Genomic DNA, 47,507 nt, shown 5'->3' with positions numbered 1-47,507 from the left:
GAATGAGATGCAGCGACAGCGTTTCGGTAAGAATGTGCTGCAGGCCTTAGCAAGCTGTTGAAAAACGTTATCGAGGCAGCCGAGACAAGGAAAACACAGGCGAAAAAGCGGAGTTTAGTGGACTAAATGAGCATTTTTGAGCCTGTTTTTGACGCGGTATTCGGCAACGCAGATAGATTTTCAACGACCTGTTAGCCTTCAACGGCATCCGGCTCAAACAACCCGCGCTTCATGTACAGGCGCACCCACAGCGCCGCGATGATACTGATCACCAGCAGGATGCCGCCGGTAATGCTGTACACCTCGGTGGTCATCTCCGGTGACGGTGAGTTATGTAGCATCACATAGATCATGGCGACGATACCGATCACCTGCGGCAGAGGATAAAACGGTGTGCGGTACGGGCGGTGATAGTCAGGCAGACGTTTGCGCAGCACGATCACGTTGACATGGGCAATCACGTAAGCCAGCAACCAGCTGGTGGTCGCGGCAATCACCAGTACCACCAGTGAATCCATATCCAGCAGCAGATACGGCAGGCTGCTCAGCACGGCCAGCATGACAATCCCGATCCAGGGAGCCCTGAAGCGGTTGATGGCTTTCAGCTGCGGGAAGGCCTGCCCCTGCATGGCCATACCGTGCAGCATGCGTGGCACCGAGGCCAGCACGGTATTGACGGTGCTGCAGGTGGCCGCCAGCCCCATGATGGTGGCAATCATCAGCCCGGATTTGCCGAACACCGCCTGCACGTAATCCAGATAGGGAATCGGTGATTCCAGCATGGAACTAACGTTCAGATAAAGGCTGGCACCAAAGATAAAGGCCAGGAAAATCAGGAAGATGGCAAACAGAGACAGGCGCATGGCTCGCGGAATGTTGGTCTCGGGGTTGCGTACTTCGTTGATCAGCGGGCAGATAAACTCCACGCCGACCATGGTCCACATGGCCAGTGTCACCAGACCGAGGAAGCTGCCGTTCAGCACACCGTCAAAACCCCAGTCCACCGTCGGGCCTGCCAGTTGCGGATGAGGCTCCGCCATGCCGGTAATCGCCACCGCACCGACAATCACCAGCGCACTGACTAGTACAAAGGCAAGCACGTTCTGTACCCGGGCAAACACATCCGCCCCCACCAGATTGGTCAGGGTGAAGATGGCCAGAATCAGCAGCGGCAGGGCTTTTTCAGGCAGCACACCGGGGAGCAGTTTCTCCAGCATGGCATCCACCAGAAACAGCTCAACCGGGATGGCCAGCACGGCCACCACCACATAACCGGCGAAGACCGACACGATAGCCGGAAAGTGGCCAATGGCTTTTTGCGTGTAGGTCGCCAGCGTACCTTCCTGCGGGAACATCAGGGACAACTCGGAGAAGGTCATGGCATTGAACTGCGCAATAATCAGCGCTGTCACCATGGCCGCCACGAAGGCCATACCGCCGATGCCGACGCCCTGTATGGCCGAAATCATGGCTCCCTGCACGATGACCAGCCCGATACAGATGGCCATCATGGTGGGTAATCGCAGTTTGCTGCGGGTGTCAGAAGCAGCGGCTAGTCCAGCCGATGTCAGGCCCCTCGCGTCAGTTATATTGCTCATTGCTTTGCCCTCGTGGATTTATGAACGTTTTCACGAACTGCAGCATGTCGACCACATCAGGGTGAAAAGCGTCGGGAGATACAGCCTGATGGCCAGTCGTTTCTGTCTCTCTGATGCTTTTCGCCTGCCCGCAGCGCATTCACTCAACCACGAATGCGCTTGGGTACTCTGTCCATGCCCTGCTGTGTTGTGCTTAAGATCCTGAACACGATCTGCGGCGCGTCGGCCACTCGGCGTTGAAAAGAGCTTCGGCATGCTCATTTACCTTAAGTAAACTCCGCTGCCTCAGCGCTTTTCGCCTTGACTGGCCTTAGCTCGCGAGATCGTGAACAGGATCTGAGCCTCAGTCTTTTCGCATGGAACAGAGGTATTGCATTACGGATGAACTACAACCGGCCGAACCGATAGGGTGTCGGGTCGATCAGCGGTGTGGATTGCGTCACCAGATCGGCAGCCAGCTGCCCTGCCGCGGGGCCGGTGCCAAAACCATGACCGGAGAAGCCGGTGGCGATGGTCAGCCCCGGTATGGCTTCAATCCGGTCAATAACGGGGTTGGAATCCGGTGTGACGTCAATCAGCCCCGCCCAGGCCTCTTCCACCTGCGCTTGCTCAAATACCGGCCAGGCCTGACTCAGGTTATCCAGCGCTTCCTGATTCAGACTGGGGTTGAACTGTGGATCCATGGTCCGCACCTGCTCGAACGGGGTGACGCTGCCTGAGCGCCAGCTGCGGGCCAGCGCCAGATCGCGGAGGAAATGGCGCCCCAGCTTCACCCGCAGGAAACTGCGCTGGGCCTTGAGCTGCTCCAGATAGCGCCAGCCAATCAGCAGGTGATCAAGGCAGATGGGCGCATCCAGCGCCCCGCGCTGAGTAATGATGAAGCCACCGTCCTTATGCTTACGGAAGGAGAAATCCGGTGCGCCCACGGCGATATCGGTCGGCCCCTGCATGGGTCTGGTGCGCAGAACTGAGCAGATCAGCGGCAAGGTCGGCAGCGCCACACCGAGGTTTCCGAGAAAACGCCGTGACCACGCCCCCCCTGCCAGCAGCACCTGATTGCAGCGAATCTCGCCACGTTCCGTCACCACGCCGCTGACCCGGCCCGCCGTCGTTGACAGGGTGCGTACGGCGCAGTGCTGAACCATCACCGCCCCCTTCCCGACCGCCGCTGCCGCCATCGCGCTGGTCGCCAGCGCAGGTTCGGCACGGCCATCGGAGGCGGTATAGATGCCACCCAGCCAGTTACCTCTGCCACCGGGAACACGCTGGTCAATTTCTTCCGGACTGAGCAGTTTTGAATCCAGCTCCAGCCCGTCGACCGACTTCAGCCAGCCGTCATACATCGCCATCTGTTGTTCTGAACGGGCCAGAAACATGATGCCCGCCTGCTGATAGCCCACTTGCCGGCCAATACGGGCAGGCATCTCAGCCCAGAGCCGGTCTGCGGCCATGGCCAGCGGCACATCATGGGCATGACGACTGGTTTTACGAATCCAGCCCAGGTTTCTGGAGGACTGCTCGCCAGCGATATGGCCCTTTTCCAGCAACACCACGGGAATATTGCGCTCCGCCAGCACCAGCGCTGCCGTCACGCCCACAATACCGCCACCAATGATCACCACTTCCGTCGATACCGGTAGCTGATCCTGCGTCTTTACCGCCTCAAGTGCCTTTGTCATAACACCATTCCTGCAACCTGTTTCGCCCAGCGAGGGTTTTTGCCAGACCCGCGTTTGCCGGGCAGGCCGTTGAAAAGCTGGCCAGAAGCCCGGCTAGGGTTATTAGCCGATCTGGATACGTTCGACGTCCGCACTGGCCGCGCCGCGATAGGCCGTCACTTCCAGCTCCACCTTGTAGACAGTGGAGCCCAGCGGTGGGCAGGTCACGGTGGTGGCAGGGTCGATGCCGCGGAATTTGTTGCCGATGAAGTCCATCACTGCCTGCACATGCTGCGGGTCCTGAATGAACACGCGGGAGAACACCACATCGGCCAGCGAAGCACCGACCGCCGCCAGCGCGCTTTCGATATTGGCGAACACCTGCTCGGTCTGGGCGATGACATCTTCGGGAATTTCTTTGGTCAGCGGATTACGACCGGCGGTGTTGGAGACATAAATCCAGTTATCAACGGCCACCAGCCGGGAATAACTGCCCATTTCCTCGAATTTGGAGCCGGTTTTAACTTTCACAATCTTTGTCATTTTATTTATCGCTCATATTCAAAAACAATTCGGCCAGCCACCTGTTGCCAATCGAAATAGCCAATATCGTTGCACTGCAATAAATGGCGAATAGCTAAACCGCCCGCTATTGCCATTCACTGAGTGTGAATCGTCCCATATCGCTCAGAACGCATTCACCCGGGAAAACAGGCACGTTGTTAATTCAGTACTTATTCATGCTGTGCTTATTAATGCTGCGCTTATTCATGCATTGCTTATTCAAGGGCCGCTGATTAACTAGCAGCCGTTGTCTGCGCGCACTCAGCGCAATACCGGCACATCCCACAAATTGAGTTTCACGCCGATGTTATTGGCCAGCGCGTTGCGATAAATCCTGGTAGCCCAGGCCACATCCTCTACCGGCATGCCACCGACAGACATGATGATGATCTCGTCGTCATTGCGGCGACCCGGAGCCTCGCCGGCAACGATCTTGCCGATGTCTTCCAGATCATCCAGCGTCAGCTTGCCCTCGGCGATCATGTCCATGAAGCGCACCCCGACCAGCGGAATGCAGTTGTGGGCTGGTTTGGGCACTTCTTCGTACCAGGCCTGATAGAGGCCGGTGTTATCGAGCACTTTGCGGACATCCGGCCCTTCCATCTCCTCATCCATGCGGCAGGAAGCAGGCATCGCCAGAAAAGCGCCGGGTTTGACCCATTCCCGCTTGACCAGCGGATAGGTAGAGGGATCGCCCGTTTCACCGGAGTTGCAGTAGGTGATGATGTCGGAACCACGCACCACGTCTTCGATGGAGTCCACCACTTCGACGGTGGTGATCTGCGGGAAGGTTTCATTCACCCATGCAAGGAAGTCTTCCAGACTTCTACGGCCACGGCCCTTGATCTTGATGGTATCAATCAGCGGACAGGCCGCCATAAAGGCAGACACCGAGGTTTTGCCCATGACGCCCGGACCAAGCAAGCCGATGACTTTGGCGTCTTTACGTGCCAGATGGCGGGCACCTACACCGGGAATCGCGCCGGTACGATAGGCTGACAGCAGGTTGGCAGACATGTAGGCCATGGGCGCGCCGGTATCGACGTCGCTCAGGGTAAACATCAGGATCGAGCGTGGCAGACCCTTGTCACGGTTGGCGATGTTGGAGCCATACCACTTCACGCCACAGGTCTGAAAATCACCGCCCAGATACGCAGGCATCGCCATCAGACGGCGATCAGCGGTAGGTTTGGGCATGGTGGCAAAGGGTGACTGTTCAGGGAAGGTAATCATCGCCCCGTGGGAATCGCTGTTGGGGCCAGCCATGCGGTAATCGCCCTTGTACAGCAGCGCAAACATTTCTTCCATGGTGTCGACGCATTTGGGCATATCGGTGACACCGGCTTTGATCATGTCTTGCTCTGACAGATAAATAAAATCAATCTTTGTATTTTCGGACATGGCTTCACCTTTAAAACACTGACCTGAACAACACCCATAAATAAAGGTGCTCATTGGCAATTACCGGGGTATTCAGCTATTTCGGATTATTCGAAAATCGCTGAATTAAACTGCTACCCGTCAATTCACTGTGGGGCGGGTATTTTTCGATGCTAGCCGCGACGTCTGCATGCGTATTGAAGATTTGCGACATGGATTAAAGGGAAAAATTAAATAATGCGCAGCAGGTCATCGTGATGCCTGTTCAATGGCATTCTTTTTGCGTGCTTTTTAACAGCCTGTTAAAGAGTCGGGCAAAAGCAGTGGTGAAGGCGGAGTCAAAAACGCGTCGAAGCCAGCACTTACCCTGACAGGTAACACAGCAATAAGGTCATCAGCACAGGTCAGCTCCATGTCATCATCCGTGGTTTATCGCGTGGCGGGCATACACTCCAAACAACCCTGGTTTGTGATGAGTGCGGCTGAGTATTTTTCGCTGTTTGCCTCTGATGATCCGATGATTTCCCACTACTACAGTTTTGAGGCCGATCACACTCATGGCATGACCATGGCGATCCCCGACGGCTGCGTGGATATCGTCTTTGACTGCGACCCGAGCGCGCCCAATGCGGTTGTCTGTGGCACCGCGGTGGAAGCAACCAGCGCCCGCTTTATTCATAAGCACCGCTACTTTGGGGTGCGCTATGCCCCCGGCCTGGTCCCTGATTTCGTCAAGGCATCGGCGGCAGAAATGATTGACCAGAAGCTCAATTTTCTGGATGCCGTGCCCGGTGCGCACAGCCTGTTCGAGCAGATTGTCAGTGAGCAGGATTTTGCCCGGCAGGTAACACTGCTGAAGGAGTTTGTGGCGAAAAGAAGCACTCGCAAGCAGTCTGCGGTGACATCGCTGGCCGTCCGCACGATTCTGCAGCACAAAGGCAATCTGCAGATGCGTGATCTTGAAGAAGTCACCGGCTTTACCAGCCGCACCGTGCAGCGCCAGTTTCAGGATGATCTGGGTCTTTCACCCAAGGCCTTCAGCCGTATGATTCGTGGCCAGTCTGCTGTCTACGAAATCAATCACAGCCGCCATAACAAGGTGGCCTTTTCCGAGCTGGCCTGTGATCTGGGTTTCAGTGATCAGTCGCACTTCCTGCGGGAATTCAAGAAGCTGGTCAATGCCACCCCACTCGACTATCAGAATCTGGTCAAACAGCAGACCTATCTGGACCGGATTCGCTGCTGCTAAGCCCGGCAGTCACTTTCAGCAAAAAACACCTTCAGCAAAAATCACCTTCCATATAAAACGTCAAAGCGCATCAGATTGGTGCGCTTTAGTATTTCTGCGCCCCTATATAGTTCACTAGTTAACTTTTTTAACCTGCGCCTTTCGAGCGGTGCCTTTTGAACGACCCGCTTCGGCCTGCGTGGCAGCGGCCACCCGCTCTGGTGCCCAGCCACATGATGCTTGCCGCAGAAAATGCTGTTCGATCTGCATTTTTGACGTAAAGCCACAGCCGCCTCCCTGTGATCGGCCTTTACTGCCAGCCGACCTGCGTAAAATTCTGCTATCCAACCCTCACGTTGCCTACAGGAAATCCCCCATGTCTGACACCAGCACTCAGGTTAAACCCGCGCTGTTCAAAGTCTTTGCTCTGGATAATCTCGGTACCGCCAAGGAAAGCGGCCCCCTGCCCGAACGCCTGATTGAAGGATCGCCCCAGTTCAAGACCTGGAACGTGGACAGCGCCAAAGACGGCAAAGTCAGCACCGGCGTATGGGAAGCCACCCCCGGCACGACCCGCTCGATCAAGGGCGAAGTGTGGGAATACTGCACCATTCTGTCTGGCGTGGTGGAAATCACCGAAGACGGCGGTGAGCCTGTGCGCCTGCAGGCGGGCGATACCTTTGTCCTCAAGCCCGGCTTTGTCGGTGTCTGGAAAACCATCGAAACCGTGCGCAAGCTCTGGGTAGTGGTGAACTGAGCACCTGAACAGATTCAGAACCGCGCCAGCAACTGATCTGCAACAGTCCGTCGCAGAGTGCTCCGCCACTCTGCGTTCGGCGCCCTCAGCAACAATTCTTCCCCGACAATCCTGCAGCAGACCGACTACTCTGAGGCCCGTGACCACCCTGCCAGCTACCGGATTGACGGCCCTTGCCACGTATCCGCTCCTTATTTCGTCCTCTGTGTCAGCATCCTGCGGCGGCTATGTAACATTGCGTCCACCACGCAACAACGATCCGTTGCGAGACAGGCGTCAGACAGCCCACAACGGACAGGCAATACTTTCCACTCACCAAGACCATACGGCGACCCGGCAGATGCATGTGAACATGCTATGGAACAGGTTTTGAGGAGTGGACGTGACGACCAATAACAAAGGCGCAACAGGAAAACACCACGCAGACGATCACTCAGGCACACGCGCCAGCCTGCATCGACTGATTGACCTGCGTAACATCAACCACAACGAGACCACCGCCTGGCTGGAAGATGACTTCCACCATTTCGGGGTCAGTGTTCATCATCAGGACGGCATCGTGACCGACGTGCAGGCCACCGCTGTACGGGTGCCCTGGACCACCTGCAGCGGTGCCACCGAAAAGCTCAGGGAGCTGATCGGCCAGCCACTGGTGTCACGAGCGACCGATGTCGGCAAGTACCTGAAACGGCGCTACCAGTGTGTGCATCTGTTTGATCTGGCCGGGCTGGCGTCAGCCTTTTCGCACCTGCCCACTGTACATCGCCGTTACCAGGCCATCGTTTCTGACCGCCCCCGACCGGGCTATGCCAAGCTGCGGGAAGTGACCGATCTGGGGCAAGGCCGGGCGCAACTGCTGATGGATGGCCAGTGCATCATGGACTGGCAGATCGACGGCGAATGGATTACCTCCCCCGCCACCGCTGCGGGCTACTCCACTGAACAGGGCTTTCGCCAGTGGACTGAAACCCTGCCCATCGATGAAGCCGAGCACGCTTTTATCCTGCGCCGCGCCATTATCGTCGCGACCGGGCGTCAGTTTGATCTGGACAGCTATCAGACTCTGGCCGATATGCGCCTGAGTGAAGACTGCTTTTCCCTGCAGCCGGAGCATCGCGAAGAGGCGACCCGCTGTCAGGGCAGCACCCGCGACTTTGCTGCAGCCCCCGAAACCTTGCTGGCACATCTCCGGCACCCTAGCCGGCACAAATAGGCAGGCTCACTCTTCCCTCCGTGGCGCGGGTCAAACCGCCCTGCGCCACAGGCAAACCCGTCTTTTTTATGTTTTTTTTACGGTCCGGCCTACAGATCGCCATCGAATTTTTACGCCGCGAATCCGCACACTACTCCCATTCCTTCCCATCACAGGAGTAGTGCAATGACCATCCTGCAAGGTCTGGCGATACTGTCTGGTGTCGCCATCAGTGCTTATCTGCTTTACGCCCTGTTTCGTCCTGAACAGTTCTGAGCAGAGGCATGATCATGACCAACCCAGCCTTTCTTTCCCTCACCTCAACGGCCGGCGTGCTGCTGATACTGGCGCTGGCCTTGCTGCCTGCGCCATTACTTGGCCGCTGGATTCACCGTATTTATGAACACCACCGCGCTGATATTGTCGAGCAGCGTCTGGCGCACTGGCTTGACTGGTCGGAGCAACAGAACTGGCGTAGCTACCTGCTCTATCTGCTGGTGTTCAATCTGCTGTGCTTCGTTCTGCTGTTTACGCTGTTACTGGCACAGGGCCATCTGCCGCTCAATCCGCAGCATTTGCCGGGGTTAAGTGCTGATCTGGCCTTCAATACCGCCGTCAGCTTTGTCAGCAATACCAACTGGCAGGCTTACAGCGGAGAAGACAGCCTGAGCTATCTGAGCCAGATGCTCGGTCTGGGCGTGCAGAACTTTGTCAGTGCGGCCACCGGCATGGCCGTGGCTATCGCCCTGTTCCGCGGCATCGCGCGCCGCTCCAGTCACAGCGTCGGCCACTTTGGTCGTGACCTGTATCGGGGCGTGGTGTACCTGCTACTGCCTCTGTCGTTGCTGCTGGCACTGGTGCTGATCTGGCAGGGCGTGCCGCAGAACTTTAATGCCTACCTCAGTGCCAGCACGCTCGACGGCGGTCAGCAGTGGATTCCCGGTGGTCCGGCCGCCTCGCAGATTGCCATCAAACAACTGGGCACCAACGGCGGTGGATTCTTTGGCGTCAACTCTGCCCATCCCTTCGAGAACCCCACCCTGCTCAGCAATCTGTTGCAGTGCGCGGCCATTCTGCTGATCCCGGCCGGGTTTGTGTTTGCCTTTGGTCACTACGTCAGAGATCGCCGTCAGGCGGTGGCGCTGTTTATTACCATGAGTGCGCTGTTGCTGCTGGGACTAGGTGTGCTGCTCTGGTCGGAAGGTCGTCTCAGCCCGCTGCTGGCATCACTGCAACTCAGCGATAGCCTCAACTGGGAAGGCAAGGAAAGCCGGTTCGGCATCGATCTTTCGGCACTCTGGACCGCCATGACCAGTGCCGCCTCCAATGGCTCGGTCAATGCCATGCACGACAGCCTCAGTGCCTGGGGCGGGCTGGTGCCACTGGTCAATATTCTGCTGGGTGAAATGATCTTCGGCGGCGTCGGTGCCGGGATGTACGGCATGCTGCTGTTTGTGCTGCTGGCCGTGTTTCTCTCGGGCCTGATGATTGGTCGTACGCCTGCCTATCTGGGTAAAAAGATTGAAGCGCGGGAAATCCAGTGGGCGCTGGTTGCCCTGCTGACCATGCCACTGGGGATTCTGGTGCTGGGCAGCCTGACGGCGCTGTTGGGTGACCCGCAGGCCGTCACCAGCAACCCCGGCCCGCACGGCCTGAGCCAGTGGTTGTATGCCTATGCCTCTGCTACCGGCAACAACGGCTCGGCCTTCGCCGGTTTTGCCGCGGGTCAGCCGCTGCAAAACATGTTGCTGGGGCTGGCCATGCTGATTGGCCGCTACGGCGTCATTATCCCGGTGCTGGCCATTGCTGGTTCATTGGCCAGCAAAGCACCACGTGCCGCCAGCGCAGCCGAGCTGCCCACTCACGGCCCACTGTTTATCGCCCTGCTGACCCTGTCACTGTGCCTGCTGGGTGCCCTTAACTTCTTCCCGGTACTGATGATGGGGCCGGTGGCAGAGGCGTTGTCACTTCCCTGATCACCCGCTTCTGACTGAACACACGGGCACGCGTTCACCCTTGTCACGTGCCCATTCATTCCTGAGAGGAACACAGCATGAATGTGTCAACCAAAGCGCCCGCCGCTGCGACTGACCCAAGCGTTACTGCCAGCACCAGCGCAGAGCACACGGCATCGTACTGGTTACAGATTATCTGGCAGGCAGTACAACGCCTGAGCCCACGCCATATGGTGCGTCAGCCGGTATTGTTTGTAGTGGAAATCGGCGCTGTCTTCGCCACCGTACTGACACTGCTGTCACCCCAGACGCTGGGGTCATCCGGCGGTACGGCGGCCATGTCCGTCAGCACTGCGTGGCAGATTATCGGCTGGTTATGGGCCACCCTGCTGTTTGCCAACCTCGCTGAAGCGCTGGCGGAAGGCCGTGGTAAAGCGCGGGCAGACAGCCTCAAGGCGGGGAAGCAGAATCTGCAGGCTCGCAAGGTACAAGACAGCGACGATACTGTCGGCCAGAGCGTCAATGCTGCCTTGCTGCGCAAAGGCGATCTTGTTCGGGTCATGGCAGGCGAGCTGATCCCCGCCGACGGTGAAGTGATACGCGGTGTCGCTGCCGTCAATGAAGCGGCCATCACCGGCGAATCGGCGGCGGTTATCCGCGAATCAGGCGGGGATCGCTCGGCAGTGACGGGCAATACCCGCGTGGTGTCCGACTGGCTGGTCATCCGCGTCAGTGCCAATCCCGGCGAATCGACGCTGGATCGCATGATTGCGCTGGTGGAAGGCGCCAGCCGCCAGAAAACACCCAATGAGCTGGCTCTGAGTATTCTGCTGACCGGCCTGACCCTGATTTTCCTCTGGGTAGTGCTCACCCTGCCCGCCTTTGCCAGCTACTCCGGCGGCACCCTGCCGATGCTGGCGCTGATTGCCCTGCTGGTGACGCTGATCCCCACCACAATCGGTGGTCTGCTGTCAGCCATTGGTATCGCCGGAATGGACCGCATGCTGCGCCTCAATGTGGTGGCCAAATCAGGCCGGGCGGTAGAAGCCGCAGGCGATGTGCAGACCCTGCTGCTGGATAAGACCGGCACCATCACCTTTGGTAACCGTATGGCCGACAACCTGCTGCCGGCACAGGGCGTCAGCCAGCAGCAACTGGCGCGCGCCGCACTCTATGCTTCGCTGGGCGACGACACGCCGGAGGGGAAATCTATCCGCCACTATGTGCAGCAGCACTTCGCCGCTGTGTATGGCGACGTCATGCAGGACAGCACTGATCTCAACACCATCGCCTTCACTGCCGAAACCCGCCTGTCCGGCGCCTGGCGTCATCCTGTTCTGGGGGAGCGTCAGGAATGGCAAAAAGGGGCAGTAGATGCAGTCCTGAACTGGCTTGCGGCTGACAGCCAGGGCACCGCGATCAAGGGTCAGGCCATGCCTGCGTTACTGCGCGATCAGGTGGATCAGATCAGCCGCACGGGCGGCACACCGCTGCTGGTCACCGAAGGCCGGCAGCTGCTCGGCGCTATCCACCTGAAAGACGTGATCAAACCCGGCATCCGTGAACGTTTTGCGCAATTGCGTCAGCTGGGCATCCGTACCGTGATGATCACCGGTGACAACCCGCTGACCGCCGCCGCTATTGCCGCCGAAGCGGGCGTCGATGACTACATGGCAGAAGCCACGCCGGAGAGAAAGCTGGCGCGTATCCGTCAGGAGCAGAGTGAAGGCCGACTGGTAGCCATGTGCGGTGACGGTGCCAACGATGCTCCGGCGCTGGCTCAGGCAGACGTCGGTCTGGCCATGAATGACGGCACGCAGGCCGCACGGGAAGCAGGCAATCTGGTGGATATGGATTCTGACCCGACCAAACTGCTGGATGTGGTGCGGGTCGGCAAGCAACTGCTGGTCACCCGTGGCGCCCTGACGACCTTTTCCATCGCCAACGATGTGGCCAAGTACTTCGCTATCCTGCCCGCCCTGTTTACCGGCTTCTACCCGCAGCTGGCCAGTCTCAATCTGATGCACCTGCACTCCTCAGACAGCGCCATCCTGTCTGCCATCATTTTCAACGCGCTGATCATTCCGGCGCTGATTCCGCTGGCGCTTCGCGGTGTCAACGCCGAAGCCCAGTCAGCACAACAGCTGCTGCGGCGTAATCTGCTGATCTTCGGCGTGGGCGGGCTGATTGTCCCCTTTATCGGTATCAAGCTGATCGACCTGCTACTGGTCGCCCTTGGCTGGGTTTGAGAGCCGGAGGAAAACACCATGACGATACATACTCCCTGTGAACAAAACCCATCTTCTGAAGCCGTCGCCGCGCAGACAACCATCGAGCACGGCAGCCGCTGGCACAGTGCCATCAAAACCGCCTTTGCTTTGTGGCTGCTGGCCACGGTGGTTTGCGGACTGGCCTATCCGTTACTGATGACAGGTATCGGCCAGCTGCTGTTCCCCTGGCAGAGCAATGGCAGCCTGCTGTTCGACAGCCAGCACCGGCTGCGCGGCTCAGCGCTGCTGGGGCAGCAGTTCAGCGCAGCGGGCTACTTTCACGGCAGACCATCCGCCTCCGATTACAAAAATGGTGCGGCCAGTAATCTGGCGCAAAGCAATCCGGCGCTGGTGGCTGAGATCAGACAACGTTATGCCTACTGGCATCAGCAGCGCCCTGATCAGCCGGTGCCATCGCAACTGGTGTATGCTTCTGCCAGCGGTCTGGACCCGGAGATTGATCTCAGCACAGCGCTGTATCAGGCGCCGCTGGTGGCAACTGCGCGGCAGGTGCCTGTTGCCGATGTGGAAGCGCTGGTGCAGCAGCTGGCACAACGCACTGGACGCGAGGAGCCGATAGTCAATGTGCTGCAGCTGAATATGGCGCTGGATACGGATGAGTTGCTTTCTGTCCGTTGATGAGACATTCGGGTCGAATGACGTTAGTTCCATGGCAGTATCTGAGTTTGCAGGATAGTCGGCGCCCCCTCTCCCTAAATCCCTCTCCCACGAGGGGAGAGGGACTTGTTCGAGTGCACTGAAAAATTGCCGTTTGCTTGATAGTAATGCCGGCCTGCACCCAAACACTGGACCGACTCCCTCGGTGATTTGCTTAACCGGGGCTGGAGGCGCAAAAGCCGATTAGCCAGAGCTGATCTGCACTACCGGCCTGCGCCCAAACACTGAACCGACTCCCTCGGTGCTTTACTTAACCGGGGCTGGAGGCGCAAAAGCCGGTTAACCAGAGCTGATCCGCACTACCGGCCTGCCCCCAAACATGGGACCAACTCCCCTCGCCCCTTGCGGGAGAGGGGTTGGGGGAGAGGGGAAACCATGCCATACCCATACGCCAATCCAAGGTGAGTAACGACGTTGAACCAGGATGACAGAGCCGATGCCCTGCTGGCGCAGCTCAAGCACGAACAGCCCGGCAAACTGACGGTATTTCTCGGCGCCGCACCGGGCGTGGGAAAAACCTACGCCATGCTCAACGCGGCCCTGCAAAAACAGGCCGAAGGCATCGGCGTCGTAACCGGCATAGTGGAAACCCACGGTCGCGAAGACACCGCCCGTCTGGCCAGACAGCTGCCGCTGTACCCTCTCAGGGTAGAGGACTATCAGGGTATCCATCTGCAGGAACTGGATCTGGACGGCCTGCTGCAGCGGCGCCCTCCGCTGGTGCTGATCGACGAACTGGCGCACAGCAATGTTGGCAGTGGCCGCCATCGCAAGCGCTTTCAGGATGTCGAGGAGCTGCTGGCTGCGGGGATTGATGTGTACACCACGGTCAATATCCAGCATATCGCCAGCCTTAATGACACGGTGGCGGGCATCACCGGCGTGCGGGTCAGAGAAACCGTGCCCGACCGGCTGCTGGAACAGGCCAGTGAGATCATTCTTGTCGACCTGCCGCCGCGAGAGCTGATTGGCCGCCTCAAGGCAGGCAAGGTCTATCTGCCGGAACAGGCCCGGGCCGCCATAGAAGCCTTCTTCAGCCTGCCCAACCTCACCGCACTACGTGAATTGTCGCTACGTACCGTGGCGGCTCATGTCGATACCGAGTTCAAACAGAATCTGCAGGCGCAGGGGCTGCGTTCTGAGCAGGAAGTGCAGCCACGGCTGATGGTGTGCATTGATGCCGACACCGATGCCGAGCGGCTGATCCGCTTTGGCAAACAGCGTGCTGAACTGCGCCAGATGCCGTGGCTGGTGGTGCATGTAGATCGTGGCCGCAGCCTTGATGAACAGGGCCAGCAGCGCCTGCGGCAGTCGTTCCTGCTGGCAGAAGAGCTGGGCGCCCAGTGCCTGCGTCTGCAGGGCCGCGATGTCGCGGCAGAGCTGATGGCCTGTGCTGAACGCCAGCATGTCAGCGATATTCTGCTGGGCCGACATCGCCCCCGACGAGGCTGGCGCAAGCTGGTGCCCTACACTTCAAGGCGACTGCTCAAACATGGTCAGCAGTTCACCCTGACCTTTCTTGCCGGTGCCGAGCAGCCGCATCCGTCCCGTCCATGGCGCCTGCGTGGCCGGGTGTCCGAGTATGTGCAGGCCAGTGTCATCATGCTGCTGGCCTTCTCCACTGCCATCGCCATTGATCATGTGCTCGGCATCACCAATATCCTCATGGTGCTGCTGGTCGGTGTGCTGGTGGCGTCGCTGCGCACCAGTGTCGGCCCGGCCCTGTTCAGCGCCCTGCTGGGTTTTATCGGCTTCAACTTCTTTTTTACCGAGCCGCGCTACACCCTGATGATGTTTCACCGTGAAGACATTCTGACCGTCAGCTTCTTCCTGATCCTGTCGTCGGTGATCGGCAGCCTGACGGTCCGCCTGCGTGAACAGATTCAGGCGCAGCGCTATGCCCAGGCCACGACGGATACCCTGTTCAGCCTCAGCCGTCAGCTGATGACCGCCGCTGATGAAAAAAGCATCCTGCAATGCGGGCGACGCTTTATCAGTGAGTGGCTGAATGGCCCGGTCGTGGTAGTTCGCGGCCGCTCGGAAGAACAGCTGCAGCTGCTGGGCGATGCAGATAATCCTATCCTCGAAGAGCGGGAATGGGCCACCGCGCGCTGGTCGTGGCAACGCGGCTTACCCGCTGGTGCAGGCACCGACACCCTGAACAGCAGCCACTGGTGCTGGATGCCACTGGTCTCCGAGCGCGGTGTGCTGGCACTGCTGGGTATTCAGTCGCCGCCCTGGCAGCCGGAACGCAAAAGTCAGCTGGCAACCCTGATCCGCCAGCTGGTGCTGGCACTGGAACGGGCGCGTCTCAATGAAGATCTGGAGAGTGCCCGGATTCAGGGTGAAACCGAGCAGCTCAAGTCCGCCCTGCTCTCATCTGTTTCACACGACCTGCGTACGCCGCTGGCCAGTATGATCGGCGCGGTCTCCAGCCTGATTCACTATGAAGACAGACTGAGCCCGGATGATCGCCACAGCCTGCTGGAAACCACTCTGCAGGAAGCCGAACGGCTTAACCGCTACATCCAGAATCTGCTGGACATGACCCGTCTGGGCTATGGCCGCATGAAGCTGGAGCGTGACTGGGTCAGCCTTGATGACATCATCGCCTCGGCATTGCAGCGCCTGCATTCGGTGCTCAGCCACTGTCGGGTCAGGCTGCAACTCAGCCGTGACGTGCCCCTGCTGTATGTGCACGCGGCGCTGATCGAACAGGCCATCATCAATATTCTGGAAAACGCTGCCCGCTTCTCGCCCGATCATGGCGAAATTCTGATCAGCGCTGCCATGCAGCACACCGAGCTGGTGTTGCAGATCAGTGATCAGGGGCCGGGCATCAGTGCTGAAGATCGCGCACGAGTGTTCGATATGTTCTATTCCGTGCAGAAAGGTGACCGTCAGGGTGGCGGCACCGGGCTCGGGCTGGCCATCTGTCAGGGCATGGTGGGCGCTCATGGTGGCAAAGTGGTTGCCCTGCCGGGGCCGGACCAGCGCGGTACCACCATGTCCATCCACTTGCCGCTGGAAAATCAGCCGCCACTCCCCGAAGATGACGACTGATGTTAACCCTGCAGGACACCGCACCTTGTCATGAATAACAACCGCGTTCTGATCATCGATGATGAGCCACAGATCATCCGCTTTCTCAGGATTGCCCTGCAGTCGGAAGGCTATGAGGTCCTGAGTGCTGAGAACGGCAGTGAAGGCATACGTCAGGCGGCACTAGGCAATCCTGCCCTGATTGTGCTGGATCTCGGCCTGCCGGACATGGACGGCACCGAAGTGCTGAAGTGGCTGCGAGAATGGAGCCAGACGCCGGTGCTGGTGCTGTCTGTCCGTTCACGGGAAGACGATAAGGTGCAGGCGCTGGATGCGGGCGCCCATGACTACGTCACCAAACCTTTCGGCATACAGGAGTTTATGGCCCGGGTGCGGGTGCTGCTGCGTAACCGCCCTCAGGCCGACGCCGTGCAGGAGGTACAGCAGGTGGCCATCGGTGAATTGCTGCTGGATTTCGTGCACCGCCGCATCACGCTGGCAGGCGAAGAACTGCACCTTTCACGCAAGGAGTACGCCATGCTGACGCTGCTGGCGCGGCACCTTGATCAGGTCGTCACCCAGCAGTTTCTTCTGGAGCAGCTGTGGGGCAAGGTCCATCGTGATGACAGCCACTACCTGCGCATTCTGGTTGGTCGCTTAAGGCAGAAACTGGGTGATGACCCTGCTCAACCCCGTTATATCCGGACTGAGCAGGGTGTCGGCTATCGCCTGTGTTCATGTTGATGAATACAGTCAATCCTTCCTTAAGCCGATGCCAGTTAAGCCTGCCGGTAGCGGCTATGCACACCTGCCAGCATGACTCTACAAGACACAACATGTTTGGCACATCCAACCCTGGATAGTAATATTCCAACATCATAATCTGCCAAAGAATAACTCATATTAAATTGACATATGGACATCCATTTATTTTAAGAATTGTCATTAAATATGTTCCAAGAATATAGTTACATACTAATTATTGATGGTGTTTGCTGTGAGTATTCGTCTGTTGGTTATGGGGGCAAGTGAGTCAAATCGAAGGCGCCCACCTTCTATGGGAGAGCAAAATAACAGGTTGTGGGCGGAGAGACTGCAGAACACATACTCAGTTCATGGATACTGGCCAGCGATTTTAATGCATTACATTAACGCCAGAGCTACAGGTGATGAACTACCCACTCTGGAAGAACTACAAGGCTTTGGTAAAGATATGTATATGTTTGACCGCAGCCTCATCTATCGCTGGAGCCATGCAGATATTTGGAATATTGCAATGCCAGCTAACGTAGCCAAAGCTGGCCTTCATTATTTTGAAATGCATGAACAAGAGTTAGTTCAATATAGTCCGGATGTGATTATCCTATGTTTAGGATCTGTAGACTGCCTGGAGCATACTCCAGCAAGAACCATTCAGGATTTTAACGAAATAAAGAGCAACCAATACTTGGACCACAGCCAAAGCACCACTTTCGACTATTGTGATACCGCTGAAGAATTCCATGAAGTACTAAGCAAGCTATCTGAAAAAGCTGCCAAAATAAATAAAAATGCCACTATCATAAATATAGATATACTGAAGGCACCTAATATAAGCCCACGAATAGTAGAAAAAATAAATAGCTTCAGCAGCGTAATAAGAGATATTTCAAGAGATCACGGACAGCACTTTATTTCTTTATCAGATATTTTTGACAGGGATGATTATGATGAGAAGATATGGTTCATGAGCGACAGACACCCTACAGAGTTAATGAATAAACACATCGCCATGAAAGTACTGGACTGCATCCCATTTGACCGACAATATAAGAAAATAGATAACTTCCCAGTAAAAACATTGGATATAAAGCTAAAGATTGGAGATAAAACATGAAGTTTACAATTCCAGACATATTTCCAGATAGCAATACAATGTGTAGCGTTAGAGGGCTGGATCTCAATATTGGTGACAGAATCAATGCCAATGATGTCGTGGCTGAAATACGGTATGAGGTCATTGATGATATTTCTGATTGCCCCATAGTTACATATGGTGAATTGGTATCACTAGGAACAGGTATTATACGCTGGATCAGCGAAGATAAGAGTCTTAAGGCTGGATCAGTTTTACTTGAGATTGGCGATGAAGTGGGTGAATTCCCAAATAAACTTGTGACTTGGTGATAACAATGCCCGATCAAATTAAACTGGTTTTTGTCGATCTTGATGACACTCTTTGGAAGGGTACGCTTCTGGAGGATGGATTAGATAACGTTCAACCTGACAATAAGCTGATTGAAGGACTAAGAAGGCTTGATAATATAGGTGTGCTTCTGGCTGTCGTCAGTAAGAATCATTTACCTGACGTAGAAGAGGCGTTAGCTAAATTTAATTTATCAGAAGTATTTTTCAGAAAAGAGGTCTCTTTTGAGCCTAAATCAATTGCAATTAGAAGGGTATTAGAGTTAGTAAGATTTTCTCCGGAAGCCTGCTTATTTGTTGACGACTCATCATTTGAACAAGAAGAAGTCAAACACTTATACAACAATATAAATACAGCATATCCTCACCAATTTCTGGAGCTGATTGACAACAAGAACAACTGGGCCATATCTAGCTCGTATGAAGAGGGTCAGCACCGCAAAGCATCTTATGTAGCAGAAGAAAAGCGCATTAAGGCGGAGTCAGAATACTCTGGGACTTTCAGGCAGTTCCTCAATCAAAGTGCCCTTCTACTAAAAGTTGGTCCATGTTCTGCTGCAACAGCCGATCGCATCAGCGAAATCACACTGAGAACGAATCAAATTAATTTCTCGTCAAATAGATACTCCCCAAATGATGTTTTGCTTTTGTTACAGTCAGAAGAGCATGACTGTTATCTCTGTGCAGCAAAAGATAAATATGGAGATTATGGAACAATTGGATTTTCCTGCATAAAGTATGAAGACTCAACCGCAACAATTCAGGATCTCATGCTTTCCTGCCGTATTCAGGGAAAGGGAGTAGAGTCAGCAATCATCTCTGTACTGGCAGAAAAAGCCAAACTGAAGAATGCACAAAAGATTGTTGGACTTTATCGACCTACAAGAAGAAATGGGCAAATTTCAGGTGTGTTTGAATCTATTGGCTTTACGGTGTCAGGAAATGAAGGTGACCATATCAAGTATGAGTTAGATCTGAAGGAAAGCACTGTTACACCTCCTAAACATGTTCGTATCGTAGTGACAGATATCCCTGTAACTGACCCTGATGCGGGAATTCCATTCATCAGAGATATTGTTAAATCCAGTATCAATAGTGGTCTCTTACAAGGGCAGATAATAGATATAGGTGCAGGATGGGATGGTGTCTTGGGTGAGCACTGCGACTTATTCATCGAAGTTGACAATAACAAACATATTCGACTTGACATGGAGCGTTATCCAAAAACAGATATTATAGCCAATGCGCAAGACATGCATAATATCGAAAGCAATACCTTTGACTCTGCGCTTTGCTTAGAAGTGTTGGAGCACTGCACCAATCCCTTCGACTTAAGCAGAGAGTTAGTACGAGTTCTGCAGCCTGGCGGAGTTGCCATAATATCTGCCCCTATGAATTTCCCTATTCATGATACTCCAGGAGACTATTGGAGATTCACCCCCGATGGGCTCAAGATCTTATTTAAAGACTCTACAGAAGTGATTCATGAATATATTGAGGGAGAAAATGAACATCCAATAAGGACAGTGCTCGTTTTAAGAAAGCTCCAAGATAGGTAGCAATTGTAAATGCGCTTTTTACTGTTTTCCTTTGCGGAGATAAAAAAGCGCGTTTTATATCTATTTAGTTAGAGCTGCAACTTAATACTGCTAAAGCAAAGGCAAGCGATTGGAAGCCTTCAGCTCCCGCAATGAAATGTTGGAGCAGATTGCCGATACCCCCGGCAATTTGCGCAACACCCGTTCGACGAAGCGGCTGTAGTCATCAAGGTCACGGGCGACGACCTGCAGCAGAAAATCAGCGGCCCCGGTCGTGTTATGACAGGCCAGCACGTTCTCCGAATGGGCAATGATGGCCTCGAACTCGCGAGTGGTGGCTTCATCGTGCGCGGTGCAGGTCAGCTGCACAAACGCCATGACGCCAAACCCCAGCTTGCGCCGGTCAAGATTGGCCTGATAGCCCTCGATATAGCCCTCCTCTTCCAGCCGCTTCAGACGCCGCCAGCACGGTGTTTCGCTGATCGAAAGATCGGCCGCCAGCCGGGCATTGGTTAACCGGCCATCACGCTGCAACCGGGCAAGAATGTCCAGATCCACCTTATCAACTGCTGACATCAGAAGACTCCACCTATTTTTAGCACTAGTGGAGAAGATTATTTCTGACGAGGGAATGCTTCAAGCTGAAAAAGCAAAGTAATTCCTGTGGTTGAGACTAGTCTGATTAGCACCGGGGCAATCGGTTCTGCCCCACAGCTTCCAACAATAACAGGCCGTCTACCCAGCACCGCCTGCAGAGGTCACCAGCAATGAAAGCCATCGTCTACGAGAACTTCTGTACCGCTCCTCAGTTAATGACTGTGCCTGACCCCACGCCAGAGGCTCATGGCGTCGTCGTACAGGTCAAGGCGACGGGGGTGTGCCGTAGCGACTGGCATGGCTGGATGGGTCATGACCCGGATATCCATCTGCCTCACGTACCGGGCCATGAGTTTGCGGGAGTCATCGCTGCCGTGGGTAAGGATGTGCGCCGCTTCCGTGTCGGTGACCGCGTCACCGTGCCTTTTGTCAGCGGCTGCGGTGCCTGCCCTGAATGCTATTCGGGCAATCATCAGGTCTGTGGAGCTCAGACGCAGCCCGGCTTTACTCACTGGGGTTCCTTCGCTGAGCTGGTGGCTCTGCACAATGCGGACGTCAATCTGGTCACCCTGCCCGAACATATGGACTACGCAACAGCAGCCAGTCTCGGCTGCCGCTTTGTGACTTCCTTCCGCGCGGTCGTCGATCAGGGCAAGGTTTCCGCAGGCCAGTGGGTCGCGGTGCACGGCTGCGGGGGTGTCGGGCTGTCCGCCATCATGATCGCCAACGCCATTGGCGCGAACGTTATTGCGGTTGATATCGGTGAAGACAAACTGGCGCTGGCCCGCTCACTGGGCGCGGTGGCCACGATCAACGCCAGTGAAGTGGATAACGTTGCCGAAGCCATCAGAGAGATCAGCCGCGGGGGTGCTCATGTCTCCCTGGATGCGCTCGGGCACCCTGTCACCTGCGTCAACTCCATCAACAGTCTGCGCAGGCTGGGGAAACATATTCAGGTGGGCTTATTGCTGGCCGAGCACGCGACCCCGGCTATTCCCATGGCCAGAGTGATTGGCCACGAGCTGGAAATTATCGGCAGCCACGGCATGCAGGCTCATCGCTACGATGCCATGCTGGCCATGATCATGTCAGGCAAGCTGCAACCCGAGAAACTGCTGGGCCGCACCATCACGCTGGCAGAATCCATTGAGGCGCTGATGACCATGGACAGGGCTACCACCGCCGGTGTGACTGTGGTCACAGCATTCTGATCCCTGACCTGCCGCGCGCTGAAGCGTGCTGCATCAGCGCGTGGCGATCTTATTCACTCTCCCTGCAGCCCATGCAGTACCAGTGCCGAAATCTTGCGCACCTGTCTGAAGTGCGCCTCCATGTCAGGCGGGTCCTGACTGACCAGCCGCAGCAACTGCAGATGGGAGTAGTCATTGAGCAGAAAAGCGGCGGCGGCAATATCTGCATCAGCGCGCAGCTTGCCGCGCAGTTGCAGGCGCTCCAGCAGACGCTCTATTTCCCGTTGCAATTGCTCATTGGATGCCCGATAGGCTTCCGGCAATTCGTTGTTGCCTCCGATCAGAATGATCGGCAGCACTTCACGCCAGAACGCTGCCGGCAGTATCTGCAGGCTGTTGGTGATCAGGCAGCGCTCCAGCTCACACAGCGCGTCGAGGGGATCATCAAACTGATCGATGATTTCCGTGACATCAACAATGGCTTTGTGGTCCTGCTCGCGCAGCATTTCCAGCAGGATCTCCTGCTTGGAGCTGAAATATTTAAATACCGTCGGCGATGAAACCCCCGCTTCGCGGGCAATCTGCTCCACGGTGGTTGCACTGAATCCCTGCTGTTCAAACAGCCGCACCGCAGACTGGGCAATCGCCTGTTTGCGCGCCAGCTTCTGCTGTTCTCGTAATCCGCTCACGTTTTCTCACACTCGCTCAGTTTCGTGCTGCAAGCATAGCAACTTAACTTACATCAACAAAATATTTTATTGACTAAATTTTTTTATAGGATTAATACTTTTGCCACATCAGATTCAGTCACCACTGGATGAAAACCATGCTTAACCACACCATGACCCTGAGTGAGCACTACCAGCTTGCCCGGGAGATGCTGGAAACCGGCAAGGAAGTGCCCCTGCCCTTCATGAAAGGCTTCCCGGCGGAGCCCGAGCTGCGCGTCACCTGGTCCAACTGGATGCATCCCCCTTTCAATCGCTGGGGGTTCCGCCATCTTGCCCGTTTGCGGCCATCGATCAGTGTTTCTGCGGGCAGCGCGGGCGCCGATGTGCTGGAGTCCTCCCTTCTCCCGCTGGACTCCTTACATTTCACCAGCACCTGCGGCGAAGACGTCACCGTGCTAGAGCATCTGCTGGCAAGCCATACCGATGCATTTCTGGTCATGCAGCAAGGTCGTATTGTTTACGAACGCTATTTTCAGGGTCAGCAGGCCAATGACCGACACATCATGTTCTCCGTCACCAAATCCCTTATTGGATTGCTGGCGGAACAACTGATCAGTGAAGGCAAACTCGATGACCAGGCGTTGACACTCGACTACATCCCGGAGCTGGCGGGCAGTGCTTTTGCCGATGCCAGCATTCGACAACTGCTGGATATGGCGGTCGGTATCGCTTACAGCGAGGTGTATGACGACCCCGCTTCAGAAAGCTCGCAATACGGCTATGCCTGTGGCTTCCAGCCCACCCCTTCAGGCTATGAACAGTACCGCTCGCTGTATGAATTCCTGCCGTCACTGCGCAAGAACGGCGAGCACGGCGGCTTTTTCCATTACGTGACCGCCACCACCGAGGTGCTGGCCTGGGTCATGGAGCGCGCCTGTGGTCAGCCCTGCGCCCGTTTGCTGGAGGCGATCTGGAGTGAAATAGGTTGTCAGCGTGACGGTTATTTTCTGGCAGACCCCTGGGGGCGCAACGTCGCCGGTGCCGGATTCAGTGCCACCCTGCGTGATATGGCCCGACTGGGAAGACTGATTGCCCATCAGGGCCGTTATCAGGACAAAACACTGATCAGCGCCGATACCATTCGTCGTATCGCGAAAGGTGCAGACCCCGCTATTTATGCAGCTAATACCGAGTTTTCCGGCTGGACGCCCGGCGCCTCCTACACCAGCCAGTGGTATGTCTTTGCCGAAAGCCAGCAATTAATGGCGGGAGGTATTCATGGCCAGTATCTCTTTATTGATCTGCAGAAAGATATTGTGGTGGTCAAGCAATCTGCATTACCAACAGCGGTCGGCTATATGGATAGCGACTCGGTGACAATGATACGTACCATTATGAAGAGATTATAAGACCAAATTATTTATTCAGAGCCATCCGGAAAAAGACGGCTACTAAATAGCCAGTAGAAAAAATAACTATTCAACCAATAAAAAGACATTCTCCAACCATATCTCGGCAAAAATAAAAACAAATTCAGGATATGCATTCTATTTTGTCATGCATGCCTGTTTTCTGAATCGGAAAAACAGGAGTTAAAAGGTGGAAAGACGCTACCACGTGTGTGGCATATTGGCGGCTGCATTGCCGTTAATATGCCCTACCGCTCAGGCAGGTTATGTATTTTCCAACGGTGCCCTGTCAGGGGAAGCAACCCTTGATCTGGGCGCGGCCAATATCATCAGCCGTCATGTCAACTTCGGCACAGGTCGGGTAGATATACGCAACGGCGAAAATACCGGTACTTCCGCCACCTGGCAGGAAGGCTATCTCAAGCCCGGGCTAACCCTGAATTACCAGCTCAATGACGACTGGGCACTGGTTGGCGGAGGTTCAGTGGTGTCAGCCACCACCCTGGGTGATGGCGATGCCGGAGGCTTTTCCCGCAGTTCCGACGGCAAGACAGCCGTTGAAGAACTCTATGCCGGTGTTCATTACCGGCAATGGACGCTCACTCTGGGCCGACAGAACTTCATGGTCGGCAATGGCTTTATCGTCATGGACGGCAATCTCGACTTTCTCAAGGACGGCGCTTACTGGCTGGGGCCACGCAGTGCTTTTCGCGATGCCGCTGTGCTGACCTGGGATAACCAGGCCCTGCAAGCTCAGGCCTTCAGCCTGCGTACCGACAGTGATCTCGGTGATTTTCGCCTGACGGGCGCTAACGTTGACTACAACCTTAACGATCAGGTAACACTGGGCGCCATGGCGCTGGGCGTGGCCACGATAGCGGACAGCAGTCAGTCCACTCAGCGGGATGGGATGCGGGTTTATGATCTGCGCGCGTTGCATGGCGTGCTGCCCGGCGTACCCAACCTCACCCTCAATGCCGAAATGGCCTGGCAGAAAGGCAGTAGCAGCACCACCGAATACGATGCTACCGCCTGGTATCTGCAGGGTGACTACCAGTTCACCTCCCTGCCACTGCAACCCACCATTGGCTATCGCTATGCCAGTTTTTCCGGCGATGATGACCTGACGGACAACACCAGCAAGGCCTGGGATCCGCTCAGTAAAGGCTTTATTGACTGGGGTACCTGGCTGATCGGCGATGTGGTGGGCAATTACCTGATGAACAACAGTAATGAAAATGTGCATCAGCTCAGTGCCAGACTACAGCTGAACGATGCCTTTACGCTGGGTGCCATGCATTACCAGTTCTGGCTCGACAAAAATAACTTTCTCGGCACAGCGGTAGAGAATAAACACTTTGCTGATGAAAGTGTTGTCTACCTTGATTATGCTCCCAATGCCCAGTTTTATTCGTCACTGTCCTATAACTGGGTAAAGCCGCAAGCCGCTGCAAAAGAATTATTTGGTGATGACAAGCCATTCAGTGCGATAGAACTCTACTTCACTTACAAATACTGATCAGCCCTGTTGAGGAATTATCAATGAAACCTTCTTTCAGACTGGCTTGTGCGTTTGCGCTGTCTTCCACGTTATTGGTACAGACAGGATTTGCCGAAGAGAAAACAGTACGTATATTCAACTGGATTGAATATATGCCACAGGATGTACTGGACGACTTTCAAAAAGAAACCGGCATTCACCCCATCTATGATGTATTCGATAATGTAGAAACGCTGGAATCGAAATTACTGACCGGCAATTCCGGTTATGACGTGGTATTTCCCGGCACGGCCAATCTGGGCAAATTGATTAAGGTAGGCGCACTTGAAAAGCTCGACCGCTCAGAACTCAGCAACTGGTCTCATCTCGACCCGGACTTCATGAAGAACCTGGAGGCCGTCGGTGATACAGGCAATCAGTACGCAGTACCTTACATGTGGGGCACTACCCTGATCGGCTACAACGAAGACAAGGTCAAAGCGGTACTGGGAAATGATGTGAAAATCGACTCCTGGAGCATCGTTTTCAACCCCGAGTACATGGCCAAACTGCAGCAATGCGGCGTCGGCTTCCTCGACGCCTCCAGTGAAATCCTGCCGATTGCCCTCGACTACCTCAAACTTGATCCGAACAGTACGAACAAGGCGGACTATAAACAGGCCACCGCGCTGATTCAGGGTATCCGCCCCTATGTGCGCTATTTTGACTCATCGAAGTATGGGATGGATCTGGCCAACGGTGATATCTGCATGGCCGTAGGCTGGTCGGGCGGTGTGGTACTGGCCGACAAAATCGCCCATGCGGCAGGTAACGGCATCACAATCAAGATGAGCATCCCGAAAGAAGGCGCGCCGATGTGGTCCGACGTGATGAGTATCGCAGCCAACGCCCAGCACAAAAGCGAAGCACATGCCTTTATCAACTTTATCCTGCGCCCGGACATCATCGCCCGTATCAGTAACGCTGTGGGTTATCCCAACCCCAATGTCGATGCCACGGCGCTGGTCGATGCTTCCATCCGCAATAACCCGAACATGTATGTCAGTGATGAGGTCAAACAGACGCTGTTCCCGCTGAAAGCCGTGCCTGATGCCATCGAGCGTGTCCGTACCCGCGCCTGGACAACGGTCAAGACAGGTCTGTAACTCCCCGGAACGGGTTCACCATCGCGGACAAACCGGGCTGGCTAATGCGTTGGTGAACCTGTTCGTATCTTGCAACGTACAACACGCCCCCGGCTGAGATTGCCAATGACATACCCAGATAACGCCCGCCCGACGCTGATAAAACGGCTTGATATTGAAGTCGATATCGCCCCTGCGCTCACTCTGGGCGAGGTGGCCGAAGGCACACGGATGAACTACCCCATTACCGGTGGGCGCTTTACCCTGTTTTGCCCTTCAATAGAGCAGATAGACGGCACCGTGATGCCGGGCGGTTGCGATTACTTCCTCGAAATGACGGATGCCACCGGCAGGCTGGATGCGGTCTATAGCCTGATGACCGATGCCGGTGAACTGATCAATATCCGTAATCAGAGATGGCTGTGTAAACCCACCACGTTGTTCAGTAGAGGGAGCTCAGGACGCAGGACACTCCGGTAAGGCGGATTTGGGCAGCCCAAAGACAAGATCGAACGCCCAGTTGTAGACAAAGGTGTAGACCATGAAAAACAGGGTCATGCTGATATCCAGTGTCAGCGCCTTCCACCAGGAAATATCCAGCCACCAGACGAAGAACGGCACCAGCAACAACGACAGGCCAAGCTCAAAGCCGATGGCATGGCCTACCCGCCTGCGCAAGCTTCTGCCCTTCTGCTGCTGTCGCGCTTCCCACCACTCGAACAGCGTATTCCAGACAAAGTTCCAGAGCATGGCCAGCGCCGAGGTAACGACGGCACCGATGCCGGCCGTTTGCTGGTTGTTACCCAGCAGGCTCAGCACGCCGGCGGTGATCATGATGGCGATGGCTTCTGAAAGAAGGACGTAGACGATTTTCCGTTTGATGCCTTGCATGGCCTTTCCCGTTGTTACTGATCATCAGGCATGAATGACAGCGACTGGCCTGAATGGCGCCTACTCTATGTGTTGAAAGCTGATATGTTTAGTCAGCTCCTTTCAGAATAACTGACAGATCCCTATGGCCTTTTCTACCGACAACATCACCCTGTTTCTCACCGTGCTGGAGTGCGGCTCCTTTTCTGCAGCGGCGCGCAAGCTGGGGCGAGTCCCCTCTGCGGTCAGCATGGCCATCGCCCAGCTGGAGGCGGAGCTGGATTTACAGCTGTTCAATCGCAGCGGCCGGGAACCCGTCCCCACCGAAGCTGCTCTGGCGCTGGAACCACAGGCCCGCCAGCTGGCCGCGCTGCATCAGCAGATGGAGGCCCATGCGCTGGCACTGCATCGTGGGCTGGAAACCCGGCTGACGCTGGCCATCGCACCGGAGTTGCTGGCTACCCGCTGGAGTGAACCCATTCCACAGCTGGCAGCAGAGTTCCCGGCGCTGGAGCTGGAGATACTTGCCGTGCCGCAGGAGGATGCGATGCAGATGCTGCATCGTGGCAGTGCTCATCTGGCGGTGGTATTTGAACGCCCGACCATCGAAGAACGTGAAGTCTTTCAGGAAATGGGTAGCGAAAAGCTGATCATCGTTGCCGCTCCTCAGCACCCACTGGCGCAGGTCAGCGCTGAAGCCAGACATGAGCACTTGCTTGAACACCGGCAGATCATGGTCGCCGCCAGTCGTGATGCACCATACAGCGACCCCAGACTGGTGCAGTCCCGCCAGCTATGGCGCACCGACAATCACCTGGCTGCCCTGCGTCTGGTACAGGAAGGTCTGGGCTGGGCGCTGCTGCCGGTTTCACTGGTACAACCGTCCATTCACAGTGGCGAGCTGATTGAGGTGGTGTTTACCAACATGACCAATGAGCGTCTGCTCTGGGCAGATGTGGTCTGGAGCACGGAAAAACCGCTGGGGCTGGGTGCCAAACGCTATGTGGAGCTGATTCAAAAGAGGCAACGTGGCGGCTGAAAAGGTTTCTGGCGGTTCTGTTTGGGTATTTTCGAGGTCTTTCAGAAAAATATACTTTTTACGTATCAGATATTTTTAATACATATATTTTCAAAACCTCTCCTTCGACACGTCCACAAAGTCTGTTTTCAGGCCTAAGGTTTGTTTTCAGGTGTCTTCAGGTAGCAGCTCTGCATTTTGGCGCATCTTGCCGGGCGTTTCCGGCAGGATGCGCTCACTTTTCACCTGTGGGCGAAGGTTCTTATCCGCGGGTGAAGCATCAGTCATCCCATTCGGCAGCTAATCCTTCCGGGCTGACTTCACGACCTTTGCGCTCAAGGCTGTCGATCAGGGCCATATCGCTATCACTCAGCGCTAGCTGCGGTGCCAGCAGGTTCGATGCCAGGTGGTTGCGTTGGGTTGACGACGGGATAACCGCATAACCTTTTCGCAATGCCCATGCCAGTACCACCTGAGCCGGCGTGGCAGGAATACGTGCTGCGATGGCCTGAATCAGCGGATCCTGCAGCACCTTGCCATACGCCAGCGTCATATAGGACGTCACCGGAATCTGCTGCTCCTGCAGAAAGCTCACCAGCGTTGGATTCTGCAGGTAGGGGCTCAGCTCAATCTGATTGGTCGCGATATGCTCCCTGCCAACCGCAGCTATCGCCTCTCTGGTCAGTGCGATATTGAAGTTGGAGATCCCTATTTCCCGGGTCAGACCGGCCGCTTTGGCTTCTGCCAGCGCCTGCATGTACTCGGCGACAGCAACGCCATTCCCCGGTGCAGGCCAGTGAATCAGGGTCAGGTCGACATAGTCACTGCGCAATTTGCGTAAACTGTGGTGCAGGCTGTCGATCAGCGTGTGCTTGCTGTAGTTTTCGACCCAGATTTTGGTCGTCAGGTAGATCTCCTCGCGCGCCACGCCACTTTCCGCAATCGCCTGCCCGACCTCCGCTTCATTCTGATAAATCTGTGCGGTATCCACTGCCCGATAGCCCAGCTCCAGCGCCGTACGGACCGAATCGATGACCACCTGCCCCTGCAAGCGAAACGTCCCCAGACCAAATGAAGGAACAGCCATGACACACCTCTTTTCTCGTGACTTGTCGGATTTGCATCCGTTGTGATTGATCTCAGTGTGCCGCTTCATTACCTTTGCAAAAACACGCCTTTCAACGAAACACTTTTGCGTATCAGTCAAGAATGAAAGCCACTCTGGATGAAATGCAGGCCTTTCAGGCCGTTGTGGACTGCGGCTCTATCAGTGCAGCAGCAGAACAGCTTGGGCAGACGGTCTCGGCGACCAGCCGGTCACTGGCGCGGCTGGAAGAAAAGCTGAATACGTCACTGCTGAGTCGCACAACGCGACGACTCAAGCTCACGGAGGAAGGCCAGCTTTATCTGGAGCGGGTGCGTGACATTCTGACGTCTGTTGAGGAAAGCGAAGAATTGCTGGCGCTGCGGCGTGATCAGCCCGCTGGCCTGTTACGGGTAGATGCCGCCTCGCCCTTTATGCTGCATGTGATTGCACCACGGGTAGCAGACTATCAGCAGCAATACCCCGAAGTGCAGCTGGAGCTGAACTCCAACGAGGGCATTATCGATCTGCTGGAGCGGCGCACGGATATCGCCATACGGATAGGCCGCCTGAAAGACTCCACGCTGCGGGCCATGCCCATTGCCTCCAGCCAGATGAGAGTGGTTGCCAGCCCCGGCTATCTGGCGCAGCGTGGGATGCCAGTCAGTGTCGCTGAGCTAGCATCACACCGTCTGCTCGGCTTTACCCAGCCGGAATCGCTGAATGAATGGCCGCTGCTGGCGGAAGATGGTCAGTTACTGCACATCCATCCACAGGTCAAAGCCTCCAGCGGCGAGACATTAAGGCAAATGGCACTGAATGATGGAGGCATTGCCTGCCTGTCCGATTTTATGACACGAGCAGACCGGCAATCCGGCCGACTGGTACAGCTCTTCCCTGAGCTCACGCTGGTGTCACGGCAAAGCATCAATGCCGTTTACTACCGCAACACCACTGTTTCTGCTCGGATCAAGTCTTTCGTCGACTTTCTGGCGAGTACCATCGGGCCACAGAGCTTCGATGACTAGAGTTCCCAGCCGATGCGCTCAGACACCATCAGGCCATTACTGCCATCAGCCATGGTTTGCGACGGGTCGCCTGCCCCCTTCCCTTACGGCGCTATCCGGTAGAGCTGGCATGGCGCAACAGTGCCTCTCCCGACAATGCCGTGCTTATCGTCAGGGAGGTCATTCGTGAGCTGGTGAGTGCGGAACGATACTTCGTGATGGATTAGCCGCCAGCGTACTGTGCACGTTTGCGATTCATTGAAGCGCACTACTGCACTGCAACAGATCAGCGATGCCTCGTTATTGCCACAGACAGGTTCGCATACTGCTCTCATAACTCATTGATAGTGCATTTTTTTCTCAATCAGAAACACTTTGGCACATACTGTGCTTAGAACAGGTATTCTCCGAGGCACCCAATCAAACGCTTCGCAGACCGGACAATAGCGTCCACGCTCTCCTGAAACAGGTAAGAGCGTGGACGCTTTTTTTTGCTCTGCAAAAGCCAGGACCTCGGAGACAACCCGTTAAACGCACCACCCAACAAGGCGTTGCAGCAGTAGTCGGTGATGTACGCCTTTTTCAACGATGTTCCATTGAGGATTGCGAGATGTCTTACATTATTCCGTCTGAGTTTGTGACCAAAATGGTCGATGCCGGTGAGTCCAAGATTTACATGGCCACCCGCGACACCCTGATCCGTGGCTATATGGCCGGAGCCATTCTGGCGCTGGCAGCTGTTTTCGCCGTGACCATTGCGGTTCAGACCGGTGTTCCTCTGCTGGGCGCTGTGCTCTTCCCTGTGGGTTTCTGCATGCTCTATCTGATGGGCTTCGATCTGCTTACTGGGGTCTTCATGCTGACGCCGCTAGCGTGGCTGGATCGCCGTCCGGGCGTCACCATCAGCGGCATCCTGCGTAACTGGGGTCTGGTGTTTATCGGTAACTTTGCTGGTGCACTGACCGTGGCCTTTATCATGGCGTTTGTTTTCACCATGGGCTTCAACACCGACCCGGGTGCCGTCGGGACCAAGATCGCCGGTATTGGCGAAGCGCGCACCCTGGGTTATGCCAAGTATGGTTTTGATGGCTGGCTGACCATTTTTGTGCGCGGCATGCTGTGTAACTGGATGGTCTCCATGGGGGTGGTCGGTGCGATGATTTCCACCAACGTCAGTGGCAAGGTGCTGGCCATGTGGATGCCCATCATGCTGTTCTTCTTCATGGGTTTTGAGCACTCGGTGGTGAACATGTTCCTGTTCCCCTCGGCGATGATGATGGGCGGTGCCTTCTCGGTGATGGACTACTTCATCTGGAATGAAATCCCCACTGCACTGGGCAATCTGGTGGGAGGTCTGGCCTTCACAGGTTTGACCCTCTATAGCACCCACGTACGCACCGCACCCAAGCGCACTCTTTCCTGATACCTTCGCCCCGGTCTTGCCGGGGTAGTCTTCCTCCCGACCAACGTTTGACGCAATGAACCAACAGCTGACGCTTCGATTCGGACAGTATTCCTCTGCAGGACGCAAGGCGAGCAATCAGGACTTTCATGGCGCGCTGGTGCCGCTGCAGCCACAACTGACCAGTAAAGGCGCTGCCTTTGCCATTGCCGATGGCATCAGCAGCAGTGAAGTCAGCCATATCGCCAGTCAGTCTGCGGTGGCCGGTTTTCTGCAGGATTACTTCTGTACCAGTGAAACCTGGTCAGTCAAACAGTCTGCCCAGCGTGTCATCAGCGCTATCAACTCCTGGCTTCATGCACAAAGCCGTCAGGGCCAGTTCCGCTACGCCATTGACCGGGGTTATGTCTGTACGTTCAGCACACTGATCATCAAGGCCGCCAGCGCGCATCTGTTCCATGTTGGTGATGGCCGCATTCATCGGCTGTCAGGAAGCCATCTGGAGCAACTGACCCAAGATCACCGCATGCATGTCTCCGCTGAGCAGCACTACCTCAGCCGGGCACTGGGCATTCATGATCATATCGAAATTGATTACCAGTGCCTGCCAGTGGAAGCAGGTGATGTGTTTGTACTCACGACCGACGGTATTCATGAGTTCATCAATGAGTCAGTGATGGCGCGCTGTATTGAGGACTGTCAGGATGACCTGACGCTGGCCGCCAGAGCCATTGCCGAAATAGCCCTCAATCACGGCAGTGATGACAACCTGACGATCCAGATCGTGCGGGTCGAGCAGTTGCCGGAGCCCTCCGCCACCGAACTGTACCAGCGCCTCAATCAGTTACCCTTTCCTCCTGAGCTGCGCCTGCGTGCCGAATTCGATGGTTTCACCATTCAGCGTGAACTGCATCACTCCAGCCGCAGCCACCTGTATCTGGCCATCGATAATGCCTCGGGGGACCGGGTGGTGATCAAGACGCCCTCCCATGATCTGCGCCACGATGAGGCCTATATCGAGCGCCTGCTGATGGAGGAGTGGATCGCCAGACGCATCAATAATCCCCATGTGTTGCGGGCCTGGCCGATGGAGCGCCCGAGACATTTCCTCTATCTCACCAGTGAATACCTGCCGGGGCAGACGCTGGAGCAGTGGATGCGTGACCACCCCACGGCTGATCTGACCGCAGTGCGCTCCATCGTCGGGCAGATTGCCAGAGGATTGCGAGCCTTCCACCGGCTGGAAATGCTGCATCAGGATCTGCGCCCGGCCAATGTCATGATCGACGAACACGGCACCGTCACACTGATTGACTTCGGCTCGACCCGGGTGGCAGGTGTGGCAGAGCTCAGTGACCGCACACAGGCCGAACCGATCCTCGGCACCCTGCCCTACACGGCGCCGGAATATTTCAGCGGAGATCCGGTTGGCGAGCAGGCCGATCTGTTTTCACTGGCCGTGATGACTTACCAGATGCTCTCCGGCCATTTGCCCTATGGCACTCAGGTGGCGACCGCCCGCAGCCGGGCTGCTCAGGCCCGGTTGCACTACGATTCCGTATTCTCCCATCGGCGGGATATTCCACTGTGGGTGGATGAAGCACTGAAGAAAGCCCTGCAACCACAACCGTCACGGCGCTATGACGCCATCTCAGAGTTTGTTCACGATCTCAATCAGCCGAATCCGCGTTTTATCGCCGAGCATCGCCCGCCACTGCTGGAGCGCAACCCGCTGCTGTTCTGGCAGGGGCTCAGTTGCCTGCTGGCTCTGCTGTTGATCTGGCAGCTTGTAAAGCACTGACCGTATCGTCACTGCGAGGGCATCGACCCCTGCTGCAGCTCACGCAATACCTGCACCGCCTCTTCGCCGCGCCCGGCAGGTACAAAGATATGATCGTGACAGGCACCTGCCACCACATTACAGCTCAGTTGCGCCCTGCCCAGCGCACTGGCAAATGCCGCCGTCAGACCCACGGCGGCAAGGTCTGAATGCACATGCAAGGTAATCCACTGGCAGCGAAACAACACCGACAAGCCCCGCTCGGCAGCGGTGGCCTCCGGTACGATCAGTGTCAGCCCCTCCGCTTCCTTCATGCAGCCCACATAGTCCAGCCCGCGCAGGTCGGTGTCGCTGGCAACCATCACGTAGGCATAGATACCGTCATTCAGTACAGGTGACATGCTGGCCAGCAGCTGCTGCAAATCAGAGATCGGGGTGAACTCCATCGGTACGCGCTCCGTAGTCAGGTTTTGTATTGCTGTGGGGTATCTTACGGGCTCAGCGGGCAGGCGCTGGCAAAACTGCTAATGAGCAATTAGTCAGGCTGTTACTACTGTTTACCAATCACCTCGGTTTGCAGCGGGCCGTTGAGATTTCATCCTGACTGGCCTATGAATATCGAAGCCAGAAACGCACTGGCTACACCGTTTCTCTCGCTTGATGAGGACAGAAGACAATGGCATCCATGACCGACAACCGCTCGCCGCTCAAGACCGCTGCAATCGTGTTGGCTGCCGGGAAAGGCACGCGCTACAAACACGAAGGTAAAACACTGGCCAACAAGTTGCTGGTGCCCTGTACGGGCCTGAATGGCAAGCGCAGGTCGGTACTTGAACACACCCTGAGCAGTTTCGCAGGCAAGGTTGATCAGCTGATTGTCGTCACGCGACCGGAGTACCCGGATGTGCTGTCTCTGGCGGCCAACTATCACGCCACGGTTATCAGCCTGCCCTCGAGCGGTATGGGCGACAGCATCAGCGCTGCCGTCCCTGCGGTAGCAGATGCTGCCGTTGTCATGGTGGCACTGGGTGATATGCCCTATATCAAAGACAGCACACTGGAGGCCATTCTGGCTCACGCCAGCGAAGAGGCCATCGTCACGCCCCTGTATGAGGAGCAGCGTGGCCATCCGGTCTGCTTTGGCAGGCGCTATCTGCCGATGCTGGCCGAGCTGCATGGTGATGTCGGTGCCCGGCACCTGCTGCAGGATTTTGATGTAACCGATGTGGTCGTCGATGACCCCGGCGTCCTGCACGATATTGATGTGCCGGAGAAATAGCCTTCTTCTTGCAAGCGCTCTGCTGCGAATGGCCACAGGCCTGATCCCGTTTCGGGACGTCGCAGCAGAGCACCAATGCCGGGTTATTCCTCAACAACCTGTTACGTTCCGCCTTAATGCGTGATCACTACATCCCCCTCCTCACGCCGCCAGCGCTGTTCAATACGTGCACTGTCTGCACGGTAACCAAGGGCAATCACCAGTGGAACTACCGAACCGCGCGGTAAACCCAGAATCTTTGCCACCTGGGGAGCGGAAAAGCCTTCCATCGGGCATGAATCGATGCCCTTTGCCGCCGCGCCAAGCATTAGGGTCTGGGCCGCAAAAGTGGCATTACGTGCGGCCCAGTGGCGGCTGCCAATATGACCCACTGGCAGTAAAGACAAACTGGGACGAAGCCATCCGGCGATAAACACCAGCGGCCACCACCACACCGAGCCTCCCAGACCTAGTATTTTCTGAAACTTGCCGATCTGCGCGCGGTGATAGTCTCTGAACTTCTGCTCCAGCGTGTCAGAGGTATCAATATGCTCAAGCTGTGCCAACGCTGTCTGTCTGCCCAGCTCAGGGCTGGCAACCACCACGATCAGTTCTGCTGCCGTCATGGCGGCCTTTTGTCCGTTGCAGGCCTGAGCAACCCGAGCCTTGATGGATGGGTCACGTAGCCAGTGAAACTGATAGGGCTGGAGGTTGCCACTGGAAGGAGCCAGCGCCGCCTCGGTCAGCAGCGCCCGGACGTCCTGCTCCGGTATTGGTGTGGGGGAAAAGTCCCGGATCACACGACGGAATCGGTTAGCGGCCTGAAACACTGTCCAGGGCCGCACGGGTTCTGAAGCATTCATTTATCGATCTACCAAAGAAGGTGGTAACAGGTGTCAGATCAGTTCAGCACACGCGCGGACCCCAGCCCCATGCGTGACAGATAGCTTTCCAGCTCGGCGAGATCATGGCTGCCGACAATGGCGCCGACATAACCATCCGGGCGCACCAGTATCCAGTCCCCTGCTAATGGGGCATAAGCTGTGGCGAAGTGCAGTCCGTCATCGATGATGTCGCCCTGCTTATCAATATGATGGATATGCAGACCCGGGCGAGGTTGCACTGCACCGTGTTCCGTCTGATACCCAAGCAGGGTCCAGTGGGTGCCACGGAGCAGATCAAAGACTCGCTGTGGCATTCCTGCCGCGCCGCGTACCGGGGCATCGGGAGCACGATCCCCAGCGAGCAGACCACCAAAACGCCGGGGCTGCTCCAGTACCAGCGATGACTCGGAATAGCCAATATCCAGCTGTTTAACCTCACGGCCACGACGCATCTCACCGCGCATGGTGGAGTCAAGCAGTCTGGTTGCCAGACCGAGCATGTCAGCAGCAATGGGCCTGCGCTCTTCTTCATAGCTGTTAAGCAGGTCTTCATCTGCGCCCTGAATCACCGCAGCCAGCTTCCACCCCAGATTGTAGGCATCCTGCACACTGGTATTGAGGCCCTGACCACCCGTGGGTGGGTGGATATGTGCCGCATCGCCGATCAGAAACACCTGACCAACACGATACTTATCCGCCAGCCGCGCATTCATGCGGTAAGCAGAAGCCCAGGACACGGAGTGAATGAGGATATCCTCGCGACCGGTGCGTTCAGCCACCATCGCCTGCAAGCCAGCAGCTGACAGATCAATGTCGCCTTCCAGTGGAATCGGCCCCTGAATCTGGAACAGGTCGGTACCAGCCAGTGGGCAGAAAGAAATCTGCCTCGCCATATCCCCCTCACTGAAACGATGCCATACCTCACGCCCGAGGCCAGACAGCGTCACATCGGCAACGATGGCCCGCACACTCAGCGTCTTACCGGGAAAACCAACATCAAGCGCATAACGAACAAAACTGCGGCCTCCATCGGCGCCCACCAGCCAGCGCGAGCGCACCTGCTCTTCTCCTGTCTGGTTGCGCAGATGTGCTGTTACACCCTGACGGTCCTGTTCAAAGCCAACCAGTTCACAGCCATATTCAGGCCGATGCCCCAGCTCAATAAGGCGCTCCCGCAGGACACGCTCCGTCAGAAACTGCGGCACCATCAACGGCTGCAGATAGGGTTCTGAGGCTGTTGGCGCCTGTCGCTCAACGACCTCGGCTTCAGTAAAACTACCGTCCGCCTGATAGTGCCGCTCGGGAGGATAAGGCCCACCCGCTGCTGCCAGCCGATCAAGAATGCCAAGGTCTTCGAATACTTCCTGAGTGCGTGGCTGAATGCCTTTACCGCGCGAACCGTGGAATGGGCCGTCCTTCTTCTCGATCAGACGAAAGGCAACACCACGGCGTGCCAGTTCGATGGCCAGCGTCAGTCCAGCGGTGCCAGCACCACAGATCAACACATCAGTATTCTGTTGTTGCTTCATGGCGCCTCCATATATGTGTAATATGCACATACTGTTTTAGAGGTGAATTTATGTCAAATAATAATGTGCAAAATACACACATAATGGCACTACTACGTGAGCTGCACGGTTCCCTGCTAGAGATCGTTGGCATCATGAACAGCCCGCAGCGAGATGAGGCCATGGTCAAAGAGGCAGGAATATCGCTGGATCGAGCGCTGTTTCCGCTGCTGGTGATGGTTGAGCGGCTTGGTCCTATCGGCATCGTCGAACTGGCTGAACGCGCGGGTCGCGACTACACCACTGTCAGTCGGCAGATTGCCAAACTGGATAGCCTCGGTTTGGTCGGTCGTCAGGAAAGCCCGCTGGATCGTCGGGTGCGAATGGCCGTTATTACTGACAGTGGCAAAGCGATGACTGATCGGATTGACGAGGCGCGTCAACGTATTGGGCTGGCCATATTTGCCGGTTGGGAAGAACAGGATATTGAAAATCTGGTCCGGCTGATGGGCCGCTTCTCTCGTGACGTCAGGCAGGCCGCAGACTCACTGGGCGAGCCCCTATTACCAGAAATGGCAGAACCAGCAATCTCAGACCAGCCGGGCGTGGCAGAATGAAAGCCAGAATCACTGGATGAGGCAGATTAAAAAGAACGGAGAAAGCGGAGTGTGTCTAACCTGAATGAGCACATCGAAGCTTTAGCAAGGCCGGGACGTGCTGCAGTAACCGGAGATAACCTGATCTGATGCCACTCAGGCGGTAACAAGTACCATCAGATCAGGCCACCACCGGCCTGCATTTTTTTCTTTACCGCGTTTCATGTCTTTTTTGCGGTCTACGTGAGTTTGAGCCTTGCAGAATGTCTCGGCATGCTTGGCGACCAGATTATTCAGCAGTGGCAGCACCTGCTGCGTTCTGGACCTGGTTTTCTTACCCATGTCATTTCTCCTGATGATAAATATGCCCGAGGCGCGCAATGCGCCCGGGCAGTGCATTGTAGTCTTAGTTTCCACTCAGGCGTAGCGCTGTCTTCAATCTCATACATCAAGGCTTGAAATCTGCGTTATTGTTCGACCGTGGGTAACGACGCTTCAGCTTCCACCCGATCACGTCCCAGCCCTTTGGCTTCATACTGCACAGCGTCCGTCGCTTCGATAATATCGATCAAACACTGCTTTCCAGCTGAACTGACTGCCGATCAGCTGAACAAAAAAAGGCCTGTCGATGACAGGCCCAATAAGCACATTACTAACACTATGAGAGGACAAAGCAGGTTCAGTCACCTCAATCCACTTCGACCAGAATGACCTCACTGTCTTCAAGGGCGGTTACTTTGAGCAGTGATTCCTCCCGCACCGCCACGCCATCCCGTGCCGACGCCACCGCACCGTTCACCTGAATGGCACCTGTCGCGGGTACCAGATAAACCTGACGTCCCTCGGCGATGGCGTACTCTGCCGTTTGCCCTTCTTTCAGAGTGACGGCCGCCAGCCGTCCATCGGTACGAATTGACAGGGCAGCCTCATCACCCTCATAACCACTGGCGAGAACAACAAACTGACCATCCCGCTGCGCTTTAGGGAACGGCTTGGTCCCCCATGAAGGTGGCAGACCCTGTTTGGTAGGCAAAATCCAGATCTGGAATATCCGCGTCAGTTCTGGTTCCAGGTTGTACTCGCTGTGCACGATGCCGGTACCGGCACTCATCACCTGAACATCACCCGCTACAGTGCGGCCTTTGTTACCCAGACTATCCTGATGGGTAATAGCCCCCTGCCGCACATAGGTGATAATTTCCATGTTGCTGTGTGGGTGTGGAGGAAAACCGGAGTTGGCCTGAATTTCATCATCATTCCAGACGCGCAGGCTACCCCACTGCATACGCTTGGGATCGTAATAGTCGGCAAAGGAAAAATGGTGACGAGCATTCAGCCAGCCATGGTTGGCACCGCCGAGACTGGAGAAGGGGCGAACTTCGATCATGATGCATCTCCTTGAAGCTGTGACATGCCTCCGGGGTGACGATGACGGAGGGGATATGCTGTTATGATCTCAGCCAGACTGATTCAGAAAAAGCGTAAATATCCGCACGACTTCATCAGAATTTTAGATTGGATACGACCCAGGTTCGTACTGAAATTGTGAAAGTGTTAACAAGAGAGCCCGATGACATGAGCTGGATTCTGGATGCTCTGATGCAACGCTGGCAGGTGGCAGACTATTACCAGGCGTTGGGAAATGATTACCCGCTGGCGCTGATTGCCCATCCCGCACGGACCAATCTGGCGCTGTCCCACTGCTATAACGAATTGCTGGATGAGGGCCACCAGCTGTCCCCGGTGCAAGCAGCGCAATCCTTGCTGGTTACCCTGTTCAGACCTTATACACAGGGCGCCGGAGAAGAGTCAGGCATCACCGCTATGGCAATGGCCTCCCGGTTATTTCATTGCCCTGCCCCTTATGGGATGACTGCCCGAGCATGGTGGCAGGTTGTTGCTGAAATCGCAGAACAACGTTACCTGTCTGCTGACATAACCCCCGCCAGCAGCAACCAGCCGCAGCTGATTCTGCTCTGCGGTATTTCAGGTTCGGGTAAAAGTACGCTGATTGCAGACCGCTATGCCAAAGCTACGGTGATTTCTCTAGATGACATTCGCGAGCAGCGGTTTGGCGAACGCCTGAGCCAGACAAATAACGATAAGGTGGTGGCAACCGCTCATCGACGGCTGAATACACTACTACGACCCGGCCATACGATTATCTGGGATGCAACAAACTATCGGCAATCCTATCGTCAGCCACTGATTGATATTGGTCGCCGGCACCATGCCTGTATCGAGATAGTGCTGCTGCAGGTCAGTAAAGCGACAGCATTGAGCCGCAACGCTGAGCGCGAATATGCCATCCCTGCCGAGGCCATTGAGCGGCAGATTCAGCGATTCGAGTTACCCAGAGAGGATGAAGCTGACGCAGTGCGTATTGTGTTCAATGATTGAGCCTTGTTGTGACACAGTGCGCATGAACTTTCATGCGCTGTCATTTCACTGTGCAACCTAGTGCATTTACACTTTCACTTTCCCGCCAATTTCACGCCTTTTTGCTCTCATTCACTGCCCTCCCGATATCCGGCTGATGAACTTTATCTTCCGTCTCATGCGGGTTTGCGGGCACATTTCAGATAAACGTCATGATCCTTCCTTGAGCAGGTCATGAATATGGCTGGACTATGTAAATTGGTTTCCCGACATAGCAAACATTGAAACTGGCTAAATTGTTTCAGTCGCAGTTTCATAGCGCGCATGAGCTGCTGTCTTTCGAATAAAGGGCAGCAGTAAAGCGCCTGTTCGGCACATCTTTCTGTTCGTTGAGCGCCCTCTCCCGCCATGCCAAGCGTTTCAAGGTGCCCTGCTCAAGAGGAATTCAGATGAAATCCCTGTTCTCTGCCCGCCGTCTGTGGCTGGGCGTTGTACTTTGCGCCCTACTGCCCGTGCTGATGGTCAGTCGTGCCATGGCCGATGATGACAACGGTAAAGGTCCGAAAACGGTCGATGTGCCGATCGAAGGCAAGCCGCATGCCGTAGCCGTGGTCTATTCAGGTGACGGCGGCTGGCATGATCTGGATAAAGTCATCGGCGAATGGCTGGGCAAGAACGGTTATGCCGTGGTGGGCGTTGATACCCTCAACAGCTTCTGGAGCAGCAAAGAGCCCAAGTCAGTGGCCAAAGACCTGAAGAAAATTGTGCATCGCATGGACCCCACGGACAGCTTGCCTGTTCTGATCGTGGGCTACTCGTTCGGTGCCGATGTATTCCCCTTCGCCTGGCCAGAGCTGGACCCGGCCCTGAAGTCCCGCATCCAGCTGGTCAGCCTGCTGGCACCCGGTTACCACACGGCCTTCCACGTCAGTGTTGAAGGCTGGTTAGGGATTGATCACGGTGATCATGACGTTGTGCCTGCCATTGCCGCCTTACCTGCCGAAAAAGTGCTGTGTGTCTACGGCTCCGAAGATAAAGACGACACCTCCTGCATGGCACCTGCACTCAAGCAGATCTCGGTTATCGAGACCTCTGGCGACCATCACTTTGATGAGGACTACCCCGCACTCGCGGCCAAGATCAACAACGCCTTCAACACTAAACTGGAATCACTGGCCAGCCAACAAGGTGGGGGACCTGCCGCCGCCTCCTCTGTCAAAGCGGTCGCCACCGACGCCGTCAATCCTGATACCACCACGGCATCGGTTGACAGCACCTCGGTCAAAGCCAACGAATAACTGCCGCTACGAGTTTTGTCATGCGTCCGACTGTAGAAGAAAAGGAAGCTCTGCCCCACGCTCCGTCCTATCTGACGGAGCAGATCAAGCGCTGGGCACCACCAGCGCTGACCCTGATTCTGTTTGCTGCCGGGTTGCTGGCCCTGCAGCATCTGCTTAAAAGCGTCAATGTAGACGACATCCGCAACGAGTTTCAGCAGGTGCCCTGGAGCACACTGGCACTGGCGCTGCTCACGACCCTATTGGGTTACATGGCACTGGTGGGCTACGACGCCACCGCTCTCAGTCACATCGATAAAAAGCTACCCATGGAACGGGTGGCTTTAGGCTCCTTCTGCGCCTATGCCCTGGGCAATACCATCGGCCTCTCTGCCGTATCCGGTGGCGCTGTGCGCTACCGTTTTTATTCAGGCCTGGGTCTGGATGCGGCTGAAGTCGCCATGGTGTCCACCTTCTGTGCCGTCTTCTTCGGTATCGGTGTGGTGGTGGTCGGCCTTGCCGCGCTGGTCGTTCACCCCGAGGCGCTGACCTATATCCTGTCGTTATCCGCAGGCGAAGTGCAAAAGATCAGCGCCATTGCACTGGCTGTGCTGGTCGGTCTGGGTGCCCTGCTCAGTATCTCCGGCTACAACCTTCGCCTTGGCCGCTTCGATCTGCGCCTGCCCCGCCCGCGTGTGCTGCTCAGTCAGGTGCTGTTCTCTGTGCTGGATATCACCCTGGCCGGCGCGACGCTGTATATTCTTTTACCTCCTGAAGCCACTATCAGCTTCCCCGCTTTCGTTGCCATCTTTGCCACCGCCCTGCTGGTTGCCGTGCTCAGCCATGTACCGGGTGGCGTCGGCATTTTCGAAAGCATGATTATTGCGGCTCTGGGTAAACACGTGCCGCTGGAATCCGTTGCAGCTTCTCTGCTGCTGTTCCGCATTGTCTATTATCTGGTGCCCTTCTGCCTCGCGCTGGTACTGATCGTCCTGCATGAAGTAGTGAGCAACGTCAAAGCCACATCAGCGCTGGCAGGTGTGCGTCGGGTCATGGGGCCAAGCCTGTCCGGCCTTGCAGAACTGGCGCCCATCGGCCTTGCCGCCATGGTGTTGCTGTCTGGCCTCTTCCTGCTGTTGCTGGGTCTGATCCCTCTTCCTGATGATCTGCTCAGCGACGTCAACGATGTTCTGCCCTTAGGCGGCATCGAAGCCTCCAGCATTCTGTCCGGCGCGCTGGGTATGGTACTGGTGATGCTGTCTACCGCGCTCAAGCGCAGGGTCAAGGCCGCTTGCTGGATCATTATTGTCGGGCTGATTGTCGGTGCCGAAGTGGTGGTCATGCAGCGCCTCGACGTCGTACACAGCGTGTTGCTGCTGGCCGCTGCCGGGGCGATCTATCTCAGTCGCCGGGAGTTCCATCGTTCATCACGCCTGACCATTGGCATCTGGTCCGCTAACTGGTTTGCCTTGTTGCTGTGCGTATCGGCACTGGCCGCTGCCTTGCTGTTTTTCGCCAATAAAGACACCGCCTACAGCCATGAGCTGTGGTGGCAGTTTGCAGAAGATCAGCAGACCCCACGCGCCCTGCGTGTCGCAGCCAGTGCGGCGGTAGTGGCACTGCTCAGCGTACTGTTCTATGCCTTGCGTCCGCCACGTATGGAAGTGGTGGAAGCCACTCGAGACCACCTTGAAGAAATCCGCCCGGTCGTACGTCAGCAGAACAACCCCGAAGCCAGTCTGGTATTCACCGGTGACAAGTCGCTGCTGATGTCCTCCGACAAGAGTGGCTTCATCATGTATGCCGTGCAGGGGCGTAGCTGGATTGCTTTGGGTGGCCCGGTTGGTAACCCCGCTGTCGCTGACGAGCTGATCTATGATTTCGTGCAGATGGCTGATCGTCATAACGGGCGGGCAGTGTTCTACCACGTCAGCGATAAACGCCTGCCGTTATTTCTCGATGCCGGGTTCAGCTTCAACAAACTGGGCGAAGAAGCCATCGTGCCGCTACCCACTTTTTCCATGGAAGGCTCGGAGCGCAAGCGTCTGCGTCAGACCGTCAGCCGTGCTCAGCGCGATGGGTTGTCGTTCCGTATTGTTGAGGCGCCTCACGCCAGTGAACTGCTGACGGAACTCAAACAGATCTCCAGCGAATGGATGCAAACCAAGCACGTCAAAGAAAAACGCTTTTCTCTGGGACGGTTTGACAGTTTCTACCTGAACAGCGGCCCACTGGCACTAATCGAACACCAAGGGCGTATTGTGGCCTTTGCCAACATACTGGAAACCGATACCCGCCAGACCGCCTCCATTGATCTGATGCGACACAGCAATAGCGCACCTGATTCCGTGATGGAGTACCTGTTTATCGAGTTGATGCTGGCACTGAAGGAAAGAGGTTTCGCGGCTCTGTCACTTGGCCTGGCTCCCCTTTCCGGACTGGACAAGTCGTCGCGTCGGCAAATCTGGAATCGCCTGGGCATGACGATTTACCGGCATGGCGGACACTTCTACAACTTTGAAGGTTTACGCCGGTTCAAAGCCAAGTTCGATCCGGAGTGGCACCCCCGATATCTGGCCACCTACGGGGGGTTGGACCCAATGCTGGCGATGGCCGATGCCACGACGCTGATCAGCGGTGGTTTGCGTGGTGTGGTGGTTAAGTAAGCAAAGATAAAAAGCCCCCGTCATTGACGGGGGTGGGTAAACAAAGAAGCGGCTTTCGCCTGTTAACTGCGTGTTTCACGCTCAACCATACCTTCCCGTCAGATGGCCTCACGCTGCCGATACCCACTGGCCGTCATTGAAGTTGCCCGGCGGAAAAAACGGGCAAAGTAAGCCGGATCATTGAAGCCAAGGGTATAGGCAATTTCGGTGACACTGTGATCGGTAAACATCAGCAGACGTTTAGCTTCCTGCACCACCCGATCATGGACCAGACGCTTGGAAGGCAAATCCGATAGCCGCCGACAGATGTCATTCAGACGTGACTCGCTGATATTCAGCTTTCCGGCGTAGCGATCCAGCGTCCAGTGCTCCTGATAATGAGCTTCGATCAATTCGTTGAAGCGGTGGAAGATGCCTATTTCATCCTTGCGAGTAGCCTGCGCGGGCTGATTCTGGTCGGCATAACGCAGCAGGTGGACGAACAGCAGGCGCGTCAGTGTGATCAGCGCCAGCTCCCGTCCGCTGCGCTGCACATCAGCAAACTCCGTTGCGATCAGGGCAAATAATGTCATCAGCTCCTGACTGGAATGAGCCTCACGGTCCAGCGCGACACATAACGGCTGATCGATACAGCCACGCAAACTCCCGGCCTGCATACCCTCGAAATGGGACCAGACCAGTTGCTGTCGCACCGTCAGCACATGACCCGTACTGCCGGTTTCGGTGACAAAGGCATGAGGGATGGTTGGGGGCGTGACAAAGAACATCGGCCCTTCAACCACATACAGACGATCATCCAGATACACCCGCACGACTCCGCTCATGACCAGATGCACCTGAAAAAATCGATCATGGCGATGCACGGGCATATTACGTCCAAAAAAGTCAGCCAGCTTCTCAAACCCTTCGTAGTGGACGTCCGCTTCGGCGTAACGCTGATCGTACTCCTGCCCAATATTAATGTTGGGGATGGGCGTGGCGGTCGTAGCGCCCGGTATTGCTCGTGCGGTGTTGGGGTCAGGTATGACCATCGTATTCATAGCATCACTTCTTAATTATTGTTATTGATCGCTCGGTGTTACTTGCATGAATGACGCGCTATCAAGTTCGCCTCTCAGATGTTCACCTGATTCAGACAAGTGAACATCCAGTCACGACGTTAGCGCTTAATCATGGGCAATACAGACGGATTTGATCTCCGTAAAGCTCTCCACTGCGCCCTTTCCAAACTCACGTCCCATACCCGACTGCTTGTGACCACCAAAAGGCATCGCAGGATCCAGAGGCACATGAGTATTCACCCACACCGTCCCTGATTTGATCTTAGGCACCATGCGCATGGCAGTGTTGAGGTTAGTGGTCCAGAGGCTGGCTGCAAGGCCATAGTGGGAATCATTCGCCAGCGCCAGCACCTCGTCTTCCGTATCGAACGGCATGACAGCCAGCACCGGACCAAAGACTTCGCTGTGAATGATGCTGTGGGAGTGATCGACAGCGGAGAGAATCGTCGGCTCAACGTAAAAGCCATCGCCTTCCGGTACTTTGCAGCCTTGATGAACCTGCACGCCCTCTGCTTTTGCCTGCTCAAGAAAGCGATAAATGGACTGCTGATGTCGTCTTGAAACCACTGGATTGATCTGGGCATCAGGGTCCATGCCAGGGCCGATACTCATTCCATTCACTGCATCGATCAGGGCATTCATTACCCCCTCATAGTGACTACGCTGCACGTAGATGCGTGATGCGGCGGCACATACCTGCCCCTGATTGAGCAGGCCGCCCATCATGATTCCGGGAACGACCTGAGCAATATCCGCGTCATCCATGATAATCAGCGGGTTCTTCCCTCCCAGCTCAAGAGTGAACCGTGCCATCTGGTCAACCGCCGCGTGACCAATGCGCTTACCCACTGCGGTGGAGCCTGTGAACGTCAGCTTGCTGATCAATGGATGAGTGATCAGCGCCTCCCCGGTGGTCTTTCCATCACCCGTAATTACATTGACCACACCGTCAGGAACCCCTGCTTCCGTTAACAACTCGGCCAGACGCAAAGCCGTCAGAGGGGTTTCCTCGGAAGGTTTCAGTACCACAGTGCATCCCGCTGCCAGTGCCGGAATGATCTTCCAGGTGGCAATCATCAAAGGGAAGTTCCAGGGTACGATTGCCCCTACTACACCTATTGGTTCACGCCGGGTATAAGCGGTGTACCTGGCGCCCTGCGGGACAGGAATGGACACGTCCATCGTTTCCCCGCCGATCTTGGTTGCCCATCCCGCCATATAACGGACAAATTCAATGGTGGCCCCTACTTCGATAGCACGTGCGATATGAATAGACTTTCCCTGATTGAGGGTTTCCAGCTGGGCCAGCTCTTCGCTGTGCGCTTCAAGAACATCAGCAACTTTCAGCAGGATACGCTCTCTGTCAGCTGGACGGAGTGCTGACCAGATACCACTGGTAAAGGCGTGATGAGCACTGCGTACGGCGGTATCGACCTCATCGCTGTCCGCCTGGGCAATGCTGCCAATAACCTGCCCTGTCGCAGGATTGCACACCGGCAAGCGCTGCCCTGACCTGCTCTCCTGCTGCTTTCCGTCGATATACAAGCCATGCTGGCGTTGTAAAAAGGCCTGAACACTTTCCAATACAGCAATCTGACTCTGCGCGGGCATGCGACATCATCTAGCCGGAAACTATCAGTCTATTGATAGTAACTCCTGGCATCTCTGCTATTTTGTTGAGGCTATTTTCTATTGCGAATGGATGCATGTCCCCTAGAAGCGTTCGTCCATTCCAATAGAAAGTACAAAGATCTTCTGTTAGTGAGCACAGCATTAGACCAAAAAATTTAATAGAACCCCAAAAAGCAAAACCCCTGACCGTTACCGATCAGGGGGTGCTGTATTTCATGCCTGGCGATGACCTACTCTCACATGGGGAAACCCCACACTACCATCGGCGCTGACGCGTTTCACTTCTGAGTTCGGGATGGAATCAGGTGGTTCCACGTCGCTATGGTCGCCAGGCAATTCTGGCTGAGTCTCTCGGGCTTACTTCCTCTGTCCACTTCCGCTGACAGCCGCCGGTTTACTCAAATAAGGGTGGCTCTAATTTGATATTTAATGACGTTCACAAAATCTCTTCGTCTATCCAGTGCTTCACCAAGTCTCTTAGCTTATATGGCCAAGCCGCACGGGCAATTAGTATGGGTTAGCTCAATGCCTCACAGCACTTACACACCC

Annotated in this window: 41 protein-coding genes and 1 rRNA gene; 26 read left to right on the top strand and 16 right to left on the bottom strand. The window is 55.7% G+C overall.

The features are described 5' to 3' along the window. Window positions 1-191 precede the first annotated feature (191 nt). From WH50_RS12710 to WH50_RS12695, 4 genes are all read right to left on the bottom strand, one after another. Complete coding sequence (locus WH50_RS12710; protein WP_110187644.1) at window positions 192-1,598, bottom strand: APC family permease; 1,407 nt, start codon at window positions 1,596-1,598, stop codon at window positions 192-194. 386 nt (window positions 1,599-1,984) lie between these two features. Further along, complete coding sequence (locus WH50_RS12705; protein ID WP_110187643.1) at window positions 1,985-3,277, bottom strand: NAD(P)/FAD-dependent oxidoreductase; 1,293 nt, start codon at window positions 3,275-3,277, stop codon at window positions 1,985-1,987. A gap of 102 nt (window positions 3,278-3,379) precedes the next feature. Continuing rightward, window positions 3,380-3,799: a RidA family protein gene (locus WH50_RS12700; RefSeq protein WP_104151752.1), complete on the bottom strand. Its 420-nt coding sequence runs from the start codon at window positions 3,797-3,799 to the stop codon at window positions 3,380-3,382. Between the two features lie 282 nt (window positions 3,800-4,081). Then, the gene (locus WH50_RS12695) at window positions 4,082-5,221 is read right to left on the bottom strand and encodes an ornithine cyclodeaminase family protein (RefSeq protein WP_104151751.1); all 1,140 of its coding nucleotides are present in this window, start codon (window positions 5,219-5,221) and stop codon (window positions 4,082-4,084) included. 391 nt (window positions 5,222-5,612) lie between these two features. Between WH50_RS12695 and WH50_RS12690 the strand changes: the two genes are divergently transcribed. From WH50_RS12690 to WH50_RS12635, 12 genes are all read left to right on the top strand, one after another. Next, window positions 5,613-6,449 (top strand): helix-turn-helix domain-containing protein, encoded by an 837-nt coding sequence (locus WH50_RS12690; protein WP_110187642.1) that lies wholly within the window; start codon window positions 5,613-5,615, stop codon window positions 6,447-6,449. A 355-nt stretch (window positions 6,450-6,804) separates the two neighbouring features. Further along, entirely contained in the window at window positions 6,805-7,185 is a 381-nt protein-coding gene (locus WH50_RS12685; RefSeq protein WP_104151748.1) for a cupin domain-containing protein, read from the top strand. A gap of 382 nt (window positions 7,186-7,567) precedes the next feature. After that, a complete protein-coding gene (locus WH50_RS12680; RefSeq protein WP_165838410.1) occupies window positions 7,568-8,398 on the top strand; it encodes a DUF2889 domain-containing protein in 831 nt (276 codons plus the stop codon). A gap of 165 nt (window positions 8,399-8,563) precedes the next feature. Continuing rightward, window positions 8,564-8,653: a potassium-transporting ATPase subunit F gene (locus tag WH50_RS12675; protein WP_104151746.1), complete on the top strand. Its 90-nt coding sequence runs from the start codon at window positions 8,564-8,566 to the stop codon at window positions 8,651-8,653. Between the two features lie 14 nt (window positions 8,654-8,667). Then, on the top strand, window positions 8,668-10,353 hold the full coding sequence (kdpA, locus tag WH50_RS12670) for a potassium-transporting ATPase subunit KdpA (protein WP_110187646.1): 1,686 nt from the start codon (window positions 8,668-8,670) through the stop codon (window positions 10,351-10,353). Between the two features lie 77 nt (window positions 10,354-10,430). After that, window positions 10,431-12,581, top strand: coding sequence for a potassium-transporting ATPase subunit KdpB (gene kdpB / locus WH50_RS12665; RefSeq protein ID WP_110187640.1), 2,151 nt, complete (start codon window positions 10,431-10,433; stop codon window positions 12,579-12,581). A gap of 18 nt (window positions 12,582-12,599) precedes the next feature. Next, complete coding sequence (kdpC, locus tag WH50_RS12660; protein ID WP_110187639.1) at window positions 12,600-13,241, top strand: potassium-transporting ATPase subunit KdpC; 642 nt, start codon at window positions 12,600-12,602, stop codon at window positions 13,239-13,241. Window positions 13,242-13,694: 453 nt separating this feature from the next. Next, window positions 13,695-16,343: a sensor histidine kinase gene (locus tag WH50_RS12655; RefSeq protein WP_110187638.1), complete on the top strand. Its 2,649-nt coding sequence runs from the start codon at window positions 13,695-13,697 to the stop codon at window positions 16,341-16,343. Window positions 16,344-16,373: 30 nt separating this feature from the next. Then, window positions 16,374-17,066, top strand: coding sequence for a response regulator (locus tag WH50_RS12650; RefSeq protein ID WP_110187637.1), 693 nt, complete (start codon window positions 16,374-16,376; stop codon window positions 17,064-17,066). A 253-nt stretch (window positions 17,067-17,319) separates the two neighbouring features. Continuing rightward, window positions 17,320-18,198, top strand: coding sequence for an SGNH/GDSL hydrolase family protein (locus tag WH50_RS12645; RefSeq protein ID WP_165838409.1), 879 nt, complete (start codon window positions 17,320-17,322; stop codon window positions 18,196-18,198). After that, window positions 18,195-18,488, top strand: a complete 294-nt coding sequence (locus tag WH50_RS12640) for a hypothetical protein (protein ID WP_110187635.1) — start codon at window positions 18,195-18,197, stop codon at window positions 18,486-18,488. Before WH50_RS12645 ends, WH50_RS12640 begins: the two co-directional genes overlap by 4 nt. Window positions 18,489-18,493: 5 nt before the next feature. After that, window positions 18,494-20,065, top strand: a complete 1,572-nt coding sequence (locus WH50_RS12635) for an HAD-IIIC family phosphatase (RefSeq protein ID WP_110187634.1) — start codon at window positions 18,494-18,496, stop codon at window positions 20,063-20,065. Between the two features lie 90 nt (window positions 20,066-20,155). On the opposite strand, the gene WH50_RS12630 is transcribed toward WH50_RS12635, so the two are convergent. After that, window positions 20,156-20,620, bottom strand: a complete 465-nt coding sequence (locus WH50_RS12630; RefSeq protein ID WP_110187633.1) for an Lrp/AsnC family transcriptional regulator — start codon at window positions 20,618-20,620, stop codon at window positions 20,156-20,158. Between the two features lie 191 nt (window positions 20,621-20,811). Here WH50_RS12630 and WH50_RS12625 point away from each other — a divergent pair, with 191 nt between their 5' ends. Next, window positions 20,812-21,852, top strand: coding sequence for a zinc-dependent alcohol dehydrogenase family protein (locus WH50_RS12625; RefSeq protein WP_110187632.1), 1,041 nt, complete (start codon window positions 20,812-20,814; stop codon window positions 21,850-21,852). Window positions 21,853-21,905: 53 nt separating this feature from the next. On the opposite strand, the gene WH50_RS12620 is transcribed toward WH50_RS12625, so the two are convergent. After that, on the bottom strand, window positions 21,906-22,520 hold the full coding sequence (locus tag WH50_RS12620) for a TetR/AcrR family transcriptional regulator (protein WP_110187631.1): 615 nt from the start codon (window positions 22,518-22,520) through the stop codon (window positions 21,906-21,908). Between the two features lie 137 nt (window positions 22,521-22,657). On the opposite strand from WH50_RS12620, the gene WH50_RS12615 reads away from it, so the two are divergent. From WH50_RS12615 to WH50_RS12600, 4 genes are all read left to right on the top strand, one after another. Beyond that, on the top strand, window positions 22,658-23,911 hold the full coding sequence (locus tag WH50_RS12615; RefSeq protein WP_110187630.1) for a serine hydrolase domain-containing protein: 1,254 nt from the start codon (window positions 22,658-22,660) through the stop codon (window positions 23,909-23,911). A gap of 190 nt (window positions 23,912-24,101) precedes the next feature. Then, on the top strand, window positions 24,102-25,430 hold the full coding sequence (locus tag WH50_RS12610; protein ID WP_110187629.1) for an alginate export family protein: 1,329 nt from the start codon (window positions 24,102-24,104) through the stop codon (window positions 25,428-25,430). A 23-nt stretch (window positions 25,431-25,453) separates the two neighbouring features. Then, a complete protein-coding gene (locus tag WH50_RS12605; protein ID WP_110187628.1) occupies window positions 25,454-26,557 on the top strand; it encodes a polyamine ABC transporter substrate-binding protein in 1,104 nt (367 codons plus the stop codon). Window positions 26,558-26,662: 105 nt separating this feature from the next. Further along, on the top strand, window positions 26,663-27,016 hold the full coding sequence (locus WH50_RS12600) for a DUF3237 family protein (protein ID WP_110187627.1): 354 nt from the start codon (window positions 26,663-26,665) through the stop codon (window positions 27,014-27,016). Here the strand turns inward: WH50_RS12600 and WH50_RS12595 are convergent. Beyond that, window positions 26,993-27,427 (bottom strand): PACE efflux transporter, encoded by a 435-nt coding sequence (locus tag WH50_RS12595; RefSeq protein WP_110187626.1) that lies wholly within the window; start codon window positions 27,425-27,427, stop codon window positions 26,993-26,995. The genes WH50_RS12600 and WH50_RS12595 overlap by 24 nt on opposite strands. Before the next feature lie 124 nt (window positions 27,428-27,551). Here WH50_RS12595 and WH50_RS12590 point away from each other — a divergent pair, with 124 nt between their 5' ends. Then, window positions 27,552-28,445 (top strand): LysR family transcriptional regulator, encoded by an 894-nt coding sequence (locus WH50_RS12590; protein WP_110187625.1) that lies wholly within the window; start codon window positions 27,552-27,554, stop codon window positions 28,443-28,445. Window positions 28,446-28,704: 259 nt separating this feature from the next. Here WH50_RS12590 and dkgB read toward each other — a convergent pair whose 3' ends face one another. Beyond that, the gene (gene dkgB, locus WH50_RS12585) at window positions 28,705-29,511 is read right to left on the bottom strand and encodes a 2,5-didehydrogluconate reductase DkgB (RefSeq protein WP_110187624.1); all 807 of its coding nucleotides are present in this window, start codon (window positions 29,509-29,511) and stop codon (window positions 28,705-28,707) included. Window positions 29,512-29,633: 122 nt separating this feature from the next. On the opposite strand from dkgB, the gene WH50_RS12580 reads away from it, so the two are divergent. The 3 genes from WH50_RS12580 to WH50_RS12570 all read left to right on the top strand — a co-directional run bounded on the left by WH50_RS12580 (window position 29,634) and on the right by WH50_RS12570 (window position 33,718). Further along, window positions 29,634-30,536, top strand: a complete 903-nt coding sequence (locus WH50_RS12580; RefSeq protein WP_110187623.1) for a LysR family transcriptional regulator — start codon at window positions 29,634-29,636, stop codon at window positions 30,534-30,536. A 589-nt stretch (window positions 30,537-31,125) separates the two neighbouring features. After that, window positions 31,126-31,938 (top strand): formate/nitrite transporter family protein, encoded by an 813-nt coding sequence (locus WH50_RS12575; RefSeq protein ID WP_104151724.1) that lies wholly within the window; start codon window positions 31,126-31,128, stop codon window positions 31,936-31,938. A gap of 55 nt (window positions 31,939-31,993) precedes the next feature. Continuing rightward, a complete protein-coding gene (locus WH50_RS12570) occupies window positions 31,994-33,718 on the top strand; it encodes a bifunctional protein-serine/threonine kinase/phosphatase (RefSeq protein WP_110187622.1) in 1,725 nt (574 codons plus the stop codon). A gap of 8 nt (window positions 33,719-33,726) precedes the next feature. Here the strand turns inward: WH50_RS12570 and WH50_RS12565 are convergent, their stop codons facing one another. Further along, a complete protein-coding gene (locus WH50_RS12565) occupies window positions 33,727-34,143 on the bottom strand; it encodes an ACT domain-containing protein (protein ID WP_110187621.1) in 417 nt (138 codons plus the stop codon). Window positions 34,144-34,373: 230 nt separating this feature from the next. Here WH50_RS12565 and WH50_RS12560 point away from each other — a divergent pair, with 230 nt between their 5' ends. Continuing rightward, window positions 34,374-34,976 carry a nucleotidyltransferase family protein gene (locus tag WH50_RS12560; RefSeq protein WP_110187620.1) on the top strand — a complete coding sequence of 201 codons (603 nt, stop codon included), beginning with the start codon at window positions 34,374-34,376 and terminating at the stop codon, window positions 34,974-34,976. Between the two features lie 113 nt (window positions 34,977-35,089). On the opposite strand, the gene WH50_RS12555 is transcribed toward WH50_RS12560, so the two are convergent. Both WH50_RS12555 and WH50_RS12550 read right to left on the bottom strand, forming a co-directional pair. After that, complete coding sequence (locus WH50_RS12555) at window positions 35,090-35,818, bottom strand: nitroreductase family protein (RefSeq protein WP_110187619.1); 729 nt, start codon at window positions 35,816-35,818, stop codon at window positions 35,090-35,092. A 38-nt stretch (window positions 35,819-35,856) separates the two neighbouring features. Beyond that, complete coding sequence (locus WH50_RS12550) at window positions 35,857-37,368, bottom strand: FAD-dependent oxidoreductase (protein ID WP_110187618.1); 1,512 nt, start codon at window positions 37,366-37,368, stop codon at window positions 35,857-35,859. 50 nt (window positions 37,369-37,418) lie between these two features. Here WH50_RS12550 and WH50_RS12545 point away from each other — a divergent pair, with 50 nt between their 5' ends. Beyond that, window positions 37,419-37,964, top strand: coding sequence for a MarR family winged helix-turn-helix transcriptional regulator (locus WH50_RS12545; protein ID WP_110187617.1), 546 nt, complete (start codon window positions 37,419-37,421; stop codon window positions 37,962-37,964). A gap of 135 nt (window positions 37,965-38,099) precedes the next feature. Here WH50_RS12545 and WH50_RS12540 read toward each other — a convergent pair whose 3' ends face one another. After that, window positions 38,100-38,285, bottom strand: coding sequence for a DUF7230 family protein (locus WH50_RS12540; protein WP_110187616.1), 186 nt, complete (start codon window positions 38,283-38,285; stop codon window positions 38,100-38,102). A 346-nt stretch (window positions 38,286-38,631) separates the two neighbouring features. Further along, window positions 38,632-39,330, bottom strand: coding sequence for a pirin family protein (locus tag WH50_RS12535; RefSeq protein WP_110187615.1), 699 nt, complete (start codon window positions 39,328-39,330; stop codon window positions 38,632-38,634). Window positions 39,331-39,518: 188 nt separating this feature from the next. Between WH50_RS12535 and WH50_RS12530 the strand changes: the two genes are divergently transcribed. The 3 genes from WH50_RS12530 to mprF all read left to right on the top strand — a co-directional run bounded on the left by WH50_RS12530 (window position 39,519) and on the right by mprF (window position 44,265). Then, entirely contained in the window at window positions 39,519-40,343 is an 825-nt protein-coding gene (locus tag WH50_RS12530; protein ID WP_110187614.1) for an ATP-binding protein, read from the top strand. A gap of 428 nt (window positions 40,344-40,771) precedes the next feature. Further along, entirely contained in the window at window positions 40,772-41,620 is an 849-nt protein-coding gene (locus WH50_RS12525) for an AcvB/VirJ family lysyl-phosphatidylglycerol hydrolase (protein WP_110187613.1), read from the top strand. Between the two features lie 20 nt (window positions 41,621-41,640). After that, a complete protein-coding gene (mprF, locus tag WH50_RS12520; protein ID WP_110187612.1) occupies window positions 41,641-44,265 on the top strand; it encodes a bifunctional lysylphosphatidylglycerol flippase/synthetase MprF in 2,625 nt (874 codons plus the stop codon). Window positions 44,266-44,363: 98 nt separating this feature from the next. On the opposite strand, the gene hpaA is transcribed toward mprF, so the two are convergent. The 3 genes from hpaA to rrf all read right to left on the bottom strand — a co-directional run bounded on the left by hpaA (window position 44,364) and on the right by rrf (window position 47,291). Then, entirely contained in the window at window positions 44,364-45,305 is a 942-nt protein-coding gene (gene hpaA, locus WH50_RS12515; RefSeq protein ID WP_243410097.1) for a 4-hydroxyphenylacetate catabolism regulatory protein HpaA, read from the bottom strand. 126 nt (window positions 45,306-45,431) lie between these two features. Next, on the bottom strand, window positions 45,432-46,937 hold the full coding sequence (locus WH50_RS12510) for an aldehyde dehydrogenase family protein (protein WP_110187611.1): 1,506 nt from the start codon (window positions 46,935-46,937) through the stop codon (window positions 45,432-45,434). A 238-nt stretch (window positions 46,938-47,175) separates the two neighbouring features. Beyond that, a 5S ribosomal RNA gene (gene rrf, locus WH50_RS12505) occupies window positions 47,176-47,291 on the bottom strand. Between the last annotated feature and the right edge of the window lie 216 nt (window positions 47,292-47,507).

It is taken from the genome of Pokkaliibacter plantistimulans, from assembly GCF_003194385.1.
Lineage (GTDB): Bacteria > Pseudomonadota > Gammaproteobacteria > Pseudomonadales > Balneatricaceae > Pokkaliibacter > Pokkaliibacter plantistimulans.
Note: the sequence above shows the minus strand (reverse complement) of the source record. Positions and strands in the feature narration are given on the sequence as shown.

Coding starts and splice junctions, on each gene's coding strand:
- WH50_RS12525 (WP_110187613.1), top strand. CDS start 40,772: ATGAAATCCCTGTTCTCTGCCCGCCGTCTGTGGCTGGGCGTTGTACTT.
- WH50_RS12545 (WP_110187617.1), top strand. CDS start 37,419: ATGTCAAATAATAATGTGCAAAATACACACATAATGGCACTACTACGT.
- WH50_RS12695 (WP_104151751.1), bottom strand. CDS start 5,221: ATGTCCGAAAATACAAAGATTGATTTTATTTATCTGTCAGAGCAAGAC.
- hpaA (WP_243410097.1), bottom strand. CDS start 45,305: ATGAATACGATGGTCATACCTGACCCCAACACCGCACGAGCAATACCG.
- WH50_RS12580 (WP_110187623.1), top strand. CDS start 29,634: ATGAAAGCCACTCTGGATGAAATGCAGGCCTTTCAGGCCGTTGTGGAC.
- WH50_RS12510 (WP_110187611.1), bottom strand. CDS start 46,937: ATGCCCGCGCAGAGTCAGATTGCTGTATTGGAAAGTGTTCAGGCCTTT.
- WH50_RS12605 (WP_110187628.1), top strand. CDS start 25,454: ATGAAACCTTCTTTCAGACTGGCTTGTGCGTTTGCGCTGTCTTCCACG.
- WH50_RS12640 (WP_110187635.1), top strand. CDS start 18,195: ATGAAGTTTACAATTCCAGACATATTTCCAGATAGCAATACAATGTGT.
- WH50_RS12675 (WP_104151746.1), top strand. CDS start 8,564: ATGACCATCCTGCAAGGTCTGGCGATACTGTCTGGTGTCGCCATCAGT.
- WH50_RS12630 (WP_110187633.1), bottom strand. CDS start 20,620: ATGTCAGCAGTTGATAAGGTGGATCTGGACATTCTTGCCCGGTTGCAG.
- WH50_RS12705 (WP_110187643.1), bottom strand. CDS start 3,277: ATGACAAAGGCACTTGAGGCGGTAAAGACGCAGGATCAGCTACCGGTA.
- WH50_RS12590 (WP_110187625.1), top strand. CDS start 27,552: ATGGCCTTTTCTACCGACAACATCACCCTGTTTCTCACCGTGCTGGAG.
- WH50_RS12555 (WP_110187619.1), bottom strand. CDS start 35,818: ATGAATGCTTCAGAACCCGTGCGGCCCTGGACAGTGTTTCAGGCCGCT.
- WH50_RS12650 (WP_110187637.1), top strand. CDS start 16,374: ATGAATAACAACCGCGTTCTGATCATCGATGATGAGCCACAGATCATC.
- WH50_RS12570 (WP_110187622.1), top strand. CDS start 31,994: ATGAACCAACAGCTGACGCTTCGATTCGGACAGTATTCCTCTGCAGGA.
- mprF (WP_110187612.1), top strand. CDS start 41,641: ATGCGTCCGACTGTAGAAGAAAAGGAAGCTCTGCCCCACGCTCCGTCC.
- WH50_RS12535 (WP_110187615.1), bottom strand. CDS start 39,330: ATGATCGAAGTTCGCCCCTTCTCCAGTCTCGGCGGTGCCAACCATGGC.
- WH50_RS12700 (WP_104151752.1), bottom strand. CDS start 3,799: ATGACAAAGATTGTGAAAGTTAAAACCGGCTCCAAATTCGAGGAAATG.
- WH50_RS12550 (WP_110187618.1), bottom strand. CDS start 37,368: ATGAAGCAACAACAGAATACTGATGTGTTGATCTGTGGTGCTGGCACC.
- WH50_RS12595 (WP_110187626.1), bottom strand. CDS start 27,427: ATGCAAGGCATCAAACGGAAAATCGTCTACGTCCTTCTTTCAGAAGCC.
- WH50_RS12540 (WP_110187616.1), bottom strand. CDS start 38,285: ATGGGTAAGAAAACCAGGTCCAGAACGCAGCAGGTGCTGCCACTGCTG.
- WH50_RS12685 (WP_104151748.1), top strand. CDS start 6,805: ATGTCTGACACCAGCACTCAGGTTAAACCCGCGCTGTTCAAAGTCTTT.
- WH50_RS12565 (WP_110187621.1), bottom strand. CDS start 34,143: ATGGAGTTCACCCCGATCTCTGATTTGCAGCAGCTGCTGGCCAGCATG.
- WH50_RS12600 (WP_110187627.1), top strand. CDS start 26,663: ATGACATACCCAGATAACGCCCGCCCGACGCTGATAAAACGGCTTGAT.
- WH50_RS12560 (WP_110187620.1), top strand. CDS start 34,374: ATGGCATCCATGACCGACAACCGCTCGCCGCTCAAGACCGCTGCAATC.
- kdpC (WP_110187639.1), top strand. CDS start 12,600: ATGACGATACATACTCCCTGTGAACAAAACCCATCTTCTGAAGCCGTC.
- kdpB (WP_110187640.1), top strand. CDS start 10,431: ATGAATGTGTCAACCAAAGCGCCCGCCGCTGCGACTGACCCAAGCGTT.
- WH50_RS12575 (WP_104151724.1), top strand. CDS start 31,126: ATGTCTTACATTATTCCGTCTGAGTTTGTGACCAAAATGGTCGATGCC.
- WH50_RS12710 (WP_110187644.1), bottom strand. CDS start 1,598: ATGAGCAATATAACTGACGCGAGGGGCCTGACATCGGCTGGACTAGCC.
- kdpA (WP_110187646.1), top strand. CDS start 8,668: ATGACCAACCCAGCCTTTCTTTCCCTCACCTCAACGGCCGGCGTGCTG.
- WH50_RS12690 (WP_110187642.1), top strand. CDS start 5,613: ATGTCATCATCCGTGGTTTATCGCGTGGCGGGCATACACTCCAAACAA.
- dkgB (WP_110187624.1), bottom strand. CDS start 29,511: ATGGCTGTTCCTTCATTTGGTCTGGGGACGTTTCGCTTGCAGGGGCAG.
- WH50_RS12530 (WP_110187614.1), top strand. CDS start 39,519: ATGAGCTGGATTCTGGATGCTCTGATGCAACGCTGGCAGGTGGCAGAC.
- WH50_RS12615 (WP_110187630.1), top strand. CDS start 22,658: ATGCTTAACCACACCATGACCCTGAGTGAGCACTACCAGCTTGCCCGG.
- WH50_RS12635 (WP_110187634.1), top strand. CDS start 18,494: ATGCCCGATCAAATTAAACTGGTTTTTGTCGATCTTGATGACACTCTT.
- WH50_RS12625 (WP_110187632.1), top strand. CDS start 20,812: ATGAAAGCCATCGTCTACGAGAACTTCTGTACCGCTCCTCAGTTAATG.